A 57,671-nucleotide genomic window follows, 5' to 3' on the forward strand; every position below is an offset into this window, starting at 1 on the left:
GGTGATTCTCTGCTCTCTGGTGAAGAGACCTGGTTATTCGGACAGATTCAAAAAGAAGGGCATTCCATCCTCTACCATCCGGAAATGGCGGTTGACCATTTCGTGCCGGCGGCCCGTTTGACGGAAGACTGGATTATGAGGCGCTATTATAGCCAAGGCATCTCTAACGCTATGAAAAGCGAAGGACTAAAAGGCAAGCTGCTTCTAGTGGGAAAGACAGCCGCTAAGCTCGTGTATATCCTGGCTGATTCTATCCTCTCAAGAAGTAAAGGAAGAAGGCTTTTGAATAAATGCAGGCTGGAGAGTATTCGTGGAACGCTTCATATGATTCTCAATCGGGAGAGGCATTCCGCAGCGGGGTGAGGGATTAACATGACAAATTTTGAGTGGGGCTCCAAATTAAATGTTTTGCCATACGGGATGCTCTATCTCATGTCGGCCCTGTTCTTTGGAACGGCGGTCATCTACCAGCCGATGATTGCGATAGCTGCCGTGCTTCTGATTATTTTGCTGGGAATCTCGATTTCACGGCCTGAACTGATCAGTTATTTCGTTCTAATCACGACGGCAATATCGATTAACTTTTTATATGATGGCAGCATGTTCGGAATGGAGATACTGTCCCTTTATAAATTGGTTATCGTGATGCTGCTTGTTCCTTGTATTCTGGTCAATGGCTTGCGGTTTCGTCTGAGTCACCCCTTGTGGGCAATGGTAGCGCTGCTGGTGATTACCTTTGGGTCTTCGATCTGGCTGCCGGAAATGACCTCATCCATTGCAGTTAAAGCTTTTATCGGTCTATCCATTCCATTCGTATTTTTATTAATCAACTGGAAAAAGAATGTAGCCGAGCTGCAAATCAAAATTATCTGTATGCTTCCCCTTGTTAGTGTAGTGGTTGGTTTGTTGCTGCAGCTTGCGCATGTTCATAATTTTCTCAACATCGAGTATACAGGCGCTGTACGGATTCAGGGGGCTAATATTCCTGCGCATCTAGCGATGCTGGCCTTTATGGGAGTAGCGATTCCATTTATAGAGGTGAAGCGGAATCCGCAGCAAGCACGCTTTTTCTATATCATGTTAGTTCTAAATTTCTTTATCTTGATTGGAACAGGAACAAGAGGGCCTATATTGGCACTTGGACTTACCGTTCTCTATTACTTCTATGATATTCTCCGCCAATATTTGAAGGGCAGAACCTATCTGCTAATTCCGTTGATGGGTGCATTTTTCCTGATTATGGTCGCCGTTTTCTGGCAGCTCGATAATTTTGAGAAACGTTCCTTTGAGAGACAGACAGATACGGCTGTTGATTTATCAGGAAGGTCAGAGGCATGGGAGTATTTTTTAAACAAGGCTGCGGACTCTCCTTGGTCTGGTAGAGGGCTTGGAGCAGTGACGGTAGCAAATGATGGAACATTGTATAAGGGTTTTGTAGTTCCGCACAACGAGTATATCCGCTTTTACTTCGATGGGGGATATATTGGCGCTATTCTGTTGATGTTCTCTTTATTGGCTGTATTTATTCTGGTGTACAGAGCATTGGCTCCGCCGATCAAACCTTATTATCTGTTATTTATTGCAGCGTTTTTAATCTACTCATTCTCCGATAACACGCTGTCGACGGTCCAATTTATTATTCCGTTCTGTTGGTACCTGAACTGCCTGTATCGATCTTCACAGCCAACCGATTCCCCACAAAAAGAAGTGATACGATGAGTCAAGTGAATATGTTCGATGTCAATTTTGATAACTATGATTTCATGGATTTGCTTGATTACATTGATAAAACCATTCAGGAGAGGAATCAGTCTTATATCCTCACTTGCAATGTAGATCATGTGATCAAGCTTCGTAAGGATAAAGAATTTCAAACGGTATATTCGAAGGCAGGCGCAGTTGTTGCTGACGGAATGCCACTGATCTGGGCATCCAAAATGCTAGGCAAGCCGCTTAAGCAGAAGGTATCCGGCGCGGATCTATTTAATCGATTGGGCAACGCCTTTGAGCAAAGGAAGTACCGGCTGTTCTTCTTAGGCTCAGCTGAAGGCGTGGCGGAACGGGCAGCGATGAATTTGAAAACAGCACATCCCGGAATAAATGTGGTTGGCTGTTATTCTCCATCCTATGGATTCGAGCACAATGAGGAGGAGAATGAACGCATTATAGAAATGCTGACAGAGTGCCAGCCAGATATCGTGTTTGTTGGTGTAGGAGCACCTAAGCAGGAAAAGTGGATTTACCGCCACTATACCTCTTATCAAGCTCCGATATCGATCGGAGTGGGAGCGACCTTTGATTTTCTGTCAGGCTCAGTGAAACGAGCGCCTAGCTTCATGCAAAAAACAGGGTTCGAATGGTTCTGGCGGCTTAGCCAGGAGCCGGGCCGGCTCTGGAAAAGATATCTTGTGGACGATGCACAATTTCTACTTTTATTACTTAAGGAACTGCGTAAGCGGGATAAGGTGAAGGAAGGAGGCTTGGAATGAGTGTATTTACGCCCCCATCACTTAGGTTCATCAAGACAGTTGGATTAATAGGGGGGACTGCTGCTGTAGGTGTCTCTCTTCCGCTGATCATCGGCTTCTCCAGTGCGATGCTGAGTTCATCGAACAGTCTGCAGGGAGCCATTCTCTCAGCCATCCTATTCCCAGCTTTCTTGTTAGCCATACTTAGACCGAAAATGCTGGTTGCTTATACCTTGCTAATCTGGGCCGTAGCTCCAGAGCTGCGCCGCATTGCTGACTGGTCAGAAGGAGTGTATCACTCTGTATCCTTGCTGAGCTTAGCTCCCTTGTTAACCGGTGTAACCTTGATCATTCCGCTGCTGAAGGAGATTCATAATATTCAAAAAGCCTCCACGCGGATCATGTTAATGTTCGCAGTTGCGCTGGGTTATGGTGCTTTAATCGGTTTGGCTAAGAATGGCATGGGCTCAGTTTATGACTTAGCGAATTATATTGTGCCACTGCTGTTATTGCCGTACTTTGCCGTCACGAAGTTCAAGCCGAAGGATATCGATCGACTGCTTACCGCTTTTGCCAATATTGCAGTCCTAGTTGCCATTTACGGGATTGTTCAGTATTTGACGGTGCCACCTTGGGATGTGTTCTGGATGAAACATGCGGATATGATGTCCATCGGAAATCCATATCCATTGGAAATCCGAGTATTCTCTACGCTGAATTCGCCCGGACCGGCTGCAACCTTCTTAGCGTTTGCTTTAGTTCCGATGATACTGGAGAAAAAATGGCGGGGAACATTGCGCTGGATCGGCGTTCTGCTAGTTGTAATCTGCCTGCTGACTACTTTGGTACGTGCGGCATGGCTGATACTCCTGGTGATGCTGCTCATGTATATTGGAACCTCTCCTTCTAAGGGAAAGTGGAAAACCTTGATCCAATTAGTTTTTGTGGCTGCTGCGTTGTTCTGGGTTGTGCCGAAATTGCCTGGTGCCGAAGGACTGGTTGCTCGGGTAGAGACACTTTCTTCTGTTCAAGAAGATCACTCTTATAATGAACGGCTAAGCTTATGGCAAAACATGCTGCCGATGGTTGCCGCCAATCCAGTAGGTCAGGGAATTGGTAGTGTAGGCCAAGGGACTAAGCTTGGTAATGACGGCGAGCTTGGAGAGTACGGAATTATGGATAACGGAGTTATCGCTTTACTGCTTACCTTTGGTGTTCTGGGTGCTGTTTTCTTCTTCGGAGCTTTAGGCGCAGTTGTCAAACAGATATTCGCTAGAGTAATCAGCAGGGACCAATTGCAGCCCTACGCCCGACTTGCGTTAGCTACTTGGACCGGTGCGATTGTCAGTCTAGTTTCAGATAATGGGTTTCCCGGACTCAAGGGATACTTAATCTGGATGCTGATCGGTCTTGGCCTCAGCGCAAGGGAGATTACTCAAAGTAGAAGGAAGGGAACACCGTATGCAGCAGTTGAATGCAAAATCTCTCCCCGCTAGAACAATCTGGTCATCTTTTAGACTGTTCGCCAAGAGCAAGGACAACAGCTCGGCAGCCGTAAAAACTATGTTTGTCAGTGTCATGATCCTATTGATTAACATGTTAACTGGTGTACTGACCGCACGTTATCTTGGACCGACAGGTCGTGGGGAACAGACGGCAATGATTAACTGGTCACAGTTTCTGGCGTTTAGCATGAGCTTTGGCATTCCTTCAGCTCTCATCTATAACGCTAAGAAAAATCCGGAGGATGCCGGAGTGCTTTATCGTATGGCATTGCTGCTCGGTACCATTTTTGGGGTCATAGCGATGATTATAGGTATCGTGGTCTTGCCTTATTGGCTGAAATCCTTCAGTCCGGAGGTCGTGACCTTTGCTCAGTGGTCTATGATTCTGTGTCCGATTATAGTGATCTCTCAAATTAACAATGCAGCTTTTCAATTCAGAGGCGAATACAAGAGGTTTAATTGGATTCGCTATCTAGTGCCGTTGCTTACACTGACGATGATCGGGATATTGATCGCGCTGGATCAGATGAATCCATTTACAACTGCAGTTGCCTATCTTCTTCCGGGAGCTCCGCTGTTTATTGGAATGACGATTTCCTTGCTTCGTACCTATAAGGTGAAGATGAGAGGGGCCTATCAGAATTTAAAAAGATTGTTTACTTACGGGCTTGGTTCCTACGGCAATGACTTGCTTGGCAATTTCTCTACCTATATCGATCAGATCGTAATTGCCGGTTTGTTAAGACCTGCTGATTTGGGGCTGTATGTAGTGGCTGTGAGTCTATCACGAATGGTTAATTTTTTCTCAAGCTCAATTACGATCGTGTTGTTTCCTAAGGCTTCTGAGCTGTCCAAAGAACAGGCAGTTGAGTTAACATTCAAAGCCTTCCGAATAAGTACGACCTTCACCATGCTTGGCGGGGTATTCCTGATGCTCTTAGCCCCTTTAGTAATTCCGTTGATGTACGGCAAAGACTTCAATGCGGCATTAACCGTGTTTCGCTTATTGCTCCTTGAAGTGACCATTAGCGGAGGGACGATCATTCTGGCGCAGGCATTTATGGCGTTAGGCAAGCCAAAAGTGGTTTCGATGCTTCAAGGTTTCGGCTTACTTTTGGTTATCCCAATGTTGTTCCTGCTCATCCCTAAATTTGGCTTACTCGGAGCAGGGATAGCGATGTTGTCATCAGCAATCCTGCGATTTTTCTTCATTGTTCTCAATATAAAGTACACCTTAAAAGTTAAACTTCCGCGGTTGCTCATTACCCGGGAGGACATTCAGTGGATGAAGACGACGATGAATTCTTACATTCGCAAGAAACCTATGGATATGAATGGATAATGCGAAAGATAAAGGAGGAAACCTTCATGGATTCAGTAAAAAGCGTGGTAGGCGGCCAAGGCAATTATCCAATATCGGCTGTCATCATCGCTCAGGATGACGAAGTTCGAATATCTAAGGCCATACAATCCTGCAGGTTATTCGCCGACGAGGTGGTTGTGATTGACGGAGGCAGCAAAGACGGGACAGTACAGCTTTCTGAAAGCTTGAATTGTCGTGTATACGTCAACCCTTGGCCCGGATATGCGAAACAGAGGGAGTTCGGAGTAGAACGCGCGGTTCATGATTGGGTCTTCCTTATTGATACTGACGAAGTGGTCAGCGACGAGTTGGCCGCGAGTATTCTTGAACTGAAACCGGGGCTTATGGATCAATCGGTTGCCTATTCTATCTACCGGATTGGCGATTTTATGGGCAGATGGCTGGATCGTGGCGAATATCTAGTGCGCCTTTACAACCGCAAAGCGTATGGAATTCGAAATAGCTTGGTGCACGAGATGCCCGAGGTCTCTGAAGAGCGAACCATACGTTTGACAGGAACCCTCTGGCATTATGGTTACCGCAGTATTAACGATCATGTGGCACGTTTCAATAAGTACACTGACTTGGAAGCTGAAAGTGCGTATGCCAAGGGCAAACGATTTCGGGTCAGTCATCTGCTGTTAAGACCACCAGCCCGTTTCCTGCAAAAGTATTTCTTACACGGGTTGTTCAAGAAGGGAATGTCAGGTTTCGGAGTATCCGTATTCTGGGTCATGTATGAATTCATGGTCGGCTTCAAGCATTACGAATTAATTAGATCGGGAAAGCTGACTCAGCACAATGCGAAGACGAGTCAGACCGAGAAGGAGAATAAAGGAGAGAGAAGCTATGCCGTACAGTGACGGATTGAACATTATGACGACAGGCCTTAGCTGGCCGTCGCTACAGCCGGGTGGGCTTAACACGTATTTCAAATCCGTTTGCGAGCAACTCTCCTCACGTAATCGGGTGCATGCGCTGATTTGCAGTCAAGAGACGCCTGCTACCCCTGAGGAATTGATTATTCACAATGCCGGAGATCCAAAAGATGGGATCTGGAAACGTAAGGATGCTTTCCAGCGTAAGGCGGCCGATCTGATGGGAGAGGGCAGTGGCCGTATAGATATTTTATACACTCACTTTGCTCCTTATGGTATTGGTCCAGCCTTGGAAGCAAAGAAACGTGGGATTCCTGTAGTGATGACTTTTCATGGCCCATGGAATGAAGAAATGAAAATCGAAGGCCAAGGCATTAAGCACCGGGTCAAAACAACCATCGCCAAATCCATTGAACATAGAGCCTATAAGCTTGCGGATAAGTTCATCGTGCTTAGTGAGACGTTCCGCGATATTCTCCATAAGCTGCACGGAGTGCCACTACACAAAATTATTGTGATTCCAGGCGCAGCTAATGTGGAACGTTTTATCCCCGCTACGAATCGATTGGCGATTCGCCGAACCTTGAATTTACCTGAGGGAGCAACAACCGTGCTGACTGTCCGGCGGTTGGTCAATCGGATGGGACTACTCCAGCTGCTTGAAGCCTGGAAGCAAGTTGCGGAGCGATTCCCAAATGCAATTCTGCTGATTGGTGGTAAAGGGCCGTTGCGGGGGGAACTGGAAGAAAAGATCGCCGACTATGGCTTAAGCAACAAGGTAAGACTGCTAGGCTACATTCCTGATCATGAACTGGCCTCTTATTATCAGGCAGCGGACATGTTCGTGGTTCCCTCACAGGCATTGGAGGGCTTTGGTTTGATTACCGTTGAAGCCTTATCTTCAGGATTGCCAGTGATGGCTACACCGATTGGTGGCAATAAGGAAATTTTGCAAGGCTTCCGGCCGGAGTTGCTATTTAAGAGTTCAAGTAGCGACCACATGGCTGAAGGCATGATCCATATGCTTAGCAATCGAAAACTGCTTCCGAGCCGGGATGAATGTAGGGAGCATGTACTGGAGAGATATACCTGGGAGCATGTTACGGATCAAGTAGAATCCGTGTTCCTACAAGCTTTAGGAGAGGAGGTGACCACGTAATGCTTAGAGTGGCTTATATAGATCACACTGCTAAATGGAGTGGTGGAGAAGTTGCCCTGTTTAACATCCTTACCCATATTGGAGAACAGATCGATCCCCTGGTAATCCTGGCTGAGGATGGTGCCCTGGCTGAACGGCTACGTGAAAAAGGAATGGATGTCCGTATTATTCCGCTGGATGAGAGCATCAGAAGTCGTGGTAGAAATGCAGTTAACTTGGGAGCACCTGCTGCAGCCTTCAAGCTGTTGGCTTATGGCCGCAAGCTTGCGCCGCTTTTAAAAGCGGAGAAGGTAGATTGCGTGCACACCAATTCCCTAAAATCTGCATTATACGGAGCCATCGCTGCCAAAATAGCGGGCGTTCCATTGATCTGGCACATCCGGGATCATATTGGAGCTCCTTATTTAAAGCCAATCGTTGCCAAAGGCATTCGTTTGCTGTCGCGTCTGCTCCCAAATGGAGTCATCGCAAATTCACATTCTACGCTGAATGCTTTGGAGCTGCCGCGTTCCAAAAAAACGCTGGTCGTATACTCCGCTTTCGCTAAAGCGATTGGTAATGGGATCGGTATGCGGGACCAGAAGGATTTTAACGTACTGCTAGTTGGTCGATTGGCGCATTGGAAAGGTCAGCATATTGTGCTGGAAGCCGCAAAAAGCTTTAAGAATGAACCTCGTGTGAAATTCTGGCTGGCCGGAGACGCTCTGTTTGGAGAAGAGGCCTATAAGCAGGAATTGCTGCAAAAGATAAAAAACGACGAGCTTACTAATGTAAGCATGCTAGGGCATGTGGATGATATCCAAGGCCTTATGAATACTGCTGATTTACTGATTCACACTTCGGTAACTCCTGAGCCTTTTGGCCAAGTTATCGTTGAAGGAATGGCAGCGGGATTGCCGGTGATCGCCTCCAATGAAGGCGGGCCGGTAGAAATTGTAGTTCAAGGTGAGACAGGGCTACTGATAGAGCCTGGTGACGCGGCGATACTGGCAGACTCCATTAAATGGATGCTGGATCACCCAGAGGAAAGACGGCGGATGGCGGACAATGGGATGAAACGAGTGAAAGAGCATTTTGTTATCGAGAATACGGTCAAGGACATCGTTGACTACTATAAAGGTTTGTTGGCGGGCACCTGACAGATGATATGACGCGGTAATTCTGAAGATGATGCTCCATAAAACTTTGAGGATGATTCACATGAAAATTGCGATAGCGCACGATTACTTAATCCAAATGGGCGGCGCGGAAAGAGTGGTGGAAGTCTTTCATCACATGTATCCCGAGGCTCCAATCTACACAACGGTTTTTAACGGAAGCCGCCTTACTGACAATCTCAAAGATGCGGATATCCGTGCCTCCTGGCTGCAAAAGATTCCGGGGGTAAAGACCAATTTTAAAGGGGTGCTGCCACTTTATCCAATGGCCATCCGTGATTTGGACTTTCGCGGTTTCGATATCGTCCTGAGTTCCAGCAGTGCTTTTATGAAAAGTATTCAAGTTCCTAAACATACGTTTCATCTTTGTTACTGCCATACGCCTATGCGCTTCGCATGGGATTATGACACCTACATGGAACGTCAGTCGAATTCCGGGCTGTTCAAAAAAATGCTTAAGGTATACATGCAGCAGCTCAAAACGTGGGACCAACGGACTTCCAAAAATGTGAATCAGTTCGTAGCCAATTCTTCAGTAGTGAAGACGAGAATTCAGAATTATTATCACCGGGATGCAGATGTCATATTTCCACCGATTAATACAGCCCGGTTTACAAGCTCTTCTACCATTGGTGACTACTATTTAATTGTCTCCCGGCTTGTTTCCTACAAGCGGATTGATCTGGCAGTAGAGGCTTTCAATCGTAACGGTCTTAAGCTTTATATCGTAGGGGATGGACCGGATCGCAAGCGTCTCGAAGGCATGGCTAAGGATAATGTATCGTTTCTGGGCCGGCTAGAAGATGAACAAGTAACTGGAATGATGGCACAGTGTAGAGCATTTATTTTTCCAGGAGAAGAGGACTTTGGAATTACACCGCTGGAAGCGAACGCTGCAGGAAGACCGGTAATTGCTTATCAAGCAGGTGGGGCACTAGATACTATTATTCCTTATGTAAATGGTGTGTTCTTTCAGCATCAAGAAGTGGAGGATCTACTTAAGGCTATTTATGAGGTAGAGTCCTACGCTTGGGATATCGATCAAATTATGGAGCATGCACGTAAATTCGATGAGCAGGCGTTTATGGTTAAGTTCAAGCAGTATGTTGAGCAGGCGTACGTCAATTTTCTAAAAGGAGGATGATTATATGAAGCTGACAGTAATCGGTACTGGGTATGTGGGTCTTGTATCTGGCGTGTGCTTTGCACTGGGCGGACATCATGTCATCTGTGTGGATAAGGACGAGGAAAAGATTAAGAAGCTGAAACAGATGGAATCGCCCATCTATGAGCCGGGAATCGAGGAACTGATTGAACTGAATCTTCGTGAGGAACGGTTATCTTTTTCTGCAGATCTTCAAGCGTCGGTGCGCCGTTCAGATATTATCATTCTTGCTGTAGGTACGCCATCATTGCCTAACGGTGAAGCAGACTTAACCTACATTGAGGGTGCAGCCGCTGAAATCGCCAAAGCGATGGAAGGGCACAAAATTATAATGACTAAATCTACAGTTCCAGTAGGAACAAATGAAAAAATCTCTCAAATGATCTCTAAGTATACCCAACATTCTTTTGATATCGTGTCTGCACCTGAGTTTTTACGTGAAGGCTCAGCGATTCGCGATACCCTCCATCCCGACAGAATTGTCATTGGTCTTGATAATCCAGAGCTGGAACCAACTATGCGCGAGCTTCATAAGGGTTTTACAGAAAATGTATTTGTAACAGATATACGCAGTGCTGAAATGATCAAATATGCTTCGAATGCATTTTTGGCCACGAAGATCTCCTTTATTAATGAGATCGCCAATATTTGTGAAAAAGTGGGAGCTGATGTAACCGAGGTAGCACAAGGAATGGGTATGGACCAAAGAATCGGGTCATCCTTCCTGCAGGCTGGCATCGGTTATGGAGGCTCCTGTTTCCCGAAAGACACTAATGCGCTCATTCAAATTGCGGGCAACGTCGATTACGAATTCAAATTATTGAAATCTGTAGTCGAAGTGAACAAAGGACAACGGTTTATGATCATCTCCAAGCTGCATGAATCACTTGGCAGCCTGCGCGGTTCGACGATTGGGATATGGGGGCTTGCCTTTAAGCCTAATACTGATGATGTCCGCGAAGCTCCCGCCAGAGAGATTGTTGAGGCACTGGTGGCTGAAGGGGCAACAGTCAAACTATATGATCCAATCGCAGCTACAAATTTCAGGCAGCAATATGATCATCCGCAGCTTCGCTGGTGCAATCTGCCTGAGGAAGCGGCTGAGGGCAGCGATGCCGTATGCCTCTTGACCGATTGGAGCCTACTCAAGGATATTGATCTGCATCAGCTGGCGAAAAGCATGCGTAATGGGGTATTGATCGATGGACGCAACGTGTATTCCAAGGAGCAAATCGAGGGTACCGGCCTCGTTTATCATTCTGTCGGCCGCCCGCAGATGGGCGGATTGAGCGGTTATTCTGCTAGTGTGGCTGGAGCGGTTTAATCATTTGTGTTAAGTGTCAGTCGCAACTGCGGTGAATGTTTGGACTTCCAGCCGCTGTTGTCTGCAGATTTCCTGATTTTAACCGCTGATAGCGGTAGAAATCCGCAGACAAAGGCGGATGCTATCGCTCCTCCAGTTCCAAAATTGTCTTCCGCCACTTCGTTCCCTTATTTTAAGGTTCTAAGCAATTTATAAAGTTAGGTACTCTGATTATATACCGCAGTAGCAGTAGCAGTAGCATTTGTAGTTGTCATTGTCTCTGTCTCTGTGGTGGCAACTAGTCTTGCTCTTGTAGTTGCAGTTGTTCTTGCAGTTGTTCTTGCAGTTGTTCTTGCAGTTGCAGCTGCCTCCCCCGGAGCAGAAGCAAATCTTTAGAAAAACGTGCTCGCTTCCGGCTGGTACAGCCCGGTGCGCATGGATCATTGTTAAAAAGTAGTTGGTTAGGTTAAGAACGGAAAGGGAATTTGGAACTGTAGAAACGGAGTGTTCGCCTTTATCCTCGGATTTCTACCGCGAGAAGCGGTCCAATCAGGAAATCTGAGGATAACAGCGATCGGAAGTCCAAAATCCCTTGGAGTGGTTCATACCTAATAAATTTTTTAAAAAATGCATCCGCTCGAACTAAGGCTAAGCGGAAGCTATACGTTTTGATAACAATTCCATTATGCTCGATTTCCATAATTCAAGGAGGGTTCATTCTATGAAAATGGTACTTCTATCAGGCGGTTCAGGTAAACGGTTATGGCCGTTGTCTAACGACTCACGTTCAAAGCAATTTCTAAAGGTACTTGAAAGCCCTCAAGGTGAACCAGAATCCATGGTACAACGTGTCTGGAGACAGCTGGAGGAAGCAGGGATGGCAGAATCATCTTATCTAGCCACCGGCCGCGGCCAAGTAGAAATGATACAAAGCCAACTGGGAAGTCATGTGCCGATTATCGTTGAACCGGAGCGTCGGGATACTTTTCCGGCTATCGCCTTAACAGCTACCTATCTTTATTCAGTGGCAGGTGTTTCTCCAGCGGAGACGGTAGCAATATTGCCTGTTGACCCTTATGTAGAAGCATCCTTTTTCGATACCATAGCTATGCTTGAGGGGACCATGCTGGAAAGTGGAGCAAATCTGGCACTAATGGGTGTTGTTCCTGAACATGCCTCAGAGAAATACGGATATATTATTCCTACCACTGAAGAGGCGGGGGGGAATGGTTTTATGAAGGTGAGTCACTTTCAAGAGAAACCAGACCGCATACAAGCAGAACAGCTCATCGAGCAAAATGCATTGTGGAATTGCGGAGTGTTTGCCTTCCGTTTAGGGTACTTGTTAGATATTTTGCAGCGTAAAGGGTTGCCTTTAGGATATGAAGAATTGCAGAAGCAGTATAAGCTATTGTCTTCCATCAGCTTTGATTATGAAGTGGTGGAGAAAGAAGAACATATTGTGGTGCAGCCGTATGATGGATTCTGGAAGGATCTTGGAACGTGGAATACGCTGACAGAGGAAATGAGCAGCAAGCATGTAGGAAAAGGTTTTGTGACGGCGGATTCTGAGGGGACTTGCTTGATTAATGAGCTGGACATTCCGATTACGGTAATTGGTGCGAAGGATCTGATCATTGCGGCTAGCCCGGATGGAATTCTAGTTACCCATAAAGCTGAGAGCCCACGGATTAAAGAAGTGCTGAAGACCTTTGAACAAAGACCGATGTACGAGGAACGCCGCTGGGGCCATTACAAAGTTATTGATTATGTGAAATATGATGAAGGCAATGAAGTGCTGACCAAACGGATTTTTATATCCGAGGGGAATAATATCAGCTATCAATTACATCGCAAGCGTAGTGAAATTTGGACAATCGTCAGCGGCGAAGCAAGTATTGTGCTGAATGAGAAAAAACATAATGTGAAGGCTGGGGACGTGGTACGTATACCGGAAGGAACGAAACACGCGATCCTTGCTTTGACGGATGTTGAGTTTATAGAGGTACAGACGGGGTCTGAATTAGTAGAAGAAGATAACATACGTATTACTTTAGACTGGAATGATATAGAACTACAACAATTCATTTCATAGGTCTAACCTATCTATTTAACCAATTCAAAATTTCTTGAAACAGGTAAATTGACTCAATTATCAAAAAAAGTCATAAAAACACTAAATATATCATTAATTGTCGTCGATACTTACGGTAAGAGAGATTATTTCTCTTAAATTGAAAAGGCAAACCTATCGAAAGGTAGGGACGCAAAGCTATAGGGCCTTCGAAAGAGTGGCAGCCTGGCTACCGAAAGGGAGATTATTTTGAAAGCTTACCGTACGTATCGATTGTTTGGTGCATTTCTGTCACTCGTCCTGTTTCTGACTGCACTTCCGCTTGCTGTTGGAATTTCGCCGTCTATTGTCATAGCTGCTTCAAATTCTGGAACGCCAGTTACCCCAGGTGCCTCACCTGAAGCCGTAAAGCTGCTTAACTATTTTTACTCGATCTCAGGAAAAGGCATTATTGCTGGTCAACATGACTATTTAGAAAGTCCAGATGAAATTAACAATATGCTGAAGGGAACCAGCGGACAATATGCGGCTCTTCACGGTTATGAAATGGGTGCGATCAGTGGTCAGTCCGAAGCAACGATGGCTTGGCAACGTCAAAATGTGGTGAACAGCGCCATCAACTGGAATAAAGCGGGCGGGATCGTAGCTATGACTTTTCATGCTAACCTGCCGGGCACCTCTTATGACTGGGATAATGTGAAAAAAACACTTAGCCAGAGTGAGTTCGATAGTTACGTTACACCGGGTACTAAGCAATATAATAATCTGATCGCTGAGCTTGATAAGGTGGCAGTCTCTTTAAAAAGCTTGCGTGATGCCAATGTTCCGGTGCTTTGGAGACCCTATCATGAAATGAACGGGAACTGGTTCTGGTGGGGGAAGAAAAATAACTTTTCTAAACTATGGAATATAATGTATGACCGTTTTGTTAACGTTCATAAATTAAATAATCTGTTATGGGTATGGAGTCCGAATGCTCCCAATGTTTGGTCAGATCCTTATGCGCTAACTTATCCAGGTGCTGATAAAGTAGATATTCTGGCAGCAGATATATACGAAAATGATTACCAGCAAAAATACTATGACAGCTTGTTGAGTCTAGCCGCAGGCAAACCGATTGCGATCGGGGAGAATGGTGAAATGCCTAATCTGGAGAAGCTTCAGCAATCGCAAAGTAAATGGACGTATATGATGAGCTGGGGAAAAATGCTTTACGAAAATAACAGTGCAGACACAATCAAAACATTTATGAATAGCAACTACACCCTGACCAGAGATAAATTAAATACTGGTCTGGCACCGACACCTTCCGAAGAAGAGGGGGAGGCAGCAATTCCTCTCGCGAAGGGGCTTGCAGGAGAGTATTACAACAACATGTTGTTGTCGGGAGCGGCAACTCTTAACAGAACTGATGCAATAATCGATTTCAATTGGCGGCAAGGATCGCCGGATGCCGCCCTCGGGATTGATCGTTTCTCCATACGTTGGAGCGGTAAAATTAAGCCATTATATGATGAGCAATATACATTTTACACTACCTCAGATGATGGCATCCGTGTCTGGGTGAATGGGGAATCCGTGATTGATAGTTGGACTAAGCAAAGTGGTACTGAGCGTAAGGGCACTATAACGCTGAAGGCTGGCCGGCTATACGATATCAAGGTGGAGTATTACGAGAATGAAGGCGATGCGAGAGTCCGCTTGATGTGGGAAAGTGCTAGTCAAGCTAAAGAGACAGTTCCAGCAAGTGCACTTTTTCTTCCGGATGTCTCCTGATTGATGAAAATTAAAGGTCGATCCTTAGTGGCTCTGCGTTATTGCAGAGCTACTAAGCTATAGTCCTCATTAGGTCAGAAGACGATTGTCCGATAACAGGTATGTTTATTTAGCACCTGTAGAGGCAGTACAGCTACCGAAAGGAGGATTTATTTGCGTAAATATTATAAGAAAAACAGATTGTTGTTTACTATGTTACCGGTGTTTATTATTTTTTCCTTGCTGCCTTGGGGAGAGGTTAAGAGTCTTCCGAAGGCTATGAGTGTTTCTTCCTCTTTACCTCCGGTTATACCCAGTAATCCATCGGCTTCTGAAGAGGCTAAGCAACTGCTGAGTAATTTGGTGAATCTACGTGGCAAAGGGATTTTGTCCGGCCAGCATGATTATCTAGAAAGCCCAGATGAACTGGTTCATAAGCTGAAGAATACTTCGGGACAAAATGCCGTTCTACATGGTTATGAATTAGGGGCGATTAATAATCAATCCGAAGGGACGATCGCAGAACAGCGGCAAGCAGTGATAGACAGTGCAATTGAATGGCATCACGAGGGTGGCATTGTAGCCATGACATTCCATCAGAGTTTGCCGGGAACATCTCCAGAATGGTCCAATGTAAACAGAAGTCTCAGTCAAGAGAAATTTAATGCTTATGTTACACCTGGGACAGCTCAGTATAAGAGGCTAATCTCAGATCTAGACGAGGTTGCTGGATATTTGGGACAATTGCGTGATGCCGGAGTTCCAGTCTTATGGCGACCTTACCATGAAATGAATGGCGGTTGGTTTTGGTGGGGGAAAAAGGACAATTTTTCAGAGCTTTGGAGTATTGTCTATGATCGTTTTGTAAACACACACAAGCTAAATAATCTACTGTGGGTATGGAATCCGAATGCGCCGAATGAATGGTCAGATCCTTATGCTGCATATTATCCCGGTGGGGATAAACTCGATGTTCTGGCTGCGGATATCTACAATAACGATTATAAGCAGTCCTACTATGAGGATCTGCTCGCATTGGCCGAGGGTAAACCTATCGGAATCGGTGAGAGCGGACAGCTGCCGAACCCGGATGTATTAACTGAGAAACAAAATAAATGGGTCTATATGATGACCTGGGGAAAATTACTGACAGAAAATAATACGCTACAGTCAATTAAAAGCTTTATGAAAGACTCGTTTATAGTATCGAGAGAGGACTATGTTCTCACAACAGGAGGTCCTTCGATAGCACCCGTAACTCCGGTAACCCTAACGGGTTTAACTGGAGAATACTATAACAATACTGATTTAGAGGGAGAAGCGGTACTTATCCGCGATGACCGTAAGATTGATTTTAATTGGCATGGTGCGTCACCTGCCTCAGGGATAAATGAAGATCACTTTTCTGTACGCTGGAAAGGGAAGCTCAAACCCAAATTCAGTGAAAAATATACAATTTCAGCATCCTCTGATGATGGAGTCCGTGTCTGGATTGACGGAAAGCTGATCATCGACAATTGGAAAAATCAAAGTGCAACCCTTCATAAAGGAAGTATCCCGCTCAGAGCTGGAACGCTTTATGATATCCAAATTGAATATTATGAGAATGAAGGAGATGCCAATCTTCGTTTGCTATGGGAGAGTTCCAGCCAGAAGCAGCAGGTAATTCCACAAGGGGCATTGTTCCTTCCTTAATCTAATGAAATGATAGGGTAAGACATTCCGGAAGAAAGAGAGGACCTATGGATGGGAATAACGAGGAGAATATCTAATAGAAAAAATAAGATATCTGCAAACAAACCATTACTGTTATTACTAAAATTCGCCGCATTAACCGTCTTGTTTCTGTTGTCTGTCTCTGTCTTCGGAACGAATAGGACAAACGATTATAAGGTAGGTGCCAATATACCGAGACTATCTGCAGGAACTGATGCTGCAGCAGAAATACCGGATGGTACTGTGATCTGGAATCTGGGACAACATGATGGCTCAGCAGCTGAATTCGCTGCGAGTGGCACTTCTGGCAGCAAGAAGGACTTTAATGTTACTTCTTCGGTGCTCAAATCATCGGCTCTGCAGAGCTTGCCTGCAGGCTTGAATGGAAAGACCCAGCCGGAATTAACGATCACATATCAGCTAAATAAGATCCCGGAGAATGGGGTCTTATTTAGCGTAGGTATTCTGGATGCGTATAAATCCGTGCCGCAAATGAGTGTGTTCTCCAATCATCAATTGTCGGGGATCATTCAAATTGCAGGCGTTGCTGGCACAGAAAGTGAATATAGCTTTCAAAAGACCTATGAATTATATATTCCCAAGGAGCAATTGAAGATAGGAACGAACGAATTGAAGCTGCAAACGGTTCGCTGTTTATATTGCAGTGACAAAGAAGACGAATATTCCTGGTGGACTTGGGATAATCTCCGTTTAGAGTCTCTTAACGCTCCAATTTCTGAGCCTATCCATGGCAGCTACACATTGACCGGAACAGTAGTGAATAATAAGCAATTTTATTTCGATGAAGGTGCAGTTACGCACTTGCCTTATGTTATCAAATGGCTAGGTATGGCTTATAGCGGCAATGTGATGCGAACCAGCTGTGCCAGCGATGTTGGGCGGTCCTGCTCGGATATGATGGAATATTACAAGGTGTTGCAGGATTACAACATGCAGGCGGTTGCTCTGTATTTGCATACTGGTGATATTAAGCTTAAGGCAGACGGATCGTTGCCCGCTGATGCAGAGAAAAAGCTGACGGATTATTTTGAGCAATATAGCCCCTATTTTCAATATTATGAGGTAGATAATGAGCCAGGATTATTCAATCGTTCTAAGGCAGTTAACTTGGCGATTGCGGACTGGCTAAATAAAAAGGGCAAGCAAATCGCGCCCCATTTACAAACTGTTGCTCCGGGCTGGGCGTATTGGCCGAGTTACAGTGAGGATTCCTGCGGTAATCAGAAGGGAACTGGGAAGGAATGTGGAGATCCGGATGGCTGGGAACGTGATCCAGAGCAACGTATGGAGCTGGAGAAGGTTACGGATTTGACCAATGGACATTCCTACGGGGACTCTTATATTTTTAGTAATGGAGGAAGCTTTACTGAGAATTTGAAGACCTTCACTGGCGCAGAAAATGGACTCGGCAAAAAAATGCTGACCACTGAATTTGGTACCTCGGACAGTCATGTGGATGCCTATCAATACGGGGCAACGGAGCGGACAGCGGCTGTATTCGACCGGATCATGCGTGCACATATTGGTTATGCGGATATGTTTGTGCAGCATGCTGCTTTTTTTAAGGATTTCAGTTTATTCAAATACGGGTTTAATTTAGAAGAGCATGATCCGGCGACCACAGAGATTTATTATACAAAAGAAAATGAGGATTCACGTGTCAGCATCATGAGAAGGCTCAGTCTTGCCTATGCTACGCATGGAGCTCCATTAACTTATCAAGTTGCCAACAAAGATGTGTTAGCCGACAAGCTGGTATATGTTCGGGCCGTGGATACTTCTACATTGAAGCCTCTTGCGGGAAGCGGAGCGACCTCAAATAAGGTGCTGGTTAATTTCGTTAACTTTGAGTCTACTCCACAAACTGTGAGTGTAAATGTGACTATGCCGAAAAACGGGGTGTATGAAGGGGAACGTTTTGGAAACGGGGATACGTATGAAAAAGCAAGAAGCTATGTAACAGGTAAAAAGGCTACTCCCACGTTAACTTTTACGGAGACACTTGCTCCAGGAGAGGCTGTGCAGTATATTTTGCAGCCTTCCTCTGAAGTAAAGCCGTCGGCCCCTAAAGGATTCAAAGCCGCAGCAACAAAAGGTTTAGCTGTAAAATTAAATTGGTTGGAGGCACCGGGAGCAAGCTACGAGCTGCTTCGTGCTGAAGGTAGCGGGGGGGAAATGAAGGTGGTAGCCACCGGTGTGAAGCTTACAGAATACACGGATCATAATTTACGTGAAGGGACGTTATATACCTACGCGGTAAGGGTATCAGGTTCAAATCTACTTTCCGACAAAATTCAGATTACAGCCACCGGCCTGGTTCCTCTGGATCGGACAAAGTGGAAGGTAACCTCAAATGTGAATACGGTGGCATCAGCTCCAAGTCTGGCCATCGATGGGGATCGGCGCACGCGCTGGGATACGGGGAAACATCAGGTTTCTGGAGAGTATTTTCAGATTGATCTGGGTGAAGCACATGAAATTGAGAGAATAGATTTGGACAGCACGTTATCACCATTTGATTATCCAAGAGACTATGTAGTTTATATTTCTGACGATGCTCAAAACTGGAAAAAACTCACGTCTGGTAAAGGTACGAAAGAGCTTACTAAGATATCCGTTTCTAAAGTGAAGACGAGGTATGTAAAAATTGTACAGACCGGAGCCGGCGGGAATTATTGGTCTATTCAAGAGCTACAGGTGTACTCCAGAGAATAAGCAATCCTTTGAATTTATATAACTGTTAATAGAGCATACTAAATAACCTCAGCGGGATCATTCTCCCGCTGAGGTTATTTTTGTGCTTTAAATAAAATGGAGACCAGACATATAAGGTAATGGAATTGCCTCAGATTCCCCTGAGGAATCTGAGGTGCGAAGCGGGCTCGCTGGATCAAACAGCAGCGAGATCAGCTCCTTGTCGTCCACGGACGACAAGTCGAGGCTACGCTTGCGGCATACTTCCGTCTGCCGCAAAAGCGATTCCCGGTCTGCGATGCAGACCGTCCCGCTGTTCGCGCCGGCGCTTAAGGAGGCGCCGGCGTCCCGCAGAAGCGCGAGCAGGCTGCGCTCCTGCCACGGCACAGGCACTTGCAGCGTGCCAACGCCGCTGCACAGAGCCGCCTTGGCCAGCAACGCCGCTACCGCTTGCGGCTGGCCGGCCCAATCCACCGCCGTCGCTGGGCTCGGCGCCGGTACATCCGCCGCGGGCACAGCCATCGCGGCGAACCCCTCGATGCTGCCGTCCCGCACGGCTACGAGTGTGCGCTGGGACAAGCCCAGCACACCCGCGTAAGCCTCGGCACCCAACAGCAGCGCTAGCTCACCCGGACTGTACATCTGTCCGGCTTCGCGTTCATTCAGCAGCCGGTTGACGGCGAAGAAGTCGCCCGGCTGCATTGGCCGCAGCGTCCATTCTTCCCCTGCTGCGGCAGCAAGTGCGTGAGCCGAGCTTGCGTTCAGCTCGGCAAATTGCGTACCGCCGAACGGTACGCATCCCGCTCGGGTATACAGCGAGCGGTCACCCGAGACAAAGATAAGTGATGCGCCAGCATTCGCAGCATGGGTCTGGCATAGCTGTAGAAGCTGACCGGCTAGTCCCTGGCCGCGATAAGCAGGATCTGTGCAAACTGCACCGATGGAGAACACGTTCAGGAGAGTTTCTCCAGTGCGGATCGTGGAGGGCACTAATCCCATAAAAGCAGCGATGTTACCGTCCTCGGCAACGGCTGCATAAGAGTGAGTGTAACCAGGGCTAAAAATCAGCGGAAACAGCTCTTTCATAGAAGTGTCGCCGGCTTTGCGAAAGATGGAATGGGCTAGAAGAGCGGCTTGATCCAGCTCCGCAGGTTTAATTAATCTCAATTGCATTTACAGTCAGCCTCCTTATATGTAAATACGAGCAGGGTAGGAAGGAATTATTTTAAGTATAAGCCCCAGCGGATGAAATCTTCAATCCTGCTTATATTATTCAATGTCTCAAAAGGATGTGGATAAGGGTAATAACGTACATAAATAAGGAAGCTTATATTTTAAGCTAGAAGAGAAAGGGAAGTGAATAAACGGTGACCCAACTTGCAGATAATATCATATTATTGCTGGCAGCTCTCTTACTTGTAGGTGTGTTTTCCACCAAATTCTCCACTAAATTTGGAATGCCAGCGCTAGTGCTTTTCCTTGCTGCGGGGATGGTACTGAGTCAATTTATCTTTTTTAACAATGCTTCCTTAACACAAATGGCCGGGATTTTTGCGCTGGTTGTTATCCTGTTCGAAGGTGGGATGCAGACCAGTATTAAGGATATCAAGCCTATTATTCGGCCGGCATTATCCTTATCTACGGTAGGCGTATTGTTAACGACAGCTATCGTTGGGGTGTTCGCTAAGCTGATTCTTGAGGTGTCATGGGCGGAAAGTTTTCTGTTCGGAGCTATCGTGGGTTCGACTGATGCGGCTGCGGTCTTTTCGGTATTAGGCGGTAAGAATATTGACAAACGACTGACCTCGACACTCGAAGCGGAATCAGGCAGCAACGATCCTATGGCGGTGTTTTTGACAGTATCGCTGATCGAATGGATTCAGCATCCGGATATGGCGATATGGGGACTTGTGCTGTCCTTTATATGGGAGATGGCAGTTGGTTTGGTGATAGGGATTGTACTTGGCAAAATCGCAGTATACCTTATCAATCGAATTAACCTGGATTCCACGGGGCTTTACCCGGTATTGGCGATTGGATTTGCTGTCCTAACCTACGGGTTATCTGCACTCGTTCATAGCAGCGGCTTGCTGGCTGTCTATGTAATGGGTCTTACCCTTGGCAATTCTGAGCTAATGTATCATCGAACAATTATGAATTTTAGTCATGGCTTCGCTTGGATGATGCAAATATTTATGTTTATATTGCTGGGTCTACTGGTATTTCCACAGGAGCTGGCAGAGGTGGCTTGGCAAGGTATATTGCTGTCCGTCATTCTGATGGTTGTGGCAAGGCCCATTGGTGTGTTTATAAGCTTGCTCTTTTCCAAATTCTCTATTCGTGAAAAAACACTGATTTCCTGGGCAGGCCTGCGCGGAGCCGTTCCAATTGTACTGGCAACCTATCCGCTGCTAGCCAATCTTCCCCACGGACGACTGTTCTTCAATGTGGTGTTCTTCGTCGTGCTGACCTCAGCAGTGATTCAAGGAACAAGCATTTCACCGCTGGCTTCCCGGTTGAAGCTGGTGGGGCAAGAGGATTCAGCACAGCCATCACTGATGGAGCTGGTCGCCCTTGGCAAGACAGATTCCGAGTTCAACCACATAGGAATTGAACCTTACATGCCCATTGCCGGGCAGAAAATCTCCGATATTGGACTGCCAGATGATATCTTATTTACTGCTATTATCCGGAATAAAAGCATTGTCACCCCCCATGGCAGTACCGTCATTGAGCCAGGGGATACTGTATATGTCTTAAGTCCAAAGAGCAAACGCGATGAGATGAGGGCTTTTTTCCGGAGTCAGAAAGGGAAGACGGCGGAGGAAAATATATCTTTGATTTAAGTTTAGAAAGAGGCTGTTATCCAGAGTGTGACAGAGATAATAGGCGGTATAACAAAAGTTATGCTAGAATCGGCAACATGTAAATCTTCAAAGTGGTTGCAAAAAGCAAAAGGATGTGTTAAATTGTATATAGATTTAGAACGAGTCTAAATACAATGTAATAAATTAACCATAGGAGGTTTTATTAATGAGTACACAACTAAAGAGCCAAACTGAACTGCACGCTGCTTTGAACCGCCAGACCGCGAACTGGTTCCTGCTTGGGGTAAAGCTTCATCATTATCACTGGTATGTTAGCGGATCCCAATTCTTCACGCTGCATGAGAAGTTTGAAGAACTCTACAATGAAGCTGCTGGTTATGCAGATGATTTGGCTGAGCGCCTGCTTGCTATTGGTGGACAACCTGCCTCCTCTATGAAACAATATTTGGAGCTTTCCGATTTACAGGAAGCTCGTGGTGGCGAAGATGCCAAGGGTATGGTAATGGAGCTGGTTAGAGACTTTACGACTGTCTCTAAAGAACTGCAAGCTGCGATTGCTACTGCAGAAGAACTGGCTGATCAACCTACTGCGGATCTGCTGATTGGTATTAGAAGCAGCATTGAGAAACATGCATGGATGTTGAATGCTTTTATCGCCTAAGACAACAGTCTTATAAAGGATAGAACCACAAAGAGCGCCTGCGTATAGGATACGCATGGCGCTCTTTGTTTTGTTGTTTTACTGCTGAACACAACTATTTAATAAACACACCCCCGAAGGGGACTACCTCGCGTATAAATCGTTTAACAATTCCATCATCGTTATTATCTCTTTCGAATCGGCGGTTCTGACGTCCTGCCTGAAACAGCACAGGCCCGTGACCTGTCATCTTCCAGTGATAGCTCATATGCTGGCTAGCCAAATGGTTGCCGTAAACGGTGAGCTCCAGCTTGGCATTCTCAGGGTAGGCAATAATGCTGCCTGCATCGACATAAAGGGGGTTGGTCGGATGCAGTACAGCTTCACAGACCGTACCCTCCGTCAGTATGCCAATCATGCCATTGCCCGAAAATTTCACCTTTACAATATCCCGTGTAACGAGCACATTTTTCATGCTTAGCACCCGGGTCTCCAGCGAAATACCTATACTGTAGAAGAAGAGATGCTTAAAGTCGTACAGCAGATCGCTTTTACCATCGAGCTGCAGGATTTTTATGCGATAGCCTGGCGGAAGGGCGGCAACGAAATGGCAAGGACCTGCCATATCGGAACGAATCAACTTTCGCTTGCGGTATATGCCCTTTACATCCATAAATCTGTCCGCTCGTCCTGAGGAAGGACCTTGATAAGCGATAATTTGTTGTGGATGGAGTACATGAACCTCTTCCTTCTCCTGAAGGGAGAAGGCTACGGCTTGTCCGCTTCCACTGTCGCTTTCATCTTGGATATCGATGTTCATAGTTCATCTCCCTCATGCTGTGACTGTGATCTTCAATGAATACGTAAGACTAACGCAGACGATCGCCTTTTCGAGAACGGTAAAGCATGCTGAAACGAATAAAACGGATCAGTATAAAATAACCTAGGATTAGTCCAATCCCTGTAAAAATAGTCACTTTGATTTTATGATAATATTCTTCGCGTGCCGTCCGGTCATTTTTTAATTCATCAACCATCTGCGTCAGTTGGCGATTCTGCTCTTGTAGGCTTTCGTTCTGTATCCGGTAAGCTTCCATCTCCTGCGTGGTATTCGCGAGCTTATCCTTTGCCTGCTGAAGCTCTTCAGCAGTTTGCTGAAAACCTTCCTTTAATTCATTCACTTCGTTTGGCAGCTCGGAGAAATTTTTAACTCCATTATAGATATCACTGAATATATTAGCTTTTGCTACAGGAGCTGGCAGGCATACAGTAAGCGTCAGCAAGAACAGGAGCGAATATAACAGCTGTAGATATGCTCGGGATTTATGTTGCTTCATCTATATAATCACCACCCAATTTAGGCTTGTAGTTCTTTTATTTTAACACAGCTTGACAGCTTCTGACAGCGTACGCCATGGGACTGGCAATGCTTATAATGAAAGTAATTTTTACCTCCTTAAGGTTTTCGTTTACTCATTATTAAACACGATCAGTCCGTGATTATCTCGATTGAGAAGAGGTACTATTTATCGTATACTTTGGACGAAAGGGGCTGCTGTCGATTGAACAAATGGCTTAAAACAATATTGCTTCTGATCGGATCTGCTTTTTTGACTAGATTGATCCCATTTTCATCTTTGTTTCGGAATTTAGACACGATGATTCATGAATTTGGTCATGCTCTGATGACCTTACTACTGTCGGGTAGTGTGCTGAGGATTGAATTATACGCAGATCATAGCGGTGTAACCTATTCAGCCATTCAAGAAGGGGGCAAGGCAATATTAGTTTCCCTCTCGGGTTATTTGCTAGCCTCCTTATTTGCACTTCTGCTCTTCTATTTATATAGTAAGGGACGCCATGATTGGGGCCTTATCTTAGCTACGGGTGTGGCGTTGATTATGCTCCTGCTATACGTACGAGGAAGTTTTGGCATGATGTGGTTGGGCGGATTTATTGCGTTAAATATTCTAATGCTGGTGGTTTGGAAGAAGGCCAGCAAATATTATTATTTGTTATTGGCCTTTTTAACCTTGGAGGAGTCTGTAATGGGAAGTTTATTTCTGGTATACGCGGCTGCTGTATCACCGTCCCGTGCAGGAGATGCCAGCAATCTGGCAAGAATGACTCCCGTACCGGCTATATTTTGGGCCACACTGTTTTTTATATTTTCTCTGTTGTGTGCCAAATGGGCACTGGGACTATTTTTCAAGCGAGAGCGAGTGCAGACTAAATTAGGGAGTCGATGAGAAAAAAACATAAAATTTTCGTCATAAAAAGACAAAAGGGGTTGTTTTTACAAGAGTCAGTCTACTAAGCATGTAGAATGACTCTTTTTTTGTCGATAATATAGAACCGAACATACATTCCATGACATGGAGTTGTCCGCCATTATTGGTACATTAATAGAAGACCCAAAAAAAGAAAGAGGTGGAAATAATGATAGAAAGTATTCATCCCGTATTCACATGGAGTCAAAATCGTATTTTTGCAGGCGGCAATCGTAATGTTATCTTGCTTGTCGAATGGAAAGGGAATATGCCTTCAGAGCACAGCCGACCCAGCAGTTATAAAGTGGTTGCACGTGAAATCGAACTGCGGGTTTGGCTTGAACCCCATGTAACTTTTAAGCGCTCGTATGGGTGTGAGTTTGAAGTCGGTGAAGGCAGTTCGCTACTTCTTAAGCTTGGCAAAATAAAAACGGGGCAACGAAAGTTTATTGCACTGGAATTCAATATCTCTACTACTATTGCAGGTAGATATGAAGCTCTTTCCTTACAGTGGAAATATAAAAAGCCAACCGTAGAGCGTGTTCAAGAGCTTCCAGTAAAGGTTCTTGAGCTAGAATACACTCATCATACTCAGGTTCTGAGTGAAACCTGCTGCTTTCATGTAGAGAAACATCTGGAATTGTTAAAAACAGCTGAAACGATTGAGGAGGCAACCACGTTGCAAAATGAAGGACAACATAGTCAAGCTCATGAAATGCTCTGCCGTCACGCAGATAAATTACTATTACTAGCCGTACGTTCTGGAGATCCTTTACTACTTAAAGAGGCCGAAATGTTGTATAAACAGATTGGATTCGAGTATCAGAAGCGGGGTAAAACTGCTACTGGAAATTGATATAGGACATACAACTAGAAGATGCATATTGACGAAAAAAGACCTATACATAAATTTGTTTTGTCAGCGGGTTCGGCGGAAAATAATCAGAAGAATTGTAATATAAAATGTGGTAACATAGTAAAAAAGTTCTATCACACTATTACTTTTTTTCATAAAATAATGGGTCTATTTAACCATAAATCAAGGGGAACTGAATATGACAGACCGATTAATCCGACTGATGCGCATTATTACACTTGTTCAAGCCAAGCCAGGGATATTAGCCCGTGAATTGGCGGAACGCTGCGGCAACAGCGAGAGAACGATATACCGGGATATGGACGCGCTTAGCGCCATGCATATTCCTATAACCCACCTTGGACATGGAAAAGGCTATGCTTTTATTGGCAATTTTGCACTTTATCCTTTGGATTGGTCGGAAGAAGAGGCGGCTGCGTTTTCGCAATTACGCTATATTATGGAAGATATTAAACCCGTTCTGCCTATCGATTTTGAAGGCGCTTATGAAAAAGTAGTCGCAGCTGAATACAAGCGAAAGGCAGAGCGGGAAGAAACGATAGAACGTGCAAGAAGAGAAGCAGGTACAAGCTGGTTGGAAAGAAGCGGTGCACAGATGGAGCATCAATCTTTTTTAACACCTATTTTGGAGTCTTTATTAAAGCAGAGGAGTATTCAAGCGAATTATTGCGAGAATGCGGTGGAGGAGAAGGAAATAACCATCGATCCTTATTGTTTAGTCCCACTGGAAAATCGTTTTCATCTCATTGGATTTTGCCATCATCAGGGTGTTATTCGTACATATCATATCAACGATTTTTCAAACGTGAAGCCATTAAACCGCTGCTTCTCAAAGGAATCATTTGATTTGCAAGCTTTTATGAAGCAAAAATGGTCACTTGACCGCGATAGTTTGCAGGTAGAGTTTAAAGTGAAATTTTCGGAGCGAATCATGGAAGGGCTAAAGAAAGAGGATTTGCCCTATAAGCCGAATAAAGTAGACCGTCAAGCTCGGTGTTGTTATTTTAAAGTCGCATTGGAACAAGATATTGCATTTGTCCGCTGGATTAAGCGATTTGAAGAGGATGCGGAAATTATAGAGCCGTTTTATTATCGTGAAGTGCTCAGGCAGCAGTTGGAGAAATGGATATCGCAATATAAATAAGATGGATTCTCACCTTCAAATGAAATATTCGTTTACATATATTGTTACAAATCAAAAATTATAGAATATTTCTCTTGTTTGGTGAGTCTTTTTATAATACCACATACATTTAATAACATAATTGCAATTTAGAGGTTTTTTTATCCTCGAATTTGACCTTTGTTCAATTTTATACAGAAGAGGGCTATTCTCTAGATCCATTTGATTCTTAAAAATGAATATATTAATCCGGGTGAGCTTCTTGGGGGAGTGGATTATCCATTATGTTGAATGTACTTGGCTTTAACCTGGTGGGTGACGGTCAACATGATGTGCTTGGCCCACAGATGAAGAATTAATATCATTCGTGAAATAGGTGTCTTTGCAGCCCTATTTAGGGGAGTCAGAGGCATCTTTTTTGTGTGCAAAAAGCCAAAATCATCATTATATATTGTCTAATTATAACAATATATAACTAAACATATCTAAACATATCTGTAGTTATAGAAAAACGAAAAAGTGTATGCTAGAATAGCATCTAAATATATACATACGAAATTGGGAGGAATGGAAATGTTTAAGAAATGGACACTCTCCGTGATGGGGATATTGGCAATCGTTCTGGTTGTGAATTTATCTGCAGGTCCAGGGGGAGAGGTGCAAGCAGCCACCAAGAAGACTGAAATTATTGTTTCCGCTGCGGCTAGTTTGCAGGATAGCCTGGATAAGATTGCCCTCCTTTATGAAAAGAAACATCCCGATATTGATTTGGTCTTTAATTATGCAGCATCCGGTACTCTGCAAAAGCAGATTGAGCAAGGGGCTCCGGCGGACCTGTTCTTCTCTGCAGGTGATAAACAGATGAATGCACTGGTGGAAGGTGGACTTATCTCCGATCATAAGGTTCTGCTTAAGAATCAATTGGTTGTAGTCGTACCCTCAGATTCAAAGGTTAAATTAACAACGATTACTCAGCTTACGGATAAAGCTTTTAAGAAGGTGGCAGTGGGACAGCCTGAATCTGTACCAGCGGGTCAGTATGCTCAGCAATCATTGACAGCGAAAAAGGTCTGGGATCCGCTGCAAAGCAAACTCGTATTTGCCAAGGATGTGCGTCAGGTTCTCTCTTATGTAGAAACAGGAAATGCCGATGCCGGTTTTGTCTATAAGACAGATGCGCTTACTTCAAAGAAAACTAAAATCGCTTTGACGGTCGGTCCACATGTACACAAAGCTATTAATTATCCGGCAGGCATCGTGAAGAGCTCGAAGAATCAAAAGGCAGCTAAGGAGTTGTATAGTTACCTTCAAAGCAAGGAAGCTAATGATATCTTTGTTAGTTATGGCTTCCTGCTTCCTTAAATAGAAATTACGAGTAGAAGCGGGTGGAATAAGGTTGGAAATAAATTGGACTGATTTCTTCGCCCCGGTATGGCTTTCCGTAAAAATATCTGTGATTACAAGCATTATTGTATTCATTTTGGCAACAGCTGCTGCGAAGGCTATGGCGGGCCGGAAGTTTCCCGGTCACAGCTTGGTAGAGACTATAATGCTGCTTCCGCTCGTATTGCCGCCGACGGTCGTAGGATTTGTGCTTTTAGTTATTTTAGGCCGACGAAGCTGGATCGGCAGATGGTATGAACAGATGACGGAGCAGACGATCCTGTTCACATGGGGGGCAGCTGTTATCGCCGCTGTAGTCGTAGCTTTTCCACTCGTATACCGCACAGTGAAGGCGGGTTTCGAAGGGATAGAAGCAGATCTTGAAGATGCGGCGCGGGCACAAGGGGCAAGTGAACTGCAGGTACTGCGTTATGTCACGCTGCCGCTTGCGGGCCGGTCGCTGGCAGCCGGTTATGTTCTTGGTTTTGCCCGCGGTCTTGGGGAGTTTGGCGCTACCATCATGGTAGCTGGCAATATTCCGGGCCGCACGCAAACCTTACCCACAGCGATCTATGTTGCGGTAGATGGAGGTAATATGACGCTCGCGTGGATGTGGGTATGTTCAATTATTGTTATTTCAGCCGCTATGCTGATGTTTGTGAATCGGCGTTCTTAAAAAAACACCAGACAGCGATTCTCCGGTTATTGGAGAGTTGCTGCCTGGTGTTTTTGGTTTGAAGCGGGTGGTTTGAGCAGATGCTGGGCAAGTGAACCCGGCAACTTTGATGTCAGCTTCTAGCGCCGTCGGATTTTGATGGAGTCTGTGAGTTAACTGCATTCTATACAGTTATTCCGTCTGCATAAGGAATCGTTCTAACTTTAATTGTATTCTATACAACTAAAACTAGAAAAGTCGCCTATGGGGTAGTAAATCAAGAGAAATAGGTGTACCAAATACAGTTATATCTAATTTGCGAGTTATTCGAAGTAATATAGTTGTACGAAATACAGTTAAACGCTTCTGCATAATGCTCCCGTCTTCTGCTGTGACCCATTAAGTCTCATAAATTATCGTCCCTGTTTCCGTGAGATCATATCCGTGAATGGACCCAAGCTCACTCTGGAAGGCTGGTGAACGCAAAATATCAATCACGGCAGCAATCCATTGCTCATGATCCGGTTTTTTAATCATCACCAGATCGTAGCACTCCTGAATCATAGGAACGAAATCAACACCGTCGACAATCTTAGCGGCTTTCTCGGTGCCGATGGCTACATCTGCTTCTCCCCGGACCACTTTACCGGCAACTGCCAAATGGCTGTTCTCCTCGTTCTCATAGCCTGATAGGCAGGCTGCTGGAATGCCATGCAATCGAAGCTGTTCATCCAATAATACGCGTGCACCTGAACCTCGTTCTCTATTGATCAGCGTGAGTCCGTTCTGCTCTAAGTGAGACCATTCATGAATACCCCTGGGATTCCCTTTTTGTACATAAAAACCTGCACTTCGGGTAAGTAGGCGAACTACAACATAAGAGCATCCTACGAGTATTTTTCGGATATAGGGTAGGTTGTATTCTCCAGTATCCCCGTCGAGCAGATGTGTGCTGACAATGTCCGACTCCCCTTTATACATGGCTATCAGGCTATCAAGACTCCCGGCATAAGAACGAAGAGGGCGTTCAGGCAGAGCCCGTTCCAAATAGGTAGCTAGAATATCCAGTGACATATCCTGACCTGTAATCACCAAGCTGTGTCCTACAGTTTTAAGGTGGGGAGATTGTGCTGGCATTTGAGCTGGATTTGTACCGGAAAAGGCCAAGGGTATTGCTGGTGGAGTCTGGGCCATTATAGTAGTAGGATTAGCGGTGGACGCCCCACTCCGTGTATTTTGTTTGTAGGTTTCCAAATCGGATTGATCCACGCGCATTTGTTTTCCTACACGGTAGGAGGGGAGCTCCCCTTTTTTAATTAGATCATATACTTTTAATTTTGATATTTTTAATAAGCGGGCAATTTCCTCTGTCGTATAGGATGTATTATCGGACATGACAAAAGCCTCCAGAACTTCATATTAGGACAAGACTACCCTATTTTGAAGTCCTGTGCAATTAGCCTATTGTTGTTTACCCGCCTGCTGTGTACTGGATAATTTGATCAACTCAGAGACAGTGACAAATCGAAAGCCTTTCTTTTCTAATTCCGGCAAAATAATTTTAAGAGCTTCTCTAGTTTGTGACTGCCCGTGCACATGATCATGAAATAGAACGATGTCCCCATTACGTGCATTTCGAATGACCTTGTTCGAAATACTGTACACGCCTGGGCGATTCCAGTCACGAGTATCTTGATGCCAGGACCATAATATTGGCTTCAAGCCCATATTGTTAGACAGATCAACTAAGGTCTCGTCATACATGCCGCCTGGTGGTCTGAACAGTGAACTATGTTTACCGGAGACTTTTATAATCTCTTCTTCGGTCAATCTTAGCTCCTGCTCAAATTGTGCTTCATTAATAGGTTTTTTAAAATAAACGTGATTGTAGGTATGGTTAGCTAATTCATGCCCCTCAGCAATAACTCGTTTCGCTACCTCTGGATAGGCTGCAATTCTTTTTCCTATCGCAAAAAAGGTGCATTTCGCATGATATTGATTCAATACCTTTAAGATTTGATCGGTTTCAGAAGGGTCAGGACCGTCGTCGAACGTCAATGCAATCACTTTTTGGTTAGTATGTACTTCCCAAATCATGTCTCCTCTTTTTTCGTAGTAGTCGCGGTTTTTGCTTGGACTACCTAGAGCAGAGTTCGTGAAGCATAAAAAGAATGCAAGGGTGATCAACATAATTTTGCTGCAAGTTTTCATCATTTCACCTGTTTTTTTATTTTAGAGTGCTCCTTTTGGGGGTCGGTATATTCATAGTTTCAGTTTTGTATAGGCAACCAGTCTTTTTTCGTGCTCATTCTTCTTTCTACTATATCTTCATGTACAGGTTATGAGATTCATTTTGGCTTCTGACGATTACATAGTTATCCACGTGACCGTCTATAATTAAATTAGCCTTTGTATTTTGATGTGAAAATTGTTATGAAAATGCCTTATAATGAAGTACTATATACAGACATTTGGTTAGGGTGGTGGGAACATGACACTTATTGAAAAAAGAGAACACCGGCAGTATCCGGAGATTACCCGCCTAGAAACGTCGAGAGCTGCTTATGAGCGTGATTATTCACGCCTGATTCATTCGCCTACTTTTCGGAGGCTGCAAGGTAAATCACAAGTATTCGGGGCTGGGACGGGTGATTATTACCGCACGCGTCTGACTCATTCACTTGAAGTTGCACAGATTGCTCGTGAGGCGGCGAAAAGTCTGCTGCGATCGTATCCAGAAGTGGAAACCACCAAGGCGGAGAATCCGGGTCTTGTTATAGATCCAGAGGTAGTGGAATGCGCAGCTATCGCTCATGATTTTGGCCATCCTCCCTTTGGACATAAAGGGGAAGAAGTGCTGGATAATATTTTGGAACAGCTTATTGAAAAGAAAACTAACGAAGCTGCGCTGCAATCAGGCGCAACGGGTGTGGATCGCCTGCTGATCCATGAGCAGATGAAGCAACGTTATGAGCATTTCGAAGGCAATGCCCACAATTATAGGCTGATTATGTTTCTGGAGAAGCGTGAGAATATTGATGGGCTAAATCTGTCAGATGCTGTGCTGCTAGGCATAAATAAGTATCCTTTTCCCGGCACCTCGCTGAAGAAGGGGATGTACCTTCACGAATGGGGATATATTTCGGAGATCCGCAAAGAGTGGGGAATACCGGCAGGTAAGAAAACGTTAGAGGCTCAGCTTATGGACCTTTGTGACGATATCGCTTATTCTGCACATGATCTGGAGGATGGGATTAAAGCCGGAAAGATTGAAGTGCATGAACACTTTATGCATGATTCTTATATCCAGCGGTTAATCGTAGAGAAAATCACCACGCTCGAGGATTTCTTCTGGAAGGGCTGGGAAGAGGAAGGCATTCGCGCGAAGGTCGAGGAAGTGCTCAGTTCATTTCTTCGGGTTTGGAAGGAAAAAATGCCAACCTGCGAAAATGACTATTCCCGCACTCGACGTGAAGTTAAGGCTTATTGGGTAAGTACCTTTGTCGCCAGCTTGGGAGTGATCCAAGATGAAGACTGGAAGAAGGTCACCTTTATAAAGGAAGGAAAAGAAGACGAAGATATGCTGCGGACCGTAAGTGTGCTGAAAAGCTTCGCGTGGGTTACTATGATCCGTGATTTGCGTGTGCAGCGGCTGCAGAAACGTAGTGAGTGGATTTTGCGCCGTCTATGGGGAGCGTTTCTGGATCCACAGACCTCTAAAGCCATTATTCCATCGGATTGGCTGCAGCGATTTGAGAAAGATCAGAAGCAGGCAAAACCGATTTGGACTTGGGAGCATATGGTGATTGATTATATCGCAGGGATGACTGATGCTTTTGCAGAGAAAATATATAATGAGCTGTACGGACTGAAAGTCGGCTCGATTTATGATTTGGATTAGAGACGCTTAGACAAGTAGTCCCTGCTGTTCATTTAGGATAATCTAAATGAACAGCAGGGGCTATTTTTATAAGGATTATTGATTTAAATACCACTCATATGCAGTTCTTTCAAGATTAACCACAAATTCTTCTTTCCCGTCTATATAAGCTGCAATGTCCTCTGGGAATTGTTTGGCAAGAGTATCCTTCAAATCTCCGTACTGTTTAACCGTCTCCGGATGTGATCGAAGGTAGTCTCTTACAGCCAGATGACGACCGATATCTATCTTATTATCCATCTGGAAGACATGAACATGATGGGTTCTGCTATTTCCGCCTTTTCTGAAATATCTTCTGCCACTGATACCGAACTCACCCATACATTCATAACCAAGTGCTGTCATTTGCTGGTTGAACTCATCTACAGCTTCGATATTTCGTACTACAGGCATTATATCTATGATTGGTTTTGCTTTGAGTCCGGAAACAGAAGTGCTGCCAATATGGTGAATATCAATGAGGGCATCAGCAAAGATATCTTTAATCTTCTGAGCTTCTTCGTAGAACATTAGACCCCATTGTTCGTTATATTCTGTGACCGTGACCTTCATTGCACTAACCCTCTCTTTATGGATAACTTTGGATTTTCTTATTATAGAACAGATGTTCCTGTTTTGTAAAGCTTATTATTAATATTGCCGGTCATAATCAACAAGATTTAGAGAAGGCGTGCCTGATGATAAGTAAGACTTCACATTTTCGGTAAAAATATTAACGATCCGGTCAGCGTATTGATCTGTAATTCCAGCGGAGTGTGGAGTGATGATTACCTGCTCCATAGACCAAAGTGGATGATCCTGCGGAAGGGGTTCGGTCTCAAAAACATCCAAACCAGCGCCACGGAGTTGTCCGCGATTCAATGCATCGATCAGAGCCTCAGTATCGGTAGTTGCGCCACGGCCAATGTTAATGTAATAGGAGCCTTCTTTAAACGCGGAGAAGCTGGTGGCATTAAATAAATGCTTGGTCTCATCGGTAATAGGAAGGGTATTGATGATGAAATCGCCTTGGCTTACAGCTTCGGATAAACGATCTGTTGTATAGATTTGATCAAAGTCTGCGACTGGCTTACCGGAACGGCTGACACCGATAGTCTTCATCCGGAAGGCTTTAGCAATTCTGGCGGTTTCACTGCCGATCGCTCCAGTTCCAGCTATAACGGCTGTTTTGCCGGACAGCTCGCTTTCACTGCCATCAGATTTCCAAATCCGGTTCTGCTGATTGCGTACAGCCGTATGCAAATTACGTGTGAAGAGAAGGATGAATCCGAAGATTACCGCAGAAATAGGCTCGGCATGAACTCCGCTCCCACTGGTGAGCAGGACTCCTTGTTCCTTAAGACGATCGAGAGGAAGTTTCTCAATACCAGCAGACCAGGACTGGACCCAGCGAAGGGAGGACTCGGGGCGAAGGAGTGTATCCGAAATACCTTTTGCCCAGCCAATTACAATTTCTGCTTCTGCAAGCAGCTGCAAATCCGGATTTTTTGCGTCTCCTTGTGTAAATGTATAGCCTGGGGCAGCCGCTTTGATCCTTTCCTGCTGCTGAGATGTAAGTGGTTGTAGACATACTATAGACTTAGTCATGATGTGTTCCTCCTACTTTGTGGTTTAATGGATATGGATCATGTTATAGGTTAAGAATACCAAATCTATTGGAGAAGGTGAAATTGACTATGGATGCTAAACCATCAGAGAACGAATCAGAACGGCTTTTTCTAGCTGTGAAATTACCTTCTGAGCTGCAAGAAATAGTGGCACAGGCATGTTCAAAGCTATCTGAAAATTTTGATTTTGCTAAATGGACAAATCCGCAAGATTATCATATTACCCTGCAATTTTTAGGAGATACCCCAAAGGCCGAAATTCCAGATTTAGTAAAATCCTTGAGGCGGACTGCTGGTCAAGGCAGACCCTTCAATCTGTCGTTGGACAAATGGGACACATTTGGTCTTCCAACTTCCCCAAGAGTCCTGTGGATAGGGGTTTCCGGCGAAATAGAGGCATTAAATCAATTAGCTGCCAGAGTGCATTCAGCGACGTTTCCATTAGGTTTTTCAGGCGAATCCAGGGCCTATAAACCGCATCTTACCGTGGCTCGAAAGTACCGGGGAAAAAATTCATATGATGATAAATTGCTGGAAAACTTACTGAAATTGGATGATGATTGGAACCTAAAAAACTATCAGAGAGACTGGACGATTGATAGTTTTGTGTTGTATGCTACCAGAATGTATGCCATTCCTATGTATGAAATTATTGAAAAGTTTACAGTTTAAAATCGATAATAAAGTTTTCAAAGCTTCCGTTTTCGGTTACATACAATAGGAATGTGCCGTGAAATAGGAGGAATATCATGTTAATTTTTAAACAAAACCGCTATATTGCGTTGCTCGTTGGCGTTATACTAGTGTGTTTCTCTGCCATAAGCTTATTGCAACCCGAACAAGTTGCGGAAGGGAAGATGGACAGGGTGCAGATGGATAAGTTGCAATCCACCAGCCGTGCATCCGTACTTTCTCTTTTGCAAGATGAATCGAAGTCTAGTATAACGAGTAGCATTACGAGGGGCATTACTGAAGTTACACAAGCCAATAAGCTTAATAACACATTCAGTCTTTTAAGTTCCGCTTGGAAACCGGCGAAGGGTGTGGAATGGCTTAGTGTAAAAAAAATAAAACAAAAAAACACAAAAAACACATCGAACGTTTCCATTATTCGGGTGAAGGCTGATGTAGTACAATCCAAGCCAGCTGCGCAAAAAGCGTCGCAATTGGCGGAAACAGCAACAAAGAGTAGTCAGGCGACAGCGAAGACAGCCTCGGCTTCTCAGAAACATCCCCTCACAACATTGTACTTCTCTCGGACAGAGCTATTAAGCCAGGAGCAGCAAAGTAAAGCAACCCGGCGCTACGCTGTATCCGAAGAAGAACTGCTTCTGCTACAAAAAATTGTAATGGCAGAGGCGGAAGGTGAACCGTACAAGGGCAAGGTGGCAGTTGCCAACGTTGTTCTGAATAGGCTGCGGTCAGCCAATTTCCCCGACACGATATATAAAGTTATTTATCAGAAGAGCCAGTTCAGCCCTGTAGCTAACGGGCGTCTTAACCGTGTGAAGCCTAACGATGATAGTATTAAAGCGGTGAATGCTGCACTCTCCGGAGTAAAGGAAGTTCCCGATAATACTTATTTTTTCTTGTCGCTAAAACTTGCACAGGATCTGACCGTACATCATTCACAGACTTATGTTAAAACTATTGGCAATCATACTTTTTATAAATAATTTGGTGGATCTGTGAACCTCAGCGCTATATAGGGTAAACTAAACTATATGAATCTGGAGGTGGAAGATAACCATGAAAATCACTTATTATGGACATTCAGCTCTGCTGGTAGAGACGGGGAACGTGAAGGTTATTATTGACCCTTTTTTGTCAGGTAATCCGAACTCCGGTATTTCACCTGCCGATATTTCCGTTGATGCCGTTCTGCTTACTCACGGCCACTCTGATCATTTAGGAGATGCTGTCGAAATTGCCAAGCAGAATGATTGTCCGATCTTTGCGGTGTTTGAGCTTGCCGAATATTGCCGGATGAAGGGTGCACAGGTTAAGCACATGAATATAGGTGGTAGTCATACCTATGCAGGGATGACTGTGAAATTTACGCAGGCGTTTCATTCCTCATCCATTCAGGAGGGCGATTCTTGGATTTATGCTGGACAACCCGCGGGGATTTTGTTGACGATTGAGGGCAAGACGATTTTCCATGCGGGGGATACCGCACTATTCAGCGATCTGCGCCTCATTGGAGAAAGGAATGCGATTGCCCTGGCAGCTCTTCCTATAGGCGATATGCTAACCATGGGACCGGATGACGCCTTGCTGGCCGCACGCTGGCTACGGGCGGATAAAGTGATCCCGCTACATTACAATACATTTCCGGATATTGCTCAGGATGGTGCTGATTTCTGCGATCGCCTGCATCAAGAGGGTGTAGAAGGTTTTCCGCTTAAAGCTGGTGAGAGCGTAGAAATTTAACCAATCCGATTTATATTATAAAAAAAGCAGGTAGCCGGGGGAAATTCCCTGACTGCCTGCTTATTCTTTAAGGTGTAATACACACAGGTTCTTCATTACGTGCTTGCGCTCTTGTGCCTCTGATTTCAGTTGCCTCGCTTACGGGGTTACCTAACATCTTCAGAACAGTAGTCGCACAGCTTTGCGGTTGATGTTTATCTGGAGCGAGACGTCGTCTGCGTTGCTCTTCCAGAACTGAATATTCACGAAGCATCATAGTGAACCATTTGTTCACTACTTCCGAGTCGAGCACCTCTGCCAGCCCAAGCTCTACGAAATATTGGCAGTTTTTCTCTTCCTGACCTGGAATAGCTTTATAGAAAAGCATTGGAATTCCTTTGGCCTGACCTTCCGTACAGGTCATGCCTCCAGGCTTCGTAATCAGCAGGTCTGAGGCATCCATCAATTTATTGATTTCACTGCTATATCCCAGAATTTTAACATTGGGATGATTGAGCAGTGGATTGGACTTCATTTTGGCGATTAGCTTCTCATTGCTGCCCATACAGAAGACGAGCTGAATATCATCCATTCTGGCGGTGAGGGAATGCATAATCTCTTTGCCGAACATCAGCCCCCATCCTCCGCCCATAATGAGTACGGTTGGAATATCAGCCAATCCCAGCTCCTTGCGTAGCAGCGTCTTGTTGGAGCGTTCCCAGAACTTTGGATGCACTGGGATGCCAGTGACGGTTACTAGCTCTGGAGCGATCCCACGGCCTGTCAGAATGGACTTGACGCGTGGGGTAGATACGAGATAACGATTGACCTCGGAATTTACCCAACTCCCATGTGCATCATAATCAGTAATTAATGTATACAGAGGCACATGTAGTCCACGACGTTTCAGTCTGGAGATGACCGCAGCCGGAATGGGATGAGTGCAGATAATTAAATCAGGCTTTAGCTGCTCAATGACCTGTGAGGCATGTGTATAAAAAATCCGGTGAAGCGCCATTTTAGTCAACGGGTTCAATGATTTATGATATTGTGTCTTATACATCATGCCGACCAGCTTAGGCTGGCTGCTAACTGTTTTGCGGTAAGCGGAAAGAATCCAAGGGGCGACCGTCGGGTTAAGAAATTTCCCCAGCTCGATGACTCGGCATTGGACATCCGGATTCAGCAGCTTTATTCCTTCGGCCAGAGCATAGGCTGCTCCTGTGTGGCCCGTACCGAAGCCTTCCGAAAACAGCAGTACTCTTTTCTTTCGCATAAGTTCACCTGCTACTTTCCTTTTCTATAGAAATGCGTTTCTTCTTCTAATTATACTAGGAAATCTATACTATACTCACATTATACAAGTAAGACGTAAATAGAAAGTTAAAACCCTGCAATAAATAAAAAAAATAAAAGGTTCGCCCAAAGTATTGCAAACTAGAAAACAACATGATAAAGTAGTGAATGACCAATTGACCGGATTAGTAAAATGGTCAGAAGTCAGCGGGGACGATATTTTCTGGAGAAAGGAAGTGTGCACAGGTGGCAGTGGTGGATCGAAGACAGCAGGTGCTTCAGGCCGCAGCAAAATCTTTTTCATTATTTGGCTATAAGGCAACTACAATGGATCAGGTTGCTAAGATTGCAAATGTCGGTAAGGGGACCATCTACACCTTTTTTACAAACAAAGAGCAATTGTTTGACGAGATCCTGCACGATATGATGATGGAAATGAAGAAGATTGCTGAGCGGGAGATCAGGCGAGACAGACCTTTCTTTGACAACTTGCATCGTGTGCTGGATGCTCTGCTTGAGTTTCGAAGTGAGCAGGAGCTATTCATAAAACTTTCCCAGGAGAATCGCGAATTCGGTACGCCGCAGGCTGGAGAAGGACTTGAGAAGATCGAGAACGTAGTTTTAGAATATTTAGAACGGGAGGTGCAACAAGCGCTCCAACAGGGAGAAATCAAACCTTGCGATCCCAAAATCGTCTCGGTAGTCATGTTCAGATTATATATTGTATTGACTGCTGAACTGAATAAAACACATACTCCCTTGGACAAGGAACAGATCAAGATGTATTTTCATTTGTTTCTCGCCGAAGGATTGGCACAGTAAGGGTTGATTCAGGACAGGGATGGCGTTCTCAGCTTCACTCGATTCGCTTTCCCTTAACAATTCTCAAGATGGATTAGGCATTGAAAAAGAGCCGCGAGGCATTTTTTTATACCCTGAATTGACCGAATGGGGAAAACAGTCACTTAGTGTTACGTAATATTTCGCAAACAAAGCATTTTAAAGAGAGCATAAGCTCATAAGGAGAGAACCAGAATGAAATCATTATCCGTATTTACCAAGGATCTTGGCGCAGCCCTTAGAAATCCGAAGGTGCTAATTCCAATGATTGCTATCCTATTTATTCCGGTGATGTACAGCGGATTCTTCCTGAAGGCATTCTGGGATCCGTATGGCAAGATGAATGAGCTTCCGGTTGCTGTGGTCAACCAGGATGTCGGCGCTAATTATGAAGGCAAGCAACTACAAGCCGGTAATGATCTTATAGAAGAGTTGAAGGTAACCGACGGCTTCCAGTGGAACTTCGTTTCCCTTGAAGAAGCGGAAGCAGGAATGAAAGACAATACTTATTATATGTCGATCATTGTTCCGGAAGACTTTTCTGCTAAAGCTACTACTCTTATGGATGATGAACCACAGCCGGCAAAAATTATTTATGAGCCAAATGAAGGTTACAACTTCTTGGCTGGTCAAATCGGTGGTACGGCTGTAGCAGAAATTAAAAATAAAGTATCTGCTAAAGTAACTGAAGCTTATGTAGAGTCTGTATTCAATCAGATTACAGAAGTATCTGATGGATTGGGCGAAGCAGGAGATGGAGCCTCCAAGATCGCTGATGGCGCTGGTAAGCTAGATGACGGAGCCTTGAAGCTGAAAGATAATCTACTTGTACTGACAGATGGTACAGGTAAACTTCAAAATGGTGTAGAACCCCTTACACAAGGCGTGACTGATTTGAATGCAGGTGCTACGGCACTTAAAACAGGATCAACCACGTTGGCAAGCGGATTGCAACAACTGTCTACTGCACATACGCAGCTTCAAGACGGTGTTGCACAGAGTGCTGCCGGCAGTAAACAACTTAGTGACGGCTTGAAACAAGCTGTAACAGGTGCAACACAGCTTCAGGCGGGAACGCAGTCTGCTGTGGATGGTACTTCTAAACTACAAGCAGGAACACAATCTTTAGTTGATGGCAGCGCGAAGCTGGAAGCAGGCTTAACTTCTTCCGTAGATGGCAGCGCGAAACTGGAAGCAGGTTTGCAAGCTTCCGCCGCAGGCAGCACGAAGGTAACTGAGGGTGCTAAAGCGGTAGCTCAAGGATTGGAGCAATTGGCACAGGCTAGTCCTGAGCTGGCACAAAATCCAGCGGTACAGAAGCTGCTGGCAGCCAGTGCAGCTGTGGCACAAGGCAGTGAGCAACTGCAACAAAGTCAAGAGCAGCTGGCACAGGGTGCTACTGCACTCCACAGTGGGCAAGAGCAGCTGGCACAAGGTGCAACTCAATTGCACTCGGGTTCACAGCAGTTAGCTGCTGGTGTAACTCAGTTGCATGATGGAGCACAGCAATTAAATGCTGGTAGCACACAGCTTTTGACAGGACAACAAAAACTGGCACAAGGCGCATCTGCACTTGTAACCGGTGGAGATAAGCTGAATGCAGGGATGCAACAATTTGGTGCGAAGCTTAAAGAAGCTGCAGCTGGAGGCAGCAAGCTGGCTGAAGGCGGTAAAGCGCTTGGCGATGGTACTACAAAACTGTTAAGCGGTGTAGGCGAACTAGGTTCCGGTATCAGTGCTGTAGCAGATGGTTCGAAAAAACTGGCTGATGGCGCAGGCGAGCTGAAAGATGGTATGGATGATCTGAAATCTGGATCAACAGAACTGGCAACTAAGCTTGGCGATGCTGCTGAAAAAACAGGCAGTGTGAACAAAACAGATGCAATGATGGAAATGTTCGCACAACCAGTGGTGGTTGAGGATCAAGTTGTGAATCATGTTCCGAACTATGGTACAGGTTTTGCTCCTTACTTCCTATCCCTTGGATTGTTTGTAGGTGCTTTGATTTCAACAATTGTTATTCCAATGCGTGATTCGGCTGTCCTTGGTGCTAGCCGTATGAACCGTTTCATTAGCCGTACGCTTACTTTCACAATCATGAGCTTTATCCAGTCTATGCTGGCTGCTGTGGTTGTATTGTATGGACTTGGATTGGAAGTACAAAGTAAACCGCTATTCTTCGTATTTACATTCTTAACAAGTTTAGTTTACACATGGGTAGTTCAAGCGATTGTTACTTGGATGGATCAACCGGGACGTTTCGTTGTTATCGTTATTCTTATTTTCCAATTAACAACTAGTGCCGGAACATTCCCACTTGAATTGATCCCTGACTGGATGAAATTCTTTAATCCACTGCTTCCAATGACTTACACAGTTAGTGGTCTTAAAGCAGTAATTTCTACAGGTGACTTCAGTGCAATGTGGGGAGATGTAGGTATCCTGGCAATCTTTGGTCTTGGATTCCTTGCTCTTACCTTCGCTTACTTCATGACTCGTAGCCGTGAGAATGAAGTTGGAGTGAAAAGTGAACAAGTTTTGACTGTATAAACTGATAGATTTTTTGAAAAAAAAGTATAAAAAAGCGTCTCCTCCGGGAGACGCTTTTTTTGATTTAAAATCATAAAACCCCTTTTTCTTGCAAACATATTAGAAGGGATGAAAAATCTTGTAACGCTTTCATTGCATATGCACTTATGCGTTATTTATGTATAATTATGCATCGTGAAGTTTTTTTAAACTTTTACTCACTAAAGCTGTGATGCAAAAACAAATGTTAATCAGCATCATAAAAAAGTTTAAATTGCGCTGATGTTACCTCGGTGATAAAATAATAGCACTAATCTGGATTGAATAATTATTAAGATTTTCATGTGAAAAATTTTCCTAAGACATTGCATACTTTATAATAGAAAGGTTGCGTTCGATGAAACACACTGAACTGCCCGTAAAACAGGGCCTGTATGATCCCCAGTTCGAAAAAGATGCTTGCGGCATGGGATTTGTAGCTCATATTAAAGGCACACCGTCTCACAATATCGTAAGTAATGCTTTGACAATGCTCTTTAATATGGAGCATCGGGGAGGCCAAGGTAGCGAACCCAACTCTGGTGACGGAGCAGGTATCATGCTTCAAATTCCGCACCGTTTCTTTGCAAGTGAAGCTCAGAAGCTAGGCTTTACTTTGCCGGAACAAGGCCATTATGGCGTGGGCATGATCTTTTTATCTCATAACGAAGAAGTTCGGGCGCAGCATGAAGCCCTCTTAAGCAATATTATTGCTGAAGAAGGTCAAATAGTACTCGGCTATCGTGATGTACCTACCTATGATGAAATGCTTGGCAAGACAGCGAAAGCTGCTAAGCCTTTTGTGCGTCAAGTGTTTATCGGCCGCTCGGCTTCGGTCACGAATGAATTGTCTTTTGAACGTAAGCTTTATGTTATCCGCAAACGTGCGGAGCTTGCCATTCGTTACGGTGGTGTAGAAGAGGCTGAATCCTTCTATATACCAAGCTTGTCGTGCCGTAAGATTGTATACAAGGGCATGCTGACTACAGAACAAGTCGGACAATTCTACCTGGATTTGCAGAACGAAGAGCTGGAATCAGCGATCGCGTTAGTTCACTCCCGTTTCAGCACGAACACCTTCCCAAGCTGGGAACGTGCGCATCCCTACCGTTTTATGATCCACAACGGTGAGATCAACACCTTGCGTGGTAATGTGAACTGGATGCATGCACGCCAGTCATTGTTCAAGAGCGAAGTGTTTGGTGAAGATCTGAACAAGATCAAGCCTGTTATTAACCCGGATGGATCGGACACTGCAATGTTCGATAACACCTTTGAGTTTCTCTATTTGAGCGGACGCTCCCTGCCACAGGTAGCCATGATGATGGTTCCTGAACCATGGAGCAATCATGATAGTATGGATGCTGATAAAAAAGCATTTTATGAATATCACAGTACTCTAATGGAGCCATGGGACGGGCCTGCTGCAATGGGCTTTACCGATGGGATACAAATCGGCGCTATTCTGGACCGTAACGGTCTGCGTCCTGCTCGTTATTATGTAACGAAAGACGATATGATTATTTTATCCTCAGAAGCCGGTGTACTGGACATTCCAGCAGAGGACATCTTATATAAAGACCGCCTGAAACCTGGACGCATGCTGCTTGTGGATACGAAGGAAGGCCGCATTATCTCAGATGAGGAAGTTAAATCGGCTATCGCCTCTGAGAAGCCTTATCGCCAGTGGCTGGATGAGCATTTGATCAGTCTTGATGAGCTTCCGGATGCGCCTGAACTGCCAAATCCTAAGCATGACAATGTACAACAGCTACAGCAGGCTTTTGGCTATACTTTTGAAGACTTGCGCAAGGTGCTTGAGCCAATGGCATCTACTGGTGCTGAAGCTGTCGGTTCCATGGGTTATGATGCTCCACTCGCTGTATTTTCGGACCGCCCGCAACGTCTCTATAACTATTTCAAACAAATGTTTGCTCAGGTAACGAATCCACCCATCGATGCCATTCGTGAAGAGCTGGTTACATCCACAACGACTACGATTGGACCAGAGCGTAATTTGCTTAAACCGGAACCGGAAAGCTGCCGCCAGATCTCGCTGCAAACGCCAATTCTTTCGAACGAAGATTTTGCTAAGATTCGCCATGTTCGCCGTGCAGGCTTCAAATCGATGTCTATTCCAATTCTTTTCCCGGCTGAGCTTGGGGCAGAAGGATTACGCATCGCGCTTGAGCGCATGAACGAGGCTGCTGACCGTGTTATGGCTAAAGGGCATAACATTCTGATTCTGACTGACCGCGGTGTGGACAGTGAGAATGCTGCGATTCCAGCGCTGCTTGCGGTATCGAGTCTGCATCACCATTTGATCCGCCAAGGAACACGGACGAAAGTAAGTATTTTGCTGGAATCCGGTGAACCACGTGAAGTCCATCATTATGCGCTGCTGCTCGGTTATGGGGTGAGCGCAGTAAATCCTTATCTGGCTTTTGAAAGCTTGGATGATATGATCGGCCAAGGCTTATTGCGGGGAATCTCGCATGAAAAAGCAGTGAAGAACTATATTAAAGCTGCGACTAAGAGCGTAGTTAAGATTCTTTCCAAAATGGGAATTTCGACGATTCAATCTTACCGCGGTGCGCAGATTTTTGAAGCTGTGGGTCTGAACTCTGAGTTCGTGGATCGCTACTTTACTTGGACACCTTCCCGGATTGGCGGTATTGGCCTGGAGGAAGTGGCAACTGAGGCACTTATCCATCATAACCGTGCTTTTACAGAAAAAGACGGAAATGATAAGGTGCTTGATTCCGGTGGCGATTATCAATGGCGTAATGATGGGGAAGAGCATCTTTTCAATCCACAGACCATTCATCTGCTTCAGCACTCTGTGCGTAGTGGGAATTATGATATGTACAAGAAATATGCTGCCCTTGTTCAAGGAGAAAGCGAGAAGCAATTGACGCTTCGTTCCTTGTTGCAATTCAAGTCAGCCTATGAACCGATTCCACTGGAAGAAGTAGAACCGGCATCGTCTATTATGAAACGGTTTAAGACGGGTGCAATGTCCTTTGGTTCCATTAGTAAGGAAGCACATGAGACACTGGCCATTGCGATGAACCGTATCGGTGGCAAGAGTAATACGGGGGAAGGCGGCGAAGATCCAGCTCGCTATATTCCGGATAGCAATGGTGATTCACGCCGCAGTGCGATTAAACAAGTAGCTTCCGGACGTTTTGGTGTTACCTCGAACTACCTAGTTAACGCTGATGAGATCCAGATTAAAATGGCTCAGGGCGCTAAACCAGGGGAAGGTGGACAGCTTCCAGGACGTAAAGTTTATCCTTGGGTCGCTGAAGTACGTGGCTCAACAGCAGGTGTCGGTCTGATCTCACCTCCACCGCATCATGATATTTACTCAATCGAGGATTTGGCAGAGCTGATCTATGATCTGAAGAATGCAAATCCACGTGCAAACATTAATGTTAAGCTCGTATCGGAAGTTGGAGTGGGTACGATTGCTGCTGGTGTAGCCAAAGGGCGCGCTGATATTATCTTGGTTAGTGGCTATGATGGAGGTACAGGGGCATCGCCGATGAACTCCATTCGTCATGCGGGTCTTCCGTGGGAGCTTGGCTTGGCTGAAACCCATCAGACATTGATGCTCAACAATCTGCGTGACCGTGTTGTTCTAGAAACAGATGGTAAAATGTTAAGCGGCCGCGATCTGGCTGTAGCTGTATTGCTTGGGGCCGAAGAGTATGGATTTGCTACTGCTCCGCTAGTATCTGTTGGCTGTATTATGATGCGTGTCTGCCAAATGGATACTTGTCCGGTTGGTGTAGCTACCCAGAATCCGGATCTTCGTAAGAACTTTACTGGGGATCCGCAGCATGTAGTTAACTTTATGACCTTCGTGGCACAGGATCTACGTGAAATTATGGCAAGTCTCGGCTTCCGTACAATTGAAGAGATGGTAGGCCGTACCGATTGCCTAGACGCAACTCAGGCGTCGAAGCATTGGAAGAAGAAAGGCATAGATTTGAGCAGCCTGCTGCATACACCGGAATTACCGGAAGGAAGCACACGCTTCCGCAGTAAATACCAGAATCATGGTCTGGAAGAGACACTGGATGTCTCGCAGCTGCTCGACCTGGCAGCACCTGCATTGGAATCGGGTACGGCTGTTGAGGCATCACTGCCAATCACGAACGTTAATCGTGCCGTCGGAACTATCCTTGGCAGCGAGCTGACCCGCAAGTATGGGGCCGCAGGTTTGCCAGATGATACGATTCGGTTTCATTTCACCGGTTCTGCTGGTCAAAGCTTGGGTGCATTCGTGCCTAAGGGGATCACACTTACGGTGGAAGGAGATTCCAATGACTATGTAGGTAAAGGATTGTCAGGTGGTAAGATTATTATCAAGCCATCTCCGAAAGCTACCTTTGCTGCTGAGGACAATATCATTATCGGAAATACTGCATTCTACGGTGCAACAGGTGGAGAAGCTTATATCAACGGTATCGCTGGTGAACGATTTGCCGTCCGTAACTCCGGAGCGAAGGTTGTTGTAGAAGGCGTGGGTGACCACGGCTGTGAATACATGACTGGAGGCCGAGTGGTTGTCCTTGGTGAAACTGGCCGTAACTTTGCGGCAGGGATGTCAGGCGGTATCGCTTATGTCTACGACCCGGATAGAACCTTCATCGGCCGCTGCAATCTCGAAATGGTACTGCTCGAGAGAGTGGAAGAGTCTGAGGAGATCGAAGAGCTGCGTGAGCTGATTATCCGGCATACCGAGCTTACAGGTAGTGCGGCTGGCGCACGGGTACTGGATCAGTGGGCAGATAGCTTGCCGAACTTCGTTCGTGTCATTCCGAAGGATTACAAACGGATGATGGAGCAAATTCGTAAGGTAGAACAAACCGGGTTGACCGGAGAAGCTGCGTTGATGGCTGCATTTGAAGCGAATATGCGCGAGCTTGCCCGTGTTGGCGGCTAAACTGCTGTACCTGAATGAAATAGGAACTAAATGAATAAGGGAACCTGACTCTTCCTAATGCCGGAGAAGTCAGGTTCCTTTTTTTAGATGGCAGACTCGTATCCTCTAGTGATTTTCGGAAAAAAGGGTATATGTGGTAAACTAGGTTATAGATGAAAGGAAGTGAGACTATGTCGAATACAGAAATATTGATGGAGCCTGTTGCCCGCCTGCAGGGAGTCACCAAAAAAATCGGCTCGAAAACGCTGGTGAGCGATTTAACGCTGGACATCCCGCCTGGACAAATCTTCGGTTTTTTGGGGCCCAACGGAGCAGGTAAGACTACTACAATACGGATGATGGTGGGGTTGATTTCCATTAGTCGTGGAGACATCTTGATCTGTGGCCGTAGTATTAAAAACCATTTTGAAGAGGCTATCGCAAATATAGGGGCCATTGTAGAAAATCCTGAGATGTACAAGTTCCTATCCGGTTATCAGAATCTGCGCCAATATGCACGGATGGTGCCAGGGGTAACGAAGCAACGGATAGACGAGGTCGTCGAGCTAGTTGGACTAGGTCAAAGAATTCATGACAAAGTTAAGACCTATTCACTGGGAATGCGTCAGAGGCTGGGAGTGGCTCAGGCACTGCTGCACAGACCCAAGCTGCTGATTCTAGATGAGCCAACCAACGGCCTGGATCCACAAGGGATACGCGAGCTTAGAGACTATTTACGACGTTTATGTCAGGAAGAAGGAACAACTGTATTCGTCTCCAGTCATTTACTTTCCGAGATGGAGCTCATGTGTGACAGCGTGGCGATTATCCAAAATGGACGACTGGTGGATGTGAAGCAGCTGAAAGGGGTAGGCAATACTGCAATGCCTCTGGGAGAAACCTTGTTCGAGGTTGATAATGCTGAAGCTGCTCTAGCCCTCATTGGACGTGGAGTATTTAAGAGTGGGGGACTTGTGCTTGAGGCAGAGCGTGAGGAGATCGCAGAATTAAATGCCAAGCTAGTGGCAGGTGGGATTAAGGTGTATAGCATCAGAGCCCTTGCCCGTACGCTGGAGGATCAATTCTTAGAGGTTACAGGAGGTGAAGGAATTGGGTGAATTTACAGCTCTCATACATAATGAGAATATCAAAATATACAGCCGTGTCCGCACATGGATTATGCTGCTTATTCTTGCAGTGATGAGCGTGCTGCTTCCTGCGCTTATTTATTTCACAAGCGAAGGCGATTCATCGCTTATGGGGCTTTGGGACAACTTTCAGATGACGGTGAGTATTGCGTTCTTCTTGAATACAATATTTACCGTTGTAGTGGCTTCTGACTCCGTAGCGGGCGAATTTACCTGGGGAACCATCAAGCTGTTGCTGATTCGCCCGTGGAGTCGCTCCAAGATCCTGCTCTCGAAATATATTTCCATGGTGTTATTCAGTTTGCTTAGCACCGCAGTATTGATTGCTTTTGGCTTTGCTGCTTCGTTAATCTTCTCCTCATCTTCGGGAGATACGATGTCATCCATTACGGCTTGGAGCCCAGCGGAATATTCCTTCCTAGATCTCCTATGTCGTTACATTGAGCTTTTCCTGACCGCTGCTCTGGCTTTCATGGTATCTAGCGTATTCCGCGCAAGTGGACTGGCTATTGGATTATCCTTATTTATTATGTTTGCCAAGAGTATTTTTACGGTTATTTTTAGTCCAGAACGGTTTGAATGGGCCCAATACTTGATCTTCACACATATGGATCTAAGAGGCTACCTATTGTCGGATACGGGTCCGGGGGGCTCTACACTTGGCTTCTCCATAGCTGTACTAGCGGTGTACTATATCCTATTCCTGGCCATTTCCTGGATTGTCTTCCGTAAAAGGGACGTTGCCTCATAGAAATAAGTCTAGCCGGCTTCGAGTGTTCCTTGTGCTTTGGAGGAGCGCTTGGCTGCCTTGTCCTTTTTCATATTACTTTTGGGCTCACCTGCTTTTTCAGAGGTGGGCTGTTCTTGCATGGCAATGGAGCCATTCAGGAGGCTGCCTTCCATAATGCTAAGTGCTCCTGCTGAAATATTGCCATGTAACTCCCCGGTTCCGGTCATAATGAGTCTGCGGTCTGCGGTAACATCCCCGTATACTTTGCCGGCAATCACGATTTCCTCCGCTTTAATACTGGAGCGCACTGTTCCTTCTTCTCCTACAGTCACGACACCACTGCAAATAATCTCACCGCTAAAGGTACCCTCAATCCGCAGGTTTGTATCGCATTGCACCTTGCCCTCCAGTGTTCCTCCATGCCCTATTAGGGAATCGGTAGATTTAAAGGGGACACGCTGCTGCCGTTTGTTCCACATTTATAAATTCCTCCTATTATATAAATTGAATGAATCCTTAGGGTTTGACATACGCCAAAGGGTTGACAGTTTTATTCTGCTTCACAACCTGAAAATGAAGGTGAGGACCTGTGCTTCGGCCAGTGCTTCCAAGCAAGCCGATTTTTTGCCCCTTGCTAACCTTGTCTCCGGCAGATACGTTCATTCCGTTCAAATGCATGTACCAGGTTTCCAACCCGTTTGAATGCTTAAGCACGATGTATTTTCCGCGTGCGCCCATTTGTTCCGCAGTAATAACCTCGCCATCTAAGGCAGCATATACAGGATCACCGATGTTCCCGGCAATATCGACACCGGAATGGAAAGCAGACAAACCTTTGAATGGATCTGAGCGGTAGCCGAAGCTTGAAGAAATAACTTTGGACTCGGTAGGCCAAAGCGGTACTGCGTTAAGTCTAGCCTTTTCTGCACGGGCCTTTTGAGCTTGCAGATTTGCTTGTACGTTATTCTCATGCTCTGCCTGTGTGATTGTCTGTGTAATACTTTCCACCATTTCATCAAGCATTCCGTGAATCTCCTCAAAGTCATCCTTAGTTTCTTCCACCAAGCTTGTAGCGTCGTTCTGATACACCGCGATGTATTCTCCACCAACCTGTGGGGTGAGTGTTTTTGGAAGGGCTGCAGTAATGGCTCCAAAGCGGAAACTTATGGCGGATAGAGAAGTGGAAGATGAGTTCTCTTCAGTACTCTGCTTAAAGGAGGTCTCTTTAGGAACAGGAGAAGAAAGACGGCTCGATAAACCTAATGTTGAATTTGAAGTGGCCGATCCAGCTTTTGATTTTTCTGTTGCGGATTTCTCCGGTTGGGATTCATTCGTGTCTGTAGCGGCAGCAGCACCTTTGCTTTTGTTAATCAATGCTTGCAGCTCCTGTTCCAGTGCATTTACACTCTTCAGCTTGTCTTTAATGTTATCTGCCTCTTCCGAAAGTTCGCTGACCTGGCTACGAAGCTGGGTTAAATCTTTATCCTTGTCGGCGACCTTCATTTCCATGCGGAGATTGGTTAGCGATAGTGCGGCTGCCTCGGCTTCTAGCTGTGAGATGGACTGAGAGGCATGGAAATGCATAGAGGTGACCAGACTGGAGATAGAGAGGGCTGCTGCTGCCGGCAAAGCGAACGCTAGCGGTTTGGAGATGTGTAGCTGTTTGACTGGACGTCCGGCATCCCTTACGACAAGCAGCGTAATCCGTTTATGATCTGGCTGACTCTTCATGGCTTCTCCTTTCTGCGGCTTATGGCAGCCGCTTGCGATACCTGAGGCTAACGACTTTTCTTCCATTAGGCTCATCCGAATTGTCCTACTACTCTATGTATTCCATATCTTTCAGGAACATGACAACGGTTTGTTTGAATAAAGAAGGAGAGTTACGGCAAAACCTGTACTAGAGTCATCGCAGAGAGTCTATTGCATCTGTTTTTATTAATTGAGGGGGTAGAGAATTGAAGATTTTTGCGATAATTCTAATTCTTTTTATCATACAGATTGCATTGATTGTATTTCTGGAGTACCGCCGCCCGCAAAGGGCTATAGCATGGTTGTTTATTTCCTTCTGTTGTCCACCGCTTGGTCTGGCATTCTATTATTTTCTAGGTCGTGACTACAGACAGAATAGAAAATTGAACAAAAGATGTACTTCGCTCTTCCGGGAAATTCGTTCGTATGTCACTGGCAAGATTAAGGTAGTAAAACAAGCGTCGGATACTGGAAACGCTCAGTTTGAGAATAACGAAGGTTTATTGGTTTTGCTTGCAAAGCTCTCGGAAGGGCCTATTACAGGCCATAACAAAAGCAGAGTACTGTCAACTGCGAGAGAAGCGTACGACGCAATGCTGAAAGCCATGGAAGAGGCAAAAGAACATATCCACATGCAATTTTATATTTATCGTGATGATGAGATCGGAGAGCAATTTCAGGACGTTATGATTCGAAAGGCGCGGCAGGGAGTTAAGGTGCGTTTGCTTTGTGATGGACTGGGCAGTCATCGATTAAGCCGTAGGTTTATTCAAACCATGAGAAATGCCGGGGTGGAGTTCCACTTTTTTTTACCTCCGGTTAGTTCTTTACTGGATCGTCGTTTTAATTTCCGCAATCATCGGAAGATCCTAGTGGTGGATGGATTGATTGGTTTTACGGGTGGAATGAATATCGGGGATGATTATTTAGGAAAGGACGCCAAGATGGGTTACTGGCGCGATACTCATCTGCGTCTAGAAGGAGATTCTGTTTATTATATTCAGTATGTCTTCCTGAAGGATTGGAGACTGGCCTCTGGTGAAGGTATGAGTCATCCTCGTTTGTTCCCTGAGCATTTTTGTAAGGAGCAAGAAGCCGTGCAGATTGTAGGAAGTGGACCGGATGCTGCGATCGATGCTTCTCAGGAGATGTATTTTGCCGCTTTTTGCTCTGCTAGGGAACGGATCTGGATTACTTCACCGTATTTTATTCCGGACCCTGCGATTTGTCGTGCTTTGAAGAGTGCAGTCCTTCGTGGAGTGGATGTTAGAATCATCATTCCGGCGAAGCCTGATAATAAGCTCGTTTATCATGCTTCTTTGTCTTATCTGGAGAATTTACAAGATGCAGGCGTGAAGTTCTATCGCTACACCAAAGGATTTATGCATGCCAAAGTCATGATTGTGGATGATCTGCTGGGTACGGTGGGAAGTGCGAATCTGGATATGCGCAGCTTCTATTCTAATTTCGAAATGACAGCGGTTTTGCTGCATCCTGAGACGATAGCAGTGCTAGTCGCGGGGTTTGAAAAGGATCAAAAGCATAGTGAATTCATTGATCCTGTAAAATTTAAGGAGAGAGGGAGAATTGTCAAACTCGGTGAAGGGCTATGTCAGTTGTTATCACCGCTGTTATGACCGGAAAGAGGACTAAATCTGAATTTTTCGAAGGATAGTACGTGTTCCATTCATTATTAGAGCATATTTTGTGATATAATAATTGTATAAGAAGAAATGTAAGAAAGTATAGATTGTAATTATACTTCCGAATGTTTCAAAACTATATTGTTAAATTGTAGGGGGAGTTCTATGAATGTGAGTCCACAAATGTTTACCAAAGAGGAGCAGAACAAACTGCAGAAGACCGGTGCCCATAAAATGGCTAAGTTCGCGCAGCGTATGGTTATGTTATCCATTGGGGCCGCCATGATGGCTGTTGCACTTGAGATATTCCTAGTACCTAATCAAATGATTGATGGCGGGATTACCGGTATCTCCATTATTTTATCACATTTATTCGACATTCCTCTGGGTATTTTATTGACACTGCTCAATCTTCCGTTCCTGTTAATCGGTTATAAGCAAATCGGTAAGACATTTGCCTTATCTACCTTATATGCGATTTTACTTATGTCTATCGGCACTTCAATGCTGCATCATGTAGAGGCCTTTACAGTTGAACCGATGCTTGCTGCCGTGTTTGGCGGTATCATACTAGGTGTAGGTGTTGGGTTGGTTGTACGTTTCGGGGGATCTCTAGACGGTACAGAAATTGTTGCGATTTTAGTGGCTAAGAAGCTTCCCTTCTCTGTAGGTGAAGTAGTTATGTTCTTCAACCTGTTCATCTTGTCCGGAGCTGGATTTGTGTTCGGTTGGAATAACGCGATGTTCTCCCTGATTGCTTATTATATTGCATTTAAGGTTATTGACATTACCCTTGAGGGTCTGGATCAATCGAAATCAGTATGGATTATCAGCGATAAATTCCGGGATATTGGGGAAGCTCTGACAGAGCGTCTCGGACGTGGTGTTACTTATTTAGATGGAGAAGGCGGATTTTCCGGTGAGAACAAGAAAGTGATCTTTGTAGTTATCACCCGTCTGGAAGAAGCTAAGCTTAAAACCATTGTTGAAGATTGGGATTCTGATGCATTCATCGCAATAGGTAACATCCATGATGTTAAAGGTGGCCGCTTCAAGAAGAAATCCATCCACTAGCGTAGCTCTTAAGTATCATTAACTGAAAGAAGGTATTTTTACGGATAAAAAAGCAATAAATACGGTGAACAAAGCTCGGCATGCCGTATTCTTATATAGTATACCTTCTGTCCTTGAGTGGGACGCCAAATAAGCTCGTAGCATGTAGTTGATGCTGCGGGCTTATTGCTGTTTTTGGGGTCTTTTTTCTATGGGATTGCTCCTTTATGGGAGCTTTGCGATGAGCTGTTCAACAGGCTGTGGTGGCACTTTCTCTAAAAGATCTCCCATACGCTGAAGGCGTTCCTCGATATTAAGCAGATGAAAATTAGAGGGAGATACATTTTGCTGAACCTCCTCCCAGAGCAAGGGTGTAGAAACTGTAGCAAGCGGTCTTGCACGCGGTGTGTAAGGTGCAGCTAATGTTTTGCCGCTATAATGCTGGAGGTAGTCGAAATAGATTTTATCTCCGCGATTCTTTTTTAGACGTTCCAGGGTGAACAGGTTGGGATGCTTTTCGGTGACATAACGACCCACAAAATGCCCGATTTTCCGCAATCCATCAAAAGTAACACCAGTCTCGATAGGGACGATGATCTGCACCCCGGTAGCACCAGAGGTTTTGGGTACAGAGGAGAGGCCAAGGGAGGTTAAAACCGCCCCAACGATCGCAGTTGCTTCCATGATACGAGGTTCGATTTCAAGTGAAGGATCAAGATCAATCATCCATTCACAGGGCAGCTCGCTGCCTACATAATGCAGGGAAGGGTGAAATTCCAAAGCAGCCAGATTCCCCAGCCAGATCAGCTCAGGTAAGCCTTGCAGCTTGATATAGTTAATATTCTCGTGTACAGCGGTTTGGACAAAGGCCGGAAGAGGATCAGGCGCATTTTTCTGATAAAAGGACATTCCAGAGATGCCGTGCGGATAACGAATGACGGTAAGCAGCCGGTCCCGGCAATAACGCAGCAGATAGGGAGAGAGTGCAGCGAGCTTTTGCAGATAAATCCGTTTTGTAATGCCACATTCAGGCCACAGCAGCTTCTCTGGATTAGTGATGATGATTTCTTCTCCGTCTATGGTAATTGTACCTTTGATCGCTGCCGGCATCGGGAAACTCCTTTCTGTGATAGGAATGAAGGTATTATGTGTCAGTCTGCTCCTTTTCATGAAAAAAATATTCCCAAAGTGTCCCTTTTGGATGATCATAAGACTTATAAAGATATACGATTATTAGAAAGGGGAGTTTGCTGATTTTGGACGGGATCGAGCACACCGTTGTTCGGGTACAGGCAGGCGAGGTTGAGTCTTATGCCTTGGTCGTCGAGGCTTTTCAAAAGCCGATTTACCGCTATTGCTGTCGGCTGCTTGGGAGCCGTACTGAAGCTGAGGATGCAGTACAGGATATTCTGGTAAAGGCATATCAGCATATAGGCACATACCGCCCTACCGCGAGCTTCTCTTCATGGCTATATAAAATTGCCTACCATCATTGCCTTAGTCTAATCCGCAAACGTCAAAGCCATATAAAGTTTATGGCGCTTTATCAACCAGATCCGCCTGCAGAAAGCCCGGAACAGTTGATGGACCGTTACATATTTAACGAACATCTGACTTTAGCCCTCGCGAAGCTGAAGACAGAGGAGCGAAACCTGTTAGTACTTAGAATCTTTGAGGAACAGAGCTTCCCGGAGATTGCGGAGATTCTGGATAAGAATACTGATGCTGTGAAGAAGAAATACAGGCGAACGATTACGAAGCTTGGCAAAATGCTGAATGCTCAGAAAGGGGGAACGGAATGGTGCGGCAACGAGGCTTTGTTGAAGAGAAAATGATCAAGAAAATGGATGCGGTAGGGAGCTGCGAAGAGCTGGATGTAAAAGCAGCTGTTATGAAGCGGGTAAGAGCAATTCATGAACAACAGAATAGGATTGACGGTGAAAGGACGAGCATGGTTAGCGAGCTGAAGCCGTTCCCAGAACCGGAAGATCCTATTATGCAGAAGCAAAAGGAGATGCCCCAACACCCGTCTAGGTTTAGAAAAAGAGTGCTCACTGGAGTCTCCGCGGCTGTATTGCTGGGGATTATCGGGTTGGGTGCTCTGCAGCTGTCTGAACATGGAAAGTTATCGGAACAAGGTAGCCAGTTTACAATTGATATCACAAAACCCCAAGGTGGTATTATTACACTAGTGAACAGCGGAGGGAAGGCTGTTGTGAAGACGGTGCATAATAATACGCCTGATCCGACAACCTCGCCTGCGATAGAGAAGTATCAGAGCTTATCTATGACTTATAAAGAGCAAGTGCTTGCTCGTTTAAACACCGGGGAAATGGCTGCTTATTATGTGAAGGATGCTGAATTAAATAAGCTGGAGTTAGGGTTAGGCTATGGAAATCAATTGCAGTTTGCTTTTATTTCGCCGGTGTATTCGAAATATCAAGACTTCGTAAAAGAATTAAAAAATGTTGGCGATTTCTGGCCAGGGTTGCCTTCCTCGTTAGCTGATGGTTATGAATTCGAGCAAGGAACTTTTAATGCAGCTCCCCTATACAGGTCGCTAGACACAGAATATGAAGAAATCCTTGAACAATTTCAAAAAAAGGCTACAACCGATAAAACTGGCCAAAAGTTGTTTATGGAGAAGATAGCTGTAAATTCCATAGATAATGCTGAAGTTACCTACCACAAGGGACATGAAAGAATAACACTATCCTTAAGGCAGAGTGCCTTTAGGGGTTATACCATGCAAGTGTCTATCTTGGAAGGCCAGACTGCTGAAAAATGGTCTGTGACAGGCACGGGGAAAGAGGCAGTTTTTATCGCGGCGGGTACTGGAAAAGGGAAGAAAGCTTGGTCTTCTCAGAATCGATTGTATTGGTATGATGAAGTCACCCAGATGGTTTTTTCTCTAAGCGACAAGCAGGAGAGTAAACTGACTCGTGAGCAATGGCAAAAGATTGCCACCAGTTTTATTCACTAGCTACTGTTCTAACTGTACATTATGAGAAGCTGTCTCAAAAGTAGTGAATTCTACTTGGGAGGCAGCTTTTTTTATGGAATAGGAAAAGTAATGGATATTACTGTGCCATGTGACGATATGCCACGCGTAGTGTTCTATGCTACTGATTGGGGCGGTGGGCGATGTGCTATGTGTGATTTTCATGCGGCTTGCAGTAGATGATCTTGTGGAATTAGTGGTATATGTGACGGTGGACTATGGGCGTTACGTTCTGTGTTTGTGCAATGTATAGAGTGCTTTAAACTAATTAGGGAAAAACTCCCTGAAAATAGCCGCTATTTGCTCTAAATGAACGAAATCAGGGAATTCCTCCCTAATAATCATGGGAATTTCTTTATTCGTTGCCGAATTGGCTGAATTTCAGGGAAGTTTTCCCTAATTATAAGTCCGATGAACAGAAATCTCTGAATTTTAGGGAGAAATCCCCCAATTATTCTATAAGAGCTTTACTTATTGCATCACTTGGTGCGTCACTTGTAATGTTAAGAACAAAAAAGAGGCTGTCCCCAAAGTCATGAAATAGTTGCTTGGGACGACCTCTTTTTTTGTGAGAAAATGTCCCTTTTTCTAATGATGGATTGTTATAGAAGTGTAGTTAAAAAAAGTGGTGAAAATACATTACCATTTTGAAGGAGAGGATGTTAGAAATTGAAGCTTCATTATGATTTCAAAAAAACACTGATCGCACTCTCTGCAGCAATCTTGCTGGGAACAGGAGTGGCCGGGGGTGAGGATGTACCTGGCTTGTCCCTTACAATTGCGGTGGCATCAGGACAGCAGGCTGCATCACAAACTGATCAGAAGACTCAAAAGGAATTGCAGGCACTCGTAGCTGGAGTGAATGAAGGTTCGCTTTTGGCCTACTACGTACGGGATAAAGTCTCCAATCCACAGGATACGATCAGCTTCTCTGGTAAAGGGTTTGTTTTTAAAGACTATAAATCCTTTGCAGCTAAGTTTAAAGCGCTAAAGGGTCCGTCTTCTCCGCAGCCCGGAAATCTTCCCAAAGGCTTCACTCTGGCGACAGCCATCATCTATCCACCGGCTGTAGCTAATGATTCAGAGCTGTACTTGCAACTAGAGCAGGAATTGAAAGCAGCAGCAGCTGCTGGTAATTCTAATAAACAGTTGTTTAGTAAAATCATCAGCTGGAACCAGACGAATTTGTCTATGCAGCTGTATGCCAAAGGAAAAGCTAATTTTAGCATTGTAACTGGGTCGCCGCCCGCCAAACTTCCGGAAGGAGCGGTACCTTTTGTACGAGCTTCGGAAACTAAGAAAGAATTAACGGTCAACGGCAGGAAAGTAGTACTTACAACTGATTCCGCTAAAGACGCGAGCTTTAACACAAAGCTAGTGTGGCTGGATAACTCAGGCACGATACAATATACCCTTTCAGACAATCGGGCCAGTACGCTGGCGACAAATGAAATGTTGGCGGTAGCTAAAACCATAATCAAATAACCAAGGGGTTAAGGAGGATATCATAATGATGATTAAGGAAAGCGCGGCGATTACAGCCTTAAGCTTATTAGTATTGATGAGTGCGGTGAGTGGAACAGCAGGCGCAGTGCCTGCGGGGAGTAATAATAAAAGTAAAGCTACCGCACCCGTTGAGCAGAATACGCCCGTATCTTCAACGATTGAAGCTTTGATTGCCAAAGAAAATACGGTTCCCTTACAAGCAGGCGAA

At 45.1% G+C, this 57,671-nt stretch carries 47 protein-coding genes and 1 riboswitch (2 of these 48 only partly in view); of the genes, 36 read left to right on the forward strand and 11 right to left on the reverse strand.

Features of this window, described 5'->3' with window-relative positions; all coding sequences use genetic code 11:
- The 14 genes from NYE72_RS04690 to NYE72_RS04755 form a co-directional block, all read left to right on the forward strand.
- Window positions 1-363, forward strand: partial view of a glycosyltransferase gene (locus NYE72_RS04690; protein WP_076179880.1) — the 3' end only. It extends 573 nt beyond the left edge of the window; 363 of the gene's 936 nt are visible here — the last part of the coding sequence; the start codon falls outside the window, past its left edge; it ends in the stop codon at window positions 361-363.
- A gap of 9 nt (window positions 364-372) precedes the next feature.
- Entirely contained in the window at window positions 373-1,719 is a 1,347-nt protein-coding gene (locus NYE72_RS04695) for an O-antigen ligase family protein (RefSeq protein ID WP_036676609.1), read from the forward strand.
- Complete coding sequence (locus tag NYE72_RS04700) at window positions 1,716-2,489, forward strand: WecB/TagA/CpsF family glycosyltransferase (protein ID WP_036676606.1); 774 nt, start codon at window positions 1,716-1,718, stop codon at window positions 2,487-2,489. Before NYE72_RS04695 ends, NYE72_RS04700 begins: the two co-directional genes overlap by 4 nt.
- Window positions 2,486-3,964 (forward strand): O-antigen ligase family protein, encoded by a 1,479-nt coding sequence (locus NYE72_RS04705; protein ID WP_076129265.1) that lies wholly within the window; start codon window positions 2,486-2,488, stop codon window positions 3,962-3,964. The genes NYE72_RS04700 and NYE72_RS04705 overlap by 4 nt, the downstream gene beginning before the upstream one ends.
- Window positions 3,930-5,315, forward strand: coding sequence for an oligosaccharide flippase family protein (locus tag NYE72_RS04710; protein ID WP_076129264.1), 1,386 nt, complete (start codon window positions 3,930-3,932; stop codon window positions 5,313-5,315). The genes NYE72_RS04705 and NYE72_RS04710 overlap by 35 nt, the downstream gene beginning before the upstream one ends.
- A gap of 26 nt (window positions 5,316-5,341) precedes the next feature.
- Window positions 5,342-6,199 carry a glycosyltransferase family 2 protein gene (locus NYE72_RS04715; RefSeq protein ID WP_038568901.1) on the forward strand — a complete coding sequence of 286 codons (858 nt, stop codon included), beginning with the start codon at window positions 5,342-5,344 and terminating at the stop codon, window positions 6,197-6,199.
- Window positions 6,186-7,373 carry a glycosyltransferase family 4 protein gene (locus NYE72_RS04720; protein ID WP_036676596.1) on the forward strand — a complete coding sequence of 396 codons (1,188 nt, stop codon included), beginning with the start codon at window positions 6,186-6,188 and terminating at the stop codon, window positions 7,371-7,373. The genes NYE72_RS04715 and NYE72_RS04720 overlap by 14 nt, the downstream gene beginning before the upstream one ends.
- Window positions 7,373-8,512 (forward strand): glycosyltransferase family 4 protein, encoded by a 1,140-nt coding sequence (locus tag NYE72_RS04725; protein ID WP_036676593.1) that lies wholly within the window; start codon window positions 7,373-7,375, stop codon window positions 8,510-8,512. The genes NYE72_RS04720 and NYE72_RS04725 overlap by 1 nt, the downstream gene beginning before the upstream one ends.
- A gap of 61 nt (window positions 8,513-8,573) precedes the next feature.
- Window positions 8,574-9,674 carry a glycosyltransferase gene (locus NYE72_RS04730; RefSeq protein ID WP_036676592.1) on the forward strand — a complete coding sequence of 367 codons (1,101 nt, stop codon included), beginning with the start codon at window positions 8,574-8,576 and terminating at the stop codon, window positions 9,672-9,674.
- A 4-nt stretch (window positions 9,675-9,678) separates the two neighbouring features.
- Entirely contained in the window at window positions 9,679-11,019 is a 1,341-nt protein-coding gene (locus NYE72_RS04735; protein WP_076179879.1) for a UDP-glucose/GDP-mannose dehydrogenase family protein, read from the forward strand.
- Between the two features lie 700 nt (window positions 11,020-11,719).
- Window positions 11,720-13,093 (forward strand): sugar phosphate nucleotidyltransferase, encoded by a 1,374-nt coding sequence (locus NYE72_RS04740; RefSeq protein ID WP_036676586.1) that lies wholly within the window; start codon window positions 11,720-11,722, stop codon window positions 13,091-13,093.
- A gap of 136 nt (window positions 13,094-13,229) precedes the next feature.
- Window positions 13,230-13,309: riboswitch (cyclic di-GMP riboswitch) on the forward strand.
- A 12-nt stretch (window positions 13,310-13,321) separates the two neighbouring features.
- A complete protein-coding gene (locus NYE72_RS04745; RefSeq protein WP_339211414.1) occupies window positions 13,322-14,848 on the forward strand; it encodes a glycosyl hydrolase in 1,527 nt (508 codons plus the stop codon).
- Between the two features lie 153 nt (window positions 14,849-15,001).
- The gene (locus NYE72_RS04750) at window positions 15,002-16,522 is read left to right on the forward strand and encodes a glycosyl hydrolase (RefSeq protein WP_256717069.1); all 1,521 of its coding nucleotides are present in this window, start codon (window positions 15,002-15,004) and stop codon (window positions 16,520-16,522) included.
- A gap of 51 nt (window positions 16,523-16,573) precedes the next feature.
- Window positions 16,574-19,279, forward strand: coding sequence for a discoidin domain-containing protein (locus NYE72_RS04755; RefSeq protein ID WP_339211416.1), 2,706 nt, complete (start codon window positions 16,574-16,576; stop codon window positions 19,277-19,279).
- A gap of 87 nt (window positions 19,280-19,366) precedes the next feature.
- Here the strand turns inward: NYE72_RS04755 and NYE72_RS04760 are convergent, their stop codons facing one another.
- Entirely contained in the window at window positions 19,367-20,431 is a 1,065-nt protein-coding gene (locus tag NYE72_RS04760; protein WP_339211418.1) for a GNAT family N-acetyltransferase, read from the reverse strand.
- A 194-nt stretch (window positions 20,432-20,625) separates the two neighbouring features.
- On the opposite strand from NYE72_RS04760, the gene NYE72_RS04765 reads away from it, so the two are divergent.
- On the forward strand, window positions 20,626-22,104 hold the full coding sequence (locus tag NYE72_RS04765; RefSeq protein WP_036676580.1) for a potassium/proton antiporter: 1,479 nt from the start codon (window positions 20,626-20,628) through the stop codon (window positions 22,102-22,104).
- Window positions 22,105-22,291: 187 nt separating this feature from the next.
- Window positions 22,292-22,747: a Dps family protein gene (locus NYE72_RS04770; RefSeq protein WP_036676579.1), complete on the forward strand. Its 456-nt coding sequence runs from the start codon at window positions 22,292-22,294 to the stop codon at window positions 22,745-22,747.
- Window positions 22,748-22,841: 94 nt separating this feature from the next.
- Here the strand turns inward: NYE72_RS04770 and NYE72_RS04775 are convergent, their stop codons facing one another.
- Together NYE72_RS04775 and NYE72_RS04780 are read right to left on the reverse strand one after the other, a co-directional pair.
- Window positions 22,842-23,546 carry an AIM24 family protein gene (locus tag NYE72_RS04775; RefSeq protein ID WP_076179877.1) on the reverse strand — a complete coding sequence of 235 codons (705 nt, stop codon included), beginning with the start codon at window positions 23,544-23,546 and terminating at the stop codon, window positions 22,842-22,844.
- A gap of 49 nt (window positions 23,547-23,595) precedes the next feature.
- Window positions 23,596-24,063 (reverse strand): hypothetical protein, encoded by a 468-nt coding sequence (locus tag NYE72_RS04780; protein WP_076104226.1) that lies wholly within the window; start codon window positions 24,061-24,063, stop codon window positions 23,596-23,598.
- A 225-nt stretch (window positions 24,064-24,288) separates the two neighbouring features.
- Here NYE72_RS04780 and NYE72_RS04785 point away from each other — a divergent pair, with 225 nt between their 5' ends.
- From NYE72_RS04785 to modB, 5 genes are all read left to right on the forward strand, one after another.
- A complete protein-coding gene (locus tag NYE72_RS04785; RefSeq protein ID WP_036676576.1) occupies window positions 24,289-24,975 on the forward strand; it encodes a M50 family metallopeptidase in 687 nt (228 codons plus the stop codon).
- A gap of 190 nt (window positions 24,976-25,165) precedes the next feature.
- Window positions 25,166-25,852, forward strand: a complete 687-nt coding sequence (locus NYE72_RS04790) for a hypothetical protein (protein WP_036676574.1) — start codon at window positions 25,166-25,168, stop codon at window positions 25,850-25,852.
- A 199-nt stretch (window positions 25,853-26,051) separates the two neighbouring features.
- Window positions 26,052-27,017 carry a WYL domain-containing protein gene (locus tag NYE72_RS04795; RefSeq protein WP_036676573.1) on the forward strand — a complete coding sequence of 322 codons (966 nt, stop codon included), beginning with the start codon at window positions 26,052-26,054 and terminating at the stop codon, window positions 27,015-27,017.
- Between the two features lie 546 nt (window positions 27,018-27,563).
- Window positions 27,564-28,358: a molybdate ABC transporter substrate-binding protein gene (modA, locus tag NYE72_RS04800; RefSeq protein ID WP_176462621.1), complete on the forward strand. Its 795-nt coding sequence runs from the start codon at window positions 27,564-27,566 to the stop codon at window positions 28,356-28,358.
- Between the two features lie 40 nt (window positions 28,359-28,398).
- Entirely contained in the window at window positions 28,399-29,055 is a 657-nt protein-coding gene (gene modB, locus NYE72_RS04805; protein ID WP_172628881.1) for a molybdate ABC transporter permease subunit, read from the forward strand.
- 378 nt (window positions 29,056-29,433) lie between these two features.
- Here modB and NYE72_RS04810 read toward each other — a convergent pair whose 3' ends face one another.
- Complete coding sequence (locus NYE72_RS04810; protein ID WP_076179876.1) at window positions 29,434-30,429, reverse strand: helix-turn-helix transcriptional regulator; 996 nt, start codon at window positions 30,427-30,429, stop codon at window positions 29,434-29,436.
- A 66-nt stretch (window positions 30,430-30,495) separates the two neighbouring features.
- Window positions 30,496-31,131 (reverse strand): polysaccharide deacetylase family protein, encoded by a 636-nt coding sequence (locus NYE72_RS04815; protein WP_305953520.1) that lies wholly within the window; start codon window positions 31,129-31,131, stop codon window positions 30,496-30,498.
- A gap of 394 nt (window positions 31,132-31,525) precedes the next feature.
- Between NYE72_RS04815 and dgt the strand changes: the two genes are divergently transcribed.
- Complete coding sequence (gene dgt, locus NYE72_RS04820) at window positions 31,526-32,935, forward strand: dGTP triphosphohydrolase (protein WP_076179875.1); 1,410 nt, start codon at window positions 31,526-31,528, stop codon at window positions 32,933-32,935.
- A 75-nt stretch (window positions 32,936-33,010) separates the two neighbouring features.
- On the opposite strand, the gene NYE72_RS04825 is transcribed toward dgt, so the two are convergent.
- Both NYE72_RS04825 and NYE72_RS04830 read right to left on the reverse strand, forming a co-directional pair.
- The gene (locus NYE72_RS04825) at window positions 33,011-33,526 is read right to left on the reverse strand and encodes a GrpB family protein (protein WP_076179874.1); all 516 of its coding nucleotides are present in this window, start codon (window positions 33,524-33,526) and stop codon (window positions 33,011-33,013) included.
- Window positions 33,527-33,604: 78 nt separating this feature from the next.
- Window positions 33,605-34,561 (reverse strand): D-2-hydroxyacid dehydrogenase, encoded by a 957-nt coding sequence (locus tag NYE72_RS04830; protein WP_076179873.1) that lies wholly within the window; start codon window positions 34,559-34,561, stop codon window positions 33,605-33,607.
- A gap of 89 nt (window positions 34,562-34,650) precedes the next feature.
- Between NYE72_RS04830 and thpR the strand changes: the two genes are divergently transcribed.
- The 3 genes from thpR (at window position 34,651) to NYE72_RS04845 (ending at window position 37,014) form a co-directional block, all read left to right on the forward strand.
- Window positions 34,651-35,253, forward strand: a complete 603-nt coding sequence (thpR, locus tag NYE72_RS04835; RefSeq protein ID WP_076179872.1) for an RNA 2',3'-cyclic phosphodiesterase — start codon at window positions 34,651-34,653, stop codon at window positions 35,251-35,253.
- Between the two features lie 77 nt (window positions 35,254-35,330).
- A complete protein-coding gene (locus tag NYE72_RS04840) occupies window positions 35,331-36,257 on the forward strand; it encodes a cell wall hydrolase (RefSeq protein ID WP_076179871.1) in 927 nt (308 codons plus the stop codon).
- 73 nt (window positions 36,258-36,330) lie between these two features.
- Window positions 36,331-37,014, forward strand: coding sequence for a metal-dependent hydrolase (locus tag NYE72_RS04845; protein WP_036676555.1), 684 nt, complete (start codon window positions 36,331-36,333; stop codon window positions 37,012-37,014).
- Window positions 37,015-37,081: 67 nt separating this feature from the next.
- Here NYE72_RS04845 and NYE72_RS04850 read toward each other — a convergent pair whose 3' ends face one another.
- On the reverse strand, window positions 37,082-38,269 hold the full coding sequence (locus NYE72_RS04850; RefSeq protein WP_038568920.1) for a UDP-N-acetylglucosamine--LPS N-acetylglucosamine transferase: 1,188 nt from the start codon (window positions 38,267-38,269) through the stop codon (window positions 37,082-37,084).
- Between the two features lie 266 nt (window positions 38,270-38,535).
- On the opposite strand from NYE72_RS04850, the gene NYE72_RS04855 reads away from it, so the two are divergent.
- The 5 genes from NYE72_RS04855 to NYE72_RS04875 all read left to right on the forward strand — a co-directional run bounded on the left by NYE72_RS04855 (window position 38,536) and on the right by NYE72_RS04875 (window position 48,529).
- Entirely contained in the window at window positions 38,536-39,111 is a 576-nt protein-coding gene (locus NYE72_RS04855) for a TetR/AcrR family transcriptional regulator (protein ID WP_076179870.1), read from the forward strand.
- 213 nt (window positions 39,112-39,324) lie between these two features.
- Complete coding sequence (locus NYE72_RS04860; RefSeq protein WP_038568922.1) at window positions 39,325-41,679, forward strand: YhgE/Pip domain-containing protein; 2,355 nt, start codon at window positions 39,325-39,327, stop codon at window positions 41,677-41,679.
- A 376-nt stretch (window positions 41,680-42,055) separates the two neighbouring features.
- Window positions 42,056-46,651: a glutamate synthase large subunit gene (gltB, locus tag NYE72_RS04865; protein WP_038568924.1), complete on the forward strand. Its 4,596-nt coding sequence runs from the start codon at window positions 42,056-42,058 to the stop codon at window positions 46,649-46,651.
- A gap of 170 nt (window positions 46,652-46,821) precedes the next feature.
- The gene (locus NYE72_RS04870) at window positions 46,822-47,748 is read left to right on the forward strand and encodes an ABC transporter ATP-binding protein (protein WP_235219382.1); all 927 of its coding nucleotides are present in this window, start codon (window positions 46,822-46,824) and stop codon (window positions 47,746-47,748) included.
- Entirely contained in the window at window positions 47,741-48,529 is a 789-nt protein-coding gene (locus NYE72_RS04875; protein ID WP_038568926.1) for an ABC transporter permease, read from the forward strand. The genes NYE72_RS04870 and NYE72_RS04875 overlap by 8 nt, the downstream gene beginning before the upstream one ends.
- Window positions 48,530-48,537: 8 nt before the next feature.
- Here the strand turns inward: NYE72_RS04875 and NYE72_RS04880 are convergent, their stop codons facing one another.
- The gene (locus NYE72_RS04880; protein ID WP_038568928.1) at window positions 48,538-48,987 is read right to left on the reverse strand and encodes a polymer-forming cytoskeletal protein; all 450 of its coding nucleotides are present in this window, start codon (window positions 48,985-48,987) and stop codon (window positions 48,538-48,540) included.
- Between the two features lie 37 nt (window positions 48,988-49,024).
- Entirely contained in the window at window positions 49,025-50,305 is a 1,281-nt protein-coding gene (locus NYE72_RS04885; protein ID WP_051490924.1) for a M23 family metallopeptidase, read from the reverse strand.
- A gap of 161 nt (window positions 50,306-50,466) precedes the next feature.
- Here NYE72_RS04885 and cls point away from each other — a divergent pair, with 161 nt between their 5' ends.
- Window positions 50,467-51,897 carry a cardiolipin synthase gene (gene cls, locus NYE72_RS04890; protein ID WP_076104236.1) on the forward strand — a complete coding sequence of 477 codons (1,431 nt, stop codon included), beginning with the start codon at window positions 50,467-50,469 and terminating at the stop codon, window positions 51,895-51,897.
- Between the two features lie 240 nt (window positions 51,898-52,137).
- Window positions 52,138-52,977, forward strand: a complete 840-nt coding sequence (locus NYE72_RS04895) for a YitT family protein (protein ID WP_235219386.1) — start codon at window positions 52,138-52,140, stop codon at window positions 52,975-52,977.
- 204 nt (window positions 52,978-53,181) lie between these two features.
- On the opposite strand, the gene ligD is transcribed toward NYE72_RS04895, so the two are convergent.
- Window positions 53,182-54,066 (reverse strand): non-homologous end-joining DNA ligase, encoded by an 885-nt coding sequence (gene ligD / locus NYE72_RS04900; protein ID WP_036676536.1) that lies wholly within the window; start codon window positions 54,064-54,066, stop codon window positions 53,182-53,184.
- 146 nt (window positions 54,067-54,212) lie between these two features.
- Here ligD and NYE72_RS04905 point away from each other — a divergent pair, with 146 nt between their 5' ends.
- From NYE72_RS04905 to NYE72_RS04920, 4 genes are all read left to right on the forward strand, one after another.
- Window positions 54,213-54,791, forward strand: a complete 579-nt coding sequence (locus NYE72_RS04905; RefSeq protein WP_052096798.1) for a sigma-70 family RNA polymerase sigma factor — start codon at window positions 54,213-54,215, stop codon at window positions 54,789-54,791.
- A complete protein-coding gene (locus tag NYE72_RS04910) occupies window positions 54,755-55,939 on the forward strand; it encodes a hypothetical protein (RefSeq protein ID WP_076141783.1) in 1,185 nt (394 codons plus the stop codon). The genes NYE72_RS04905 and NYE72_RS04910 overlap by 37 nt, the downstream gene beginning before the upstream one ends.
- Before the next feature lie 687 nt (window positions 55,940-56,626).
- A complete protein-coding gene (locus tag NYE72_RS04915; RefSeq protein WP_076141784.1) occupies window positions 56,627-57,442 on the forward strand; it encodes a hypothetical protein in 816 nt (271 codons plus the stop codon).
- A 25-nt stretch (window positions 57,443-57,467) separates the two neighbouring features.
- A protein-coding gene (locus NYE72_RS04920; RefSeq protein ID WP_076141785.1) for a hypothetical protein crosses the window boundary here: on the forward strand, window positions 57,468-57,671 show its beginning. The gene runs 603 nt beyond the window's last position; the window shows 204 of its 807 coding nt (coding positions 1-204); its start codon is at window positions 57,468-57,470; its stop codon lies off the right edge, out of view.

The sequence above is a fragment of the Paenibacillus sp. FSL L8-0333 genome, assembly GCF_037965665.1.
GTDB lineage: Bacteria > Bacillota > Bacilli > Paenibacillales > Paenibacillaceae > Paenibacillus_AQ > Paenibacillus_AQ odorifer.

What these genes read in the sequence shown, in the direction of transcription:
- NYE72_RS04780 (WP_076104226.1), bottom strand. Translation starts at nt 24,063, where the DNA reads ATGAAGCAACATAAATCCCGAGCATATCTACAGCTGTTATATTCGCTC.
- NYE72_RS04705 (WP_076129265.1), top strand. Translation starts at nt 2,486, where the DNA reads ATGAGTGTATTTACGCCCCCATCACTTAGGTTCATCAAGACAGTTGGA.
- thpR (WP_076179872.1), top strand. Translation starts at nt 34,651, where the DNA reads ATGGATGCTAAACCATCAGAGAACGAATCAGAACGGCTTTTTCTAGCT.
- NYE72_RS04825 (WP_076179874.1), bottom strand. Translation starts at nt 33,526, where the DNA reads ATGAAGGTCACGGTCACAGAATATAACGAACAATGGGGTCTAATGTTC.
- NYE72_RS04815 (WP_305953520.1), bottom strand. Translation starts at nt 31,131, where the DNA reads ATGATTTGGGAAGTACATACTAACCAAAAAGTGATTGCATTGACGTTC.
- NYE72_RS04885 (WP_051490924.1), bottom strand. Translation starts at nt 50,305, where the DNA reads ATGGAAGAAAAGTCGTTAGCCTCAGGTATCGCAAGCGGCTGCCATAAG.
- NYE72_RS04695 (WP_036676609.1), top strand. Translation starts at nt 373, where the DNA reads ATGACAAATTTTGAGTGGGGCTCCAAATTAAATGTTTTGCCATACGGG.
- NYE72_RS04775 (WP_076179877.1), bottom strand. Translation starts at nt 23,546, where the DNA reads ATGAACATCGATATCCAAGATGAAAGCGACAGTGGAAGCGGACAAGCC.
- NYE72_RS04880 (WP_038568928.1), bottom strand. Translation starts at nt 48,987, where the DNA reads ATGTGGAACAAACGGCAGCAGCGTGTCCCCTTTAAATCTACCGATTCC.
- NYE72_RS04860 (WP_038568922.1), top strand. Translation starts at nt 39,325, where the DNA reads ATGAAATCATTATCCGTATTTACCAAGGATCTTGGCGCAGCCCTTAGA.
- NYE72_RS04700 (WP_036676606.1), top strand. Translation starts at nt 1,716, where the DNA reads ATGAGTCAAGTGAATATGTTCGATGTCAATTTTGATAACTATGATTTC.
- NYE72_RS04720 (WP_036676596.1), top strand. Translation starts at nt 6,186, where the DNA reads ATGCCGTACAGTGACGGATTGAACATTATGACGACAGGCCTTAGCTGG.
- NYE72_RS04895 (WP_235219386.1), top strand. Translation starts at nt 52,138, where the DNA reads ATGGCTAAGTTCGCGCAGCGTATGGTTATGTTATCCATTGGGGCCGCC.
- NYE72_RS04830 (WP_076179873.1), bottom strand. Translation starts at nt 34,561, where the DNA reads ATGACTAAGTCTATAGTATGTCTACAACCACTTACATCTCAGCAGCAG.
- NYE72_RS04735 (WP_076179879.1), top strand. Translation starts at nt 9,679, where the DNA reads ATGAAGCTGACAGTAATCGGTACTGGGTATGTGGGTCTTGTATCTGGC.
- NYE72_RS04840 (WP_076179871.1), top strand. Translation starts at nt 35,331, where the DNA reads ATGTTAATTTTTAAACAAAACCGCTATATTGCGTTGCTCGTTGGCGTT.
- NYE72_RS04845 (WP_036676555.1), top strand. Translation starts at nt 36,331, where the DNA reads ATGAAAATCACTTATTATGGACATTCAGCTCTGCTGGTAGAGACGGGG.
- NYE72_RS04725 (WP_036676593.1), top strand. Translation starts at nt 7,373, where the DNA reads ATGCTTAGAGTGGCTTATATAGATCACACTGCTAAATGGAGTGGTGGA.
- gltB (WP_038568924.1), top strand. Translation starts at nt 42,056, where the DNA reads ATGAAACACACTGAACTGCCCGTAAAACAGGGCCTGTATGATCCCCAG.
- NYE72_RS04810 (WP_076179876.1), bottom strand. Translation starts at nt 30,429, where the DNA reads ATGTCCGATAATACATCCTATACGACAGAGGAAATTGCCCGCTTATTA.
- NYE72_RS04770 (WP_036676579.1), top strand. Translation starts at nt 22,292, where the DNA reads ATGAGTACACAACTAAAGAGCCAAACTGAACTGCACGCTGCTTTGAAC.
- modA (WP_176462621.1), top strand. Translation starts at nt 27,564, where the DNA reads ATGGAAATGTTTAAGAAATGGACACTCTCCGTGATGGGGATATTGGCA.
- NYE72_RS04870 (WP_235219382.1), top strand. Translation starts at nt 46,822, where the DNA reads ATGTCGAATACAGAAATATTGATGGAGCCTGTTGCCCGCCTGCAGGGA.
- NYE72_RS04730 (WP_036676592.1), top strand. Translation starts at nt 8,574, where the DNA reads ATGAAAATTGCGATAGCGCACGATTACTTAATCCAAATGGGCGGCGCG.
- NYE72_RS04760 (WP_339211418.1), bottom strand. Translation starts at nt 20,431, where the DNA reads ATGCAATTGAGATTAATTAAACCTGCGGAGCTGGATCAAGCCGCTCTT.
- NYE72_RS04850 (WP_038568920.1), bottom strand. Translation starts at nt 38,269, where the DNA reads ATGCGAAAGAAAAGAGTACTGCTGTTTTCGGAAGGCTTCGGTACGGGC.
- NYE72_RS04715 (WP_038568901.1), top strand. Translation starts at nt 5,342, where the DNA reads ATGGATTCAGTAAAAAGCGTGGTAGGCGGCCAAGGCAATTATCCAATA.
- NYE72_RS04790 (WP_036676574.1), top strand. Translation starts at nt 25,166, where the DNA reads ATGATAGAAAGTATTCATCCCGTATTCACATGGAGTCAAAATCGTATT.
- dgt (WP_076179875.1), top strand. Translation starts at nt 31,526, where the DNA reads ATGACACTTATTGAAAAAAGAGAACACCGGCAGTATCCGGAGATTACC.
- NYE72_RS04755 (WP_339211416.1), top strand. Translation starts at nt 16,574, where the DNA reads ATGGGAATAACGAGGAGAATATCTAATAGAAAAAATAAGATATCTGCA.
- ligD (WP_036676536.1), bottom strand. Translation starts at nt 54,066, where the DNA reads ATGCCGGCAGCGATCAAAGGTACAATTACCATAGACGGAGAAGAAATC.
- NYE72_RS04710 (WP_076129264.1), top strand. Translation starts at nt 3,930, where the DNA reads ATGCAGCAGTTGAATGCAAAATCTCTCCCCGCTAGAACAATCTGGTCA.
- NYE72_RS04795 (WP_036676573.1), top strand. Translation starts at nt 26,052, where the DNA reads ATGACAGACCGATTAATCCGACTGATGCGCATTATTACACTTGTTCAA.
- NYE72_RS04740 (WP_036676586.1), top strand. Translation starts at nt 11,720, where the DNA reads ATGAAAATGGTACTTCTATCAGGCGGTTCAGGTAAACGGTTATGGCCG.
- NYE72_RS04910 (WP_076141783.1), top strand. Translation starts at nt 54,755, where the DNA reads ATGGTGCGGCAACGAGGCTTTGTTGAAGAGAAAATGATCAAGAAAATG.